The sequence below is a fragment of the Desulfomicrobium escambiense DSM 10707 genome (genome assembly GCF_000428825.1).
In the GTDB taxonomy this organism is placed as follows: Bacteria; Desulfobacterota; Desulfovibrionia; order Desulfovibrionales; family Desulfomicrobiaceae; genus Desulfomicrobium; species Desulfomicrobium escambiense.
This window is the reverse complement of the sequence record NZ_AUAR01000013.1, coordinates 56,985-112,835: the sequence shown is the minus strand read 5'-3', so window position 1 is coordinate 112,835 and position 55,851 is coordinate 56,985. Positions and strand designations below refer to the sequence as shown.

The window sequence follows — 55,851 nt, the reverse complement described above, 5'->3', positions numbered from 1 at the left end:
AAGGCGCAGGGGAGAAATCAGGTTTGTCAGGCCAGCCGATTGTCCGCTGACGACTAGCCTGGCACGCCCTCCATATGCCTGGGCGTCTCGCTTCGGCCGCGGGTACAGTCTTCCCTTCTTGTCCCGTGACAAGGACGGACAGAACGTGAGATAAAGCCAAGCAAGTCTCTCGCGAACCTGCAACATGTCGCATGTCGACAAAGGAGTGCGCGGTATGAAACGATTTGTGGCGATGCTCCTGTGCGCAGGGCTGGCCTGCGCGTCTATGTCCTTCCGTGTCTGTGCCGCCGGGCAGGAGGGTGCCGGCGGCGGTCCCTTTCTGGCCAGCGACAGCGAAGCGACCAGGAGAATCCTGGCCGTGTTCGAGGCCCTGAGCCGGATTCCGCGCTGCTCCAAGCACGAGGCCGCGGTCTCGGAGTGGCTGGCCGGACATGCCGCCGAACGCGGCTGGACGGCCAGGGTCGACGGCCACCGCAACGTGCTCGTCTCGGTGCCTGCGTCCAAGGGCTTCGAGGGCCGGGTGCCGGTGGTGCTCCAGGCGCATATGGACATGGTCTGCCAGAAGGACGACGCTTCAACCCATGACTTCGAAAAGGACCCCATCTCCCTCGTGCGCGAAGGAGAGTGGCTGCGGGCAGACGGGACGACCCTCGGCGCCGACGACGGCATGGGCATAGCCGTGGCTCTGGCCCTGGCCGAGGACCCCTCGAGCCCGCACCCGCCCCTGGAGCTCCTCTTCACCACCGACGAGGAGATCGACATGTCGGGCGCCTGCGGCCTGTCCGAGGGATTCTTCTCCGGACGCAAGCTCATCAACATCGATTCCGAGAACGAGGGCACGGTGACCATCGGCGCGGCCGGCGGGATCAAGACCGTGGTGGCGTTGCCCCTGGCCTACGCTGCGGCGGAGCAGGGGCGGCAGGCGTATTCCCTGCGCATCGACGGGCTGCTGGGCGGGCATTCGGGGGTGGAGATCGACAAGAACCGCGCGAACGCCAATGCCCTGGTGGCCGAGGCCCTGGCCGCGGACATCCCCCTGCGCCTGGCCACGTTCAACGGCGGCTCCGCGGACAACGTCATAACCAGGACGTCCGAGGCCGTCTTTACCTTGCCAGCGGATCGGCTGGATGCGCTGCAGAAGCGGCTGGCCGTTTTCGAGCGGGACGCGCGCAAACGTTTCCCGGACGAGACGCAGCTGGCCGTGACCCTGACCCCTGCGGCCGACTCCCCGCAGCAGACTCTGTCCGAGGCTGATTCCGCCAAAGCTCTGCGCATGGTGGCGGACTTCCCCCAGGGCGTCATCGAATGGTCCAAGCAGCTGCCCGGACTGCCCGAGACGTCCAACAACATCGGCGTCGTCAAGACCGGGGACGACACCCTGACCGTCGTCACCTTCCAGCGCAGTTTCAGCCTGGCGAAGCTGGAGGATGTCGCGCGCGGCATCGAGCAGACCGCCACCAAGTCCGGCGCGGTCGCCACGCGGCGCAGCACGTTCCCGGCGTGGCCGCCCAACCCCGAATCGGACCTGTACAAGAAATCCCTGGCCGCCTACGAAGGCGTGTTCAAGACACCCATGAAGACGGAGATCATTCACGCCGGTCTGGAGTGCGGCTACATGGCCGCGAGCACTCCGGGCCTCGAGATCATCTCCATCGGCCCGACCATGGAGAACGTCCACACGCCGCGCGAACGCGTGCACGTTCCGTCGCTGGAACGGATCACCGCCTTCCTGCAGGCCCTGGTGCGCGAACTCTAGGAACCTTCGAGCGGGATCGTGTCGGGCATCGGCACGACCCCGCAACGAGGACTCGCCCGGCGGGGCGACACTGGAATCGGCGCCGCGACATCGTTCATCTGGTAGGTGCGGAGGGCCGCGGCGTGCGGAAGATCATGGGGTCGCCGGGATTCCATGGCTGCAGAAGCTGGGTCTGCCCGGCGCCCGCATCGGGGAACTCCCGGGCGGCAACGACTTCCGCCGCAGTACTGTCGTCTCGCATGTCGGCGAATCTGAAATCGAGCGGTTCGACCGTCTTGAAACCGAGAAAGTTCCTCGTCACTGTTCTGCCCGCCAGCAGCAGGGAACCGATATAGAGCGGCGCGTCTCCTTCCGGGACCACGACCCTCCAGATGCTGACGCGCGGCAGCCCTTGCGGCTGCGGGTACTGGGGGCCGGATGCGGGGCCGAAAACGCGCAGGTAATGGCTGCCGGGGGCGAGGCGGAGGCAGACCCAGCCTTCCCGGGTTGACGCATTGGTCAGTCCGCTCAGCCCGATCGGCGAGAATTCCCCGAAGGTTTCGAAGGTGGCCAGGGAAAGCCGGACCAGCGGAATCGCCGCAAACGCCTCGCGCTGTTTGCCGTCCACAACGCACTGCACGTTGAGCAACACCGCTCGCGTGCCGCTCGTGTCGAAGGCGGCGGGCATCCGCGACCCCGGAAGGCCGACGGCCGTGCAGGCCGCCACAACCGCCGCGATGACAAGGATGGTGCAGACGAGCGGAACCCTGACGGCGGAAACCGGAAGAACTGCTGGCAGAGTGCTCCTCATGTCATTCCTCCGTGCGGCGCGCCGGCGTCCGGCCGTCCAGCCAGTCCATGAGAAACTCCGGGGCGGAGCGGGAGAGAGGTCGCGTGGTCCGTTCGAAACGCCTGACCACGTTGTCGCCGTCGAACTGGATCAGCAGAAGATAATGTCGGGGCACATCATGCGCGTCGCCTGCGATCTCCGTGCTGCCGAAAATGACCCAGACGAAAATTCCCTGACGCATGTCCCATCGATAGATGAAGACCCTGGCGTCCTCCAGGATGATGAACGGCTGACCCAGATGGCGGACGACCTCGTCCCGGGTGGTCACTCCCTGCCGCAGGAAGGATTGCTGGAATTCGGTGACGGGACGGCCCTCGAGAACCTTGTCCTCGGCGGTCGGGATAGGCATCACGACGCAGCCCTGAAGCAGGAACGCGAGGACGGCCCAGCGCAGGTAACGGACTGCCCGTCCGGGGGAACCGTCGACTGGCGCAGAGGTGACCGCCGCACTGGATCGGAGAATGCAGTCCTTCATGGCAACCCCGTTCGGGTGACAAGAGACGCCCTCATCGGAACAGCGCAACCATATCCCGTCCTCAAGACGTCCGCCAGCCCCGGCACCATCCTCGCTTCTGTCGGCTCACCCTGCGCCGCACCCTGGTCCGTCTTCGACGGAACCCCTCTTTTTTGGTGAGTGGCGGATCGCTCACGGACTGTTGAAAAACTCAAAGTCCGCAATCATCTAAAAATGGTGAGATGCAAGGACGCGAAAAAAGCCGGACCCTTTTGTATACGCAATACACTGCGTGTCCTGGCTTTTTTCGCTGACGCGGCAGATCGCCGTTCTTCCACGGACTGCTAGGCCACGGCCGTCTTCAGCGCCTCCCGGCTGAAGGGGAGCTCCCGCAGCCTGACGCCCGTGGCGGCGAAGACGGCGTTGGCCACGGCCGGGGCGATGGGCGGCAGACCCGGTTCGCCGATGCCGCCGACCGGGTGCCGGCTTTCGGCGATGAAGACCTCCACGGCCGGGACCTCCTTCATACCGAGCAGACGGTACTGCGAGAAACCCGACGTGGCCACGCCGCCCTTGGCGAACCTCACGCGTTCGTTCAGGGCGATGCTCAGGCCCATGACCACGGCGCCCTCCATCTGGGCAGTGATGGCGTCGGGGTATACGGCCGGGCCGCAGTCCACGGCGCAGACCACGCGGTGCACGGTAATGACCCCGGTCCCGCGGTCCACGGAAACCTCGGCCATCTGGGCCACGGCCGAGCCGAAGCACTCCGTCACGGCTACGCCCCGGCCGCGGCCCGCCGGAACCGGGCCGCCCCAATCGGCCTTGTCCGCCAGCAGGGTCAGGGTGCGGTGGGCACGGGAGTCCTTCTCCATGAGCCCCAGCCGGAACTCCACGGGGTCCTTCCCGGCCGCAAGCGCCAGTTCGTCCATGAAGGACTCGACGGTGAAGCAGTTGTACGAGTTGCCCACGGACCTCAGCCAGCCCACGGGGATGGGCAGGTCGGGGATGGCGTATTCGATGCGGCGGTGGGGGATGGCGTAGGGCATGCCCTCGACGCCCTCCACGGAGGTCGGGTCGAGGCCGTTCTGCACGGCCGAGGGCCACAGGCGGGACATGATCGACGACGAGACCAGCCTGTGGGACCAGACGACGAGCTTGCCGTCGCCGTTCAGCCCGCCGCTGATGCGGCAGACGCTGGCTGGTCGGAAGACGTCGTGGGCGAACTCGTCGCCGCGGGTCCAGACGACCTTGACCGGGCGCCCTAGTGCCTTGGACAGGCTGACGGCCTCGGTGACGACATCGGTCTCGCCGCGGCGGCCGAAACCGCCGCCGCAGGGCGTGGTCATGACCTCGACCTTTTCGGGTGGCAGGCCGCAGATTCTGGCCCCCTCATCCTGGGCCGCGGTCTGCCCCTGGGTGGGGGCCCAGATGCGGCAGCGGTCCTTTTCCACATGCGCGGTGCAGTTGGTCGGCTCAAGCTGGGCGTGGGCCACGTATGGTACGGAGTAGGCCGATTCGACGACCATCGCGGCCGCGGCAAGGGCCTCGGCGGCGTTGCCCGTGTCCTCGGCCACGGCGGCTGGGCCGTCGAGCTTCGCCAGGAGTTCCGCGGCGATGGCCGCATCGCTCAAATCCGGGCGGCTGCCCTCGCTCCAGGTGATCTTCAGGGCGTCCCGGCCCTGCAGGGCAGACCAGGTCGATTCCGCGCAGACCGCCACGGCGTCGCCCACGGGGATGACGTCCAGCACCCCCCGCACCTGCCTGGCCCCGTCGGCGTCCACGGCGACGGGCCTGGCCCCGAAGCGCGGGGGGCGAGCCAGCACGGCGACGCACATGCCGGGGAGGCGGAAGTCGATGCCGAAGGCCGTGCGTCCCTGGACCTTGTCCTCCATGTCCAACCGTCTTCTCAGGGTGCCGATGACGGCATAGTCCGCGGCATTCTTCAGAGGCGGATCGGCGGGCACCCGCAGCGCGGCCGCCTTGGCGGCCAAATCTCCGTACCCGATGCCGCGTCCGTCGGGATGGCGGACCTGGCCCGCTGCGGTCGTGCAGACGGCCGGGTCGACGCCCCATTGCCGGGCCGCCGCCTGCACGAGCATCAGCCGTGCCGCCGCTCCAGCCTTGCGGAGCATGTCCCAGCGATGCCTGATGCTGGTGCTGCCGCCGGTGGCCTGCATGCCCCATTCGGGGTCCTTGAAGGGCTCTGCGGCCAGTGCCATCCTGACGCGCACGCGGTTCCAGTCGGCGTCCATCTCGTCGGCGATGATCATGGCGATGCCGGTGTGGGTGCCCTGGCCCAGGTCCGTCTGCCCGACCCACACGGTCACGGAACCGTCGGCGTCAAGCTCCAGGAAGGCGTGGGGGCGGAACGGGGTCGCCGGGGCCGCCGCCCCCGGGGAGACGTTCATGAGCACCAGCGCCCCGGGAGTGATGGCCACGGCCAGGACCAGGAGGCCGCCTTTCAGGAAATACCGTCGCGACACGTCTTCGTTCATGGCGTTTCCTCCTTCATCTTTCCGGCGGCCCGGCGCATGGCAGGGATGACTCGCGGGTGCGAGCCGCATCGGCAGGCGATGCCGTCCATGGCCGCGGCCATCTCCCCGTCCGTGATGCCGGGCCCGGCCGTCAGGACGTCGACGGCCTGCAGCATCATGCCCGTCTGGCAGTAGCCGCACTGCGGCACCTGCAGCTCGGTCCAGGCGACCTTTACGGGGTGGTCCTCCGGCAGACCCTCGATGGTCAGGATTTCGCTTCCCTGTACGCTTTCGACCGGCGTGACGCACGACCGTTCGGCGCGTCCGTCCACCAGCACGGTGCAGATGCCGCACATGCCTTCGCCGCATCCGTACTTGACGCTGGTCAGCCCCAGGCCGTCGCGCAGCACCCACAGCAGGGGCGTGCCCGGGTCCGCGTCAACTTCATGAACCGTGCCGTTCACCTTCAACGAGATCATGTCGCCTCCCTTGGCTGTCGTGCACATAGGCCGGCGGTCGGAAGCCGCCGGGGACCTGCCACCGTATTGGGTCAAAAATCGGTTTTGGTCAAACACCGGCGTCAAGATTCGGAATCTGTACCATACGAGTTGTCCGGGCGGCGGGAATGGACTAATCTGGCGCGACGCGGAGGTGATCCATGACAACCGAAAAGGACGCCGGCATCGATGGACTGCTGGCCATGCTGCAGCACAGGGACGGCCTGGTCAGGCAGAAGGGGAGGCGGATGCTCGTCGAGGCAGGGGAGGCGGCCGTGCCCGGCCTGTGCCGGGTTATGCTGAACTCGCCGTCCAAGGACGCCCGCTGGGGAGCGGCCAAGGCCCTGGGCGAGATTCTCGACCCCGGCGCTATCCCGGCCCTGCTCGACGCCCTGGAGGACCGTAACTCCGACGTGGCCTGGCTGGCCGCCGTGGCCTTGAACAGGCTCGGCCGCGAGGCCTGGAAGCCGGTCCTGCAGCGCCTGGTCGAGCGGGGGGTGGACAGCGTGGCCGTGCGCGACGGCGTGCACCACATCTTGGCTGGCCAGAAGTTCGACCGGTACGAAGAGCTCTTCGCGACTGTCGTCCGTTCCTTGGAATTCGGCGAACTCGACGAGGCCGGGAGCATGGCTGCGGCCGAAATCCTGAAGCTGATGTTGGGCGATCTCTGGCAGGAATGCCGGGAAATGGGAGCCGGAGAGGGTGCGGAAGACTGAAATGCCTGCGCGAGGGAGGAAATGCCTTGACATCGCAGGGGAAAACTGGATGCTTCCTGCCGTTTACCCCTTGGGGACGGGACCATGGTGTTCCTCGCCGTCTGACCGTCCCGAACCACGGAGTTCCCCATGACCGACATCGTCATCCGCCCCATCGGCGTCATCCATTCCCCCTTCACCGACCGGGCCAATATGCCCATCCAGCCCTGCGGCGCCCGCGACACGGCCGGCACGGTCGTCATCGACGAAGCCCTGGCCCCGGGCCTGCGCGACCTGGAAGGGTTTTCCCACATCTACCTGCTGTACCATTTTCATATGAGCCACGGATTCGACCTGACCGTGGTCCCGTTCATGGAGCCGGCGAAGCGGGGGCTTTTTTCCACCCGCGCTCCCCGCCGGCCGAACCAGATCGGCCTGTCCGTGGTGCGCCTGCAGCGGGTGGACGGCAACGTCCTGCACATCCTGGACGTGGATGTCCTCAATGGCACGCCGCTGCTCGACATCAAGCCGTACTTCAGGGCCTTCGACGTCTTTCCCGAGGCCGTCAGCGGCTGGGCCGAGGCGCATCAGCACACGGCCGGGGACATGCGTTCGGACGGCCGCTTCGCAAATCCCAGGAGCTGATCGCCGCGGCGAACGCGCAGGAACCGGCATTGGCGCGTTGGGACATGCGGCATGCAAAAGATGCCGTTTGCGTGCGAGTTTTTTTTGCCTTTGCGGTCTGTTCTTTGCTATGTTGTGTCCAAACCCCGGAGGACACCATGGAACGCGCAGACCAATCCGTGAAGATCATGGTTGAAGACGTCGAACTGACCCTCCATCCCCTTGATTCCATAGACGTCGGCCTGACGCCGACAGGATTCGACCTTGTCCGCAGGGCCGCCTTTTCCATCCTCGGCGGGCGGATGCCCGTCGCCAACCTGGAAGAACTTTCCTTCCACCAGATCCTGGCCATGTTTTCGGACCTCGTCTGCTGGGAAGAGGCCTCAGGCAGGCTCTTCATGTGCGCAGACCTGCCCGGCCGGTGCTACTGCCTGCCCATCCCCGCGGAACACTGGCGCGTCCTGACCAAGGGCCAGACCTTTCATTGACGGAGCCGTGCGGACGGCGCGGAAACCCAAAGTTCTGCCGCACCCTCGACGTTCGGCGATTCCGGAAGGGCCCCTGCAGCGGGCCCTTTCTTTGTAGCCCGATCCGTGAGTCCTTTCTTTGGACGCTTATTGACGTCATCGAACGTTGAGCCTTGCGCATCGCCTCACGTGCCGTGCTTCGTCATTGCGAGGAGTCTTCGACGCGGCAATCCATTTTTCACGGTCTATTCCGGTTGCAATCCAGAGCACGTCGAGGATGGATCTCGCGCGTTGCCCGACCAGGCCGCGCTGCGCTCGCGATGACGGGTTACTTGGGTGATGCGCCCGGATCAACGTGCAACGACGTCAGCGGGCATCCGATGACAACCTGGACGCTCTGACCGGGAGAGCCTTTTTCCTTGGGTTTCGGGCCCGTTTGGCGTAGCGGCCCATTGACGACCTTCCACAGAATCTGGCTGGGATTCAGAACCCCGCCCCAAACCGGAGAGTGAGCATGAAATCAGTCTGCGTTTTCCTGGGATCGAGCGACGGCAACCATCCGGCATATGCGCGCGCCACGGCCGAACTGGGCCGCGAACTGGCTCAGCGTCGGATCACCTGCGTCTACGGCGGGTCCCGCACGGGGCTGATGAAAATCCTGGCCGACAGCGTTCTCGGTGAGGGCGGGGAGGTCGTCGGCGTGACCGTGCAGCTCCTCAAGGACAAGGAGGAGTTCCACCGGGGGCTGACGCGTCTGCACGTCGTGTCGACCATGCACGAGCGCAAGAACCTTATGATCGAACTGTCCGACGCCTTCCTGGCGCTGCCCGGCGGCATCGGCACCCTGGACGAACTCTTCGAGGTCTGCACCCTGAGTCAGCTCGGCTTTCACGCCAAGCCGTGCGGCCTGCTGAACGTGAACGGTTTTTTCGAACCCCTGCGGGCCATGCTCGTCACGGCCGAGCGTGAAGGGTTCATGAAAAGGCCCATGCACGACGCCCTGGACGTGGCCCTGGACCCGGCCGGACTCCTGGACATGCTGCAGCGCAGGATTCCGTCCCTGACGTAACGGGCGACGGTTACATTTTTTACCCGGAAAATCGCTGCATAGAGGTTGTTCTTTTCGCACCGGACGGGTTACAGGTTTTGTGAACAAAGGCCTGGATCGGAGCGGATACGGCGTTCTTGCCGGATTCTGCTGACGATCCTGACACTTCGGCTCAAAACGTAAGTCATGAGGAGAGCGTGGGACGGGTTCAGCGATTGATCGCCCTGTGCGTGGCGGGAGTTCTGGCGCTCATGGCGATATTTTTCTTTCAGCCCGGTGGTGATGACGCCCTCGGACGGCTGCGGAAGACGGGGGTGGTTCGCATCGGGTATGCGGTCGAAGCGCCGTTCGCAGTCCTTGGCGACATCGGCGAGATCACCGGGGAAGCTCCGGAGATCGCGCGTCACGTGGTCGAGCGCCTCGGCATCTCCCATATCGAGTGGCACCAGGTGGAACTGGGCGGCCTCATCCCCGAACTGCGGGCGGGACGCATCGACGTCATCGCCGCTGGCCTCTTCATCACCCCCGAACGCGCCGAAAAGGTCCTTTTTTCCCGGCCCACCATGGCCGTGCGCCAGGCTATGCTGGTGCCTGCGGGCAATCCCCGCGGCCTCCGCTCCTACATGGAGATGGCGGGCCGTTGGGACATCGCCGTCGCTGTCTTGGCCGGTTCCATCGAAGACACGCTCATGGCGCGCCTTGGCGTGGCCGGCGGACGCCTGCTGCGTGTCCCCGACGCCCTTACGGGCCGCAGGGCCGTGGAGACGGGCCTGGCGGATGCATTGCTGCTCTCGGAGCCGAGCCTGCGCTGGATGCTGTCGCGCGGCGAACCGGCACGACTTGAGGTGGCTGTCGACGACGAATTGGAATCAGGGTTGCCCGCGTTCGCCTTCAGGCTGGACGAGCCGAAATTCCGCGATGTCTGGGACGAGGCCCTGGCTGCATACCTGGGGTCCGAAGAACACCTCGCAATGCTGGCCTCCTTCGGCCTGTCCTGGACCCCACCCGCAACGCAGAAAACCGGAGGATGAACATGCCGCGCGTCGACCAGCCCGGAGAATGGAGGCCATCGCGGTGGGTTTTTGCCGCCGTGCTGCTGGCCCTGTGCAGCGTCGGCCTGCTCGCGTGGATGCACTGGGTGCAGACCACGGCCCTGCGGCAGACCACGGCCTATCTCGGAGAACTGCGCCAGGCCAGGATCGATCTGGCCAAAGGGTTCATGCAGGCCAGCCTCGGCGCAGACCCGCAGTCGCCGTTCAGCCAGGACGCCGGAATGAACCTGCTGCGTCAGGCCTTGCGGTCCTTCGAAGCGTCGGCGGCGCGGCTGGATCCGGCCGACGCGGCGGAAACCGAACAGTATGCCCGCAGCATCCGGAGCTTCAGCCTGCTCCTGCAGGACTGGGGGGGGGGCACGAGGCAGGATCAGCGACTGGCCGTGTCCCTGCGCGTCGCCCATACCGGCCTCGAAATGCGTGCGGCGGAGGTGGACGCCCTGCTCCAGGAACGGATCGAAAGCCTGACCGCCAAGGCCCGCCGCACGTATGTCGTCAGTCTGCTCGGCTCCCTGCTGGCCCTGAGTGTCATCCTGGGCATCGTCCTGACCGCGGTGCGCAAGGAGCGCGCGGCCCTGCTCGAACGAGTCCGGCAGGACAAGGCCCTCGAATACAGTCAGGCGCGCTTCAGGGACATGTTCCTCAAGGCGCCCGTGGCCATGGCCATGGCCGACGGGACAGGGCGCATCACCGCCGGCAACAGGAGTTTCGAGCAGCTTTTCGGCTACACCTTGGACGACGTGCCCGACATGGCGACATGGTGGTCCCTGGCCTTCCCCGATCCCGACGCCCGTTCCGAGGCCATGTCGCGCTGGCAGGAGGCCCTGGACGGGGCCCGTCGCGGCGGCAGGGAATTCGACGCCGGAGAATTCCGTGTGGCCTGCAAGGACGGCCTGGAGCGCTCCGTCCGGATTTCGGGAATTTTCCTGGAGGAGGGAGTTCTGTCTTCCTTCGTCGACCTCACCCCCCTGCGCCTGGCCGAAACCGAGCTGCGGCTGTGGGCCCAAGCCTTCGAGAACGCCGAATTGGGGTTGGCCATCGTCGACGCCCGAACCGATTCGATGCTGGCCGTCAACCCGGCCTTCGCCCGGCTGCGCGGCTATGAACCGGCGGAGATGGTCGGACTGCCCATCTCCGCGCTCTTCGCCGAAGACAGGCACGGCCAGCTTCAACAGATGGTCGAGACCCTCAACGCCTCGAACCACGCCGTCTTCGAAAGCGAACACATGGCCCGGGACGGCCGGCGCTTCCCGGTGCTCCTGGACATCACGGTCCTCAGGGACGAGACAGGCAGGCCCATGAGCCGGGTCGCCTACGCCTTGGACCTGACCGAGCGCAAGCAGGCCGAGGCGGCCCTGGCCGAGGTCCAGGCCGCGGCCCTGGAACAGCAGAAACGGGCCAGGATCGCCGCCCTGCAGCAGATGGAGGAGGCCAGAAGCGCCCGCGCCAGGGCCGAGGAAGCCCTGGCCGCCCTGAGCGAGAGCGAGGAGCGGCTGCAGATCTTCGTCATGTATGCCCCCGCCTCCCTGGCAATGTTCGATTGGGAGATGCGCTACATCGCGGCCAGTCAACGCTGGCTGGACGACTACCGCCTGGGCGAGCGGAACATTCTGGGCCTCTCCCATTACGAGGTCTTCCCCGAGATCGGACCGGAATGGAGGGACGTCCATCGCCGTGGCCTGGGCGGGGAGATCATCCGCAAGGAAGAGGACCACTTCGAGCGCGCAGACGGCTCAAGCCAGTGGGTGCGTTGGGAAGTGCGGCCATGGCACACGGTCCGGGGGGACGTGGGCGGTATCGTCATCTTTACCGAGGACATCACCGGACAGAAGGAGGCCGAGTCCGATCTGGTCCGGGCCAAGGAGGCGGCCGAGAGCGCCAACCACGCCAAATCCGAGTTCCTGGCCAACATGAGCCACGAGGTCAGGACCCCTTTAAACGGCATCATGGGCATGCTGCAGCTTCTCCAGACCACGGACCCCAGTACGGAGCAGGTCGAATGCATCACGCTGGCCGTCAAATCCGCCAACCGTCTGACGCGTCTTCTGGCCGACATCCTCGACATCTCAAGCATCGAAGCCGGGCGGCTGGCCGTGCGCTCGGCCGAATTCTCCACTGAGGAACTGCGCGACTCGGTCATGGAGCTCTTTTTCCAAACGGCCCGTGAAAAGGGCCTGGACCTGGCCTGCCGCATGGCCGAAGGGGTGCCGGAACGCGTTGTCGGCGATGAGACGCGGGTCATGCAGATCCTTGGCAACCTCCTGGGCAACGCCCTGAAATTCACGCCGCACGGGAGTGTGCGCCTGGACATGGAGCCGCTGCCGGCTCCGGCCGGGGATGCCAGGCTGCGCTTCACCGTCAGCGACACGGGCATCGGCATGCCTGAGATCAGTCTGGACCAGCTCTGCGCCCCGTTCTACCAGGTCGACGGCTCCTACACCCGGGCCTACCAGGGCGCCGGCCTCGGCCTGGCCATCACCCATCGCCTCGTGATGCTCATGGGCGGCAGCCTGGAGATTCAAAGCGTCCTGGGCCAGGGCACGTCCGTCATGGTCGACCTGCCCTTCGCCGTGCCGAAAGCGCGCGTCGAGTCTTCGCCTGCCCCGGCCGGACTGCCGACGTCTGGCCGGCCCGTGCGCGTGTTGCTGGCCGAGGACGACAAGATCAACCAGATCGCCACGTCCGCGCTCCTCAAAAAGATGGGGCACAGCGTCAGCGTGGCCGAAAACGGCCGGGAGGCCCTGGAACTGCTGGCCGCCCAGGAGTTCGACCTCATCCTCATGGACATCCAGATGCCGGTCATGACCGGCATCGAAGCCCTCAAGGCCATCCGCACGGACCCGGCCCACGCCGCCTCCAGAGACATTCCCGTCGTGGCCCTCACTGCCCACGCCATGGTCGGGGACCGGGAGAACTTCCTCGAACAGGGCATGGACGCCTATCTCAGCAAGCCCGTCGGCATCCGCGACCTGGACTCCGTCATCACCCGCCTGTTTTCAGACTCATGACTCTGGAACGGCTTGCCGCTCCGACCGAACCATGATCTGCCGCACGTGACGGGGAGGGACGCCATCCCGGCCCGACCCGGACCGTGCGCGATTCCCCATGTCGTTTGCCAGACATATTTGCCGGTTGCGTACGTATTTCTTCTTTGATAGGTCAACCAATCGTTTATCGATGGCCCTGAGATCGCCTCGGGCCAACCGCACCTTCACGGAGGCATACATGCGTTCATTCATCATTCTTTTGGCGGGCTTGTTCCTCGCCAATACGGCCCTGGCCGAGCCTGTCGGCAGCCCCATCCCCGTCGGCATCGCCGTGGGCCAGACCACCAATGTCGCCCTGTTCGGCGAGGAGCAGGTCAACGGCGCCAAGGTCGCCGAGAAGCTCCTGAACGAGAAGGGCGGCGTCGGCGGCACGCCCATCAGACTGGCCTTTCAGGACACCGGCGGGGACGAGGCCGGGGCCATCAACGCCTTCCAGAACCTCATCTCCCGCGACAAGGTCGTGGCCATCATCGGGCCGACCCTGTCCCAACAGGCCTTCGCCGCCAACCCCATCGCCAACCAGGCCAAGGTCCCCGTTGTCGGCCCGTCCAACACGGCCAAGGGCATCGCCCAGATCGGCGAGTACGTCTCCCGCATCTCCGCGCCCATGACCCTCGTCGCCCCCAACGCCCTGAAGCGCGCCCTGAAGCTCAACCCGAACGTGAAGAACGTGGCCGTGGTCTATGCCCAGGACGACGCCTTCAACGTCTCCGAGACCGGCATCTTCCAGGAGGCCATCAAGGGCATGGGCCTGAACATCACCACCATCCAGAAGACCAGCGTCAAGGACACGGACTTCACCACCCAGGTCACCGCCATCCTCGGCGCCGGCGTGGACATGGTCGTCATGAGCTGCCTGGCCGCCGACGGCGGCAACATGGTCAAGCAGCTGCGACAGCTCGGCTACGAGGGCCTCATCGTCGGCGGCAACGGCTTCAACTCCCCGAACATGTACCCCGTCTGCGGACAGGAGTGCACCGGCGTCATCGTCGCCCAGGCCTACAGCCCGAAAGCCGACAACGCCGAGAACAAGGCCTTTTCCGCCGCCTTCAAGGACATGTTCAAGAAGGACCCGGCCCAGTTCTCGGCCCAGGCCTACACCAGCGTGAAGGTCGTCGTGGACGCCCTGAACGAAGTCGAGAAGAGCTCCGGCAAAAAGATCGCCGAGATGGACACCGCCGAACTGCGCACTGCCCTCAACGCCGCCATCGTCTCCAGTTCCTACGACACGCCCCTAGGCGAGATCGTCCTCGATGCCGACGGCGAGATCACCCAGAAGACCTTCTACGTCTCGCAGATCAAGGTCGCCGACGACGGCAAGACCGGGACCATGGAACTGCTGCCCGAATAACGCTTCCCAGGCCGGGGAGGCCCAGCTTCCCCGGCTTCCGGCTCCATCATGAACATCGTCTTTCTGCTGCAAAGCTTCATCAACGGCCTGTCCATCGGCTCGGTCTACGCCATCTTCGCCCTCGGCTACACGCTGGTGTTCTCGATCCTGGGCATCATCAATTTCGCCCACGGCGCCGTCTTCACTCTCGGAGCCTACTGCACCTACGCCCTGGCCGTCGGCGATTTCGGCCTGAACGGACTCCTGGCCGGCATGAGCCTGCCGTTCCGCCTGCCGTTTCCCCTGGCCCTGCTCGGCGGCTCCCTCCTGGCCGGCGGCATCGGCGTCCTCGTCGAGCGTCTGGCTTTCCGGCCCCTGCGCGCCAAGGGCGCGGACCCGCTCCTAGCCCTGGTCAGCAGCCTCGGCGTGGCCCTCATTCTCGTCAACTGCCTGCAGTTCCTGGTCGGCGCCGAGATCTACGCCTTCCCCTCGGGCATCTTCGGCTCCCTGCCCATGGCCATGGTTTTCAAGATGGACGGCAAGGTCCTGGCCGTGCGCACCGTGCAGATCATCATCCTCGTCGTCAGCCTGGCCATGCTCCTGGCCCTGGCCTGGTTCATGAACCGCACGCGCATGGGCAAGGCCCTGCAGGCCACGGCCGAGAACCCCGAGACCGCGAGCCTCCTGGGCATCCACGTCGACCGCTACATCCTGTCCACATTTTTCATCTCCGGCGCCCTCGGCGGCCTGTCCGGCACACTCATCGGCGCCAGCTTCGGCCTGGCCGGGCCGTATTTCGGCGTCAGCTACGGTCTGAAGGGCTTGGCCGTCATCGTCCTCGGCGGACTCGGCAGCATCCCCGGCGCCGTCCTCGGCGGACTCGTCATCGGTCTGGGCGAGGCCTTCCTCCCGCCCGACTACTCGTCCATGAAGGAGGCCGTGGCCTTCGTCATGCTCTTCGTCATCCTCCTGGCCCGCCCCCAGGGGCTTCTGGGACGGCAAACCATCCAGAAGGTCTAGGCATGTTCCTCGAAAACTACGGATTCCTCATCGTGGCCATCGTCCAGCAGGCCCTGCTGGGCATGAGCCTGTGGTACCCGCTCATGGCCGGGCAGCTGTCCCTGGCCAGCATCGGCTTCTACTCCATGGGCGGCTACATCGCCGCCATCATGGGCACCAGCCCCGCCTTCGCCGCCTGGCGCGAAGCCCTGGGCCCCGCCCTCTATCCCGTCGAATGGCTCATCGCCCTGGCGGCCAGCGCGCTGCTGGGCCTCGCCGTCGGCATCCCGGCCCTGCGCCTGCGCGGCATCTACCTCGCCCTGGCCACCATCGCCTTCGTCCAGGTATTGAACGTCGTCGTCCTCGTCCTCGACGTGACCGGCGGCGCCGTGGGCCTCTTCGGCATCCCGCAGCCCTTCGAGAGCCGCCTCGGCTACCTGTGGTTCTTCGGGCCGCTCCTGGCCGTCATGCTCATCTTTTCCGCCCGCCTGACGCGCACCGTGGCCGGCCGCTCCTTCATGGCCATCCGCGAGGACGAACTGGCCGCCCAGGCCATGGGCATCCCGACGACCTTCGAGAAGGTCCGGGCCTTCGTCATCGGCTGCGGCCTGGCCGGCGTCGTCGGGGCCATGAGCGCGCCGTTCCTCAACACCTGGAACGCCCGCCAGAGCAGCTTCGACGCCTCCGTGGCCTGCCTGGCCTACGTGCTCATCGGCGGCGCCCGCTCCGTCTGGGGCCCGCTCCTGGGCGCTGCCCTCCTGGTCGCCTTGCCCGAAGTCCTGCGGCCCCTCAAGGACGCACGCCTGATCATGAACGGCATCGTCCTCGTCGTGGCCTGCATCTACCTGCCCCAGGGCATCGCCGGGCTGCTGGCCTCCCTGCGCAGAAGGGAGGTTGCATGAGCGAGACCATCCTCCAGCTCGACGGCGTGTCCCGCTCCTTCGGCGGCCTCATGGCCGTCGGCGACGTCAGCTTCTCCGTTCAGGCCGGCGAGATCTTCGGGCTCATCGGGCCCAACGGCGCGGGCAAGACCACGCTCTTCAACCTCGTCTCCGGCATCACCCCCGTGTCCTCCGGCCGCGTCAGCTTCCTTGGCCGCGACATCCTGGGACTCGCCCCGCACAAGGTCGCCGGCATGGGCATGGACCGCACCTTCCAGAACATCCGACTCTTCGCCGGCATGAGCGTCCTCGACAACGTCCGCGCGCCCATGCAGGCCTTCTCGCGCACCGGCTTTTTCTCGGACCTCCTCGGCCTGCCCGCCAGCCGCGACCAGGAGACGCAGATCATGGCCACGGCCATGGACCTCCTGAACCTCGTCGGACTGGGCGCCAAGGCCCGCGCCGCCGCATCGTCCCTGCCGTACGGCGAACGCCGCCGACTCGAGATCGCCCGCGCCCTGGCCCTGCGGCCAAAACTTCTGCTCCTCGACGAACCGGCCGCCGGACTCAACCTCGCCGAAAAGGCCGAACTGAGCGACTTCATCCGCGACCTGCGCAGCCGTTTCGACCTGACCGTGCTCATCATCGAGCACCACGTGCCCTTGGTCATGGGCCTGTGCGACCGCCTGGCCGTCCTCAACTTCGGCCGCCTCATCTGCCAGGGGCGGCCCGAAGAGGTCCGCTGCGACAAATCCGTCATCGACGCCTACCTCGGAGACAGCCATGCCGCTCCTCGAACTTGATCACGTCAGCGTCAGCTACGGCCCCGTCCAGGCCGTGCGCGACGTCAGCCTGCACGTCGACCGCGGCGAGATGGTCACCCTCATCGGCGCCAACGGCGCCGGCAAGAGCACCATCCTGCGCGCCGTCTCCGGCCTGGCCCGCATCGCCTCCGGCTCCCTGCGTTTCAACGACGCCGACATCTCCAAGGCCCGACCCGACGTCATCGTCCGCGCCGGCCTCGCCCATTGCCCCGAAGGGCGCCAGGTCCTGGCCGCGCAGACCATCGAGGACAACCTTCTGCTCGGCGCCTACATCCGCAAGGACAAGGCCGGCATCGCCCGCGACCTCGAAAAGTCCTACCTCATGTTCCCGCGACTTCTCGAACGCCGCACCCAGCTCGCCGGGACCCTCTCGGGCGGCGAACAGCAGATGCTCGCCATCGCCCGCGCCCTCATGAGCTCGCCGCGCCTGCTCCTCCTCGACGAGCCCTCCCTGGGCCTGGCCCCCCTCGTCGTCGAGGAGATCTTCGCCATCCTCGACCGCCTGAACAGCCAGGGCATGACCATCCTCCTCGTCGAACAGAACGCGCGCCTCGCCCTGGCCCATTCGCACCGCGGCTACGTCCTCGAATCCGGACAGATCGCCGCCTCCGGCGACGCCAAGGGGTTGCTCGAAGACGAACGCGTGCTGGCGGCGTACCTCGGGGCGTAGGGGAGTGGTGGGAGAAGAGAGGCGGGGCGCTGCCCCGCGCCCCGTATTTTAGGGGATGGGGGAGAGACGGTCGACGTTAGTCAGTTAAGATCCGGGGCGCTGCCCCGGGCCCCGCAAGGTGCTCGCCCCTTGACCCGGTTATGGGGGAGGGGATGCCTACTGACTAGGGCTTGGTGTTTTTGAGAATTATTTTAGATTGTTGGATTGTTTTTTATTGCGTGTCTGTTGTGTGGGGCGTAGTGGGTTTCCCGGTTTCGACCACAACGGACGTACCTGATCTGCAATGGCGCAGCAGCGCCGGAGAGGTGTTTGAATGAACAAACCGCAACGGGTGACCCTGTTCATGCAGTGCATCGTCGACTCGTGCTTCCCCCAGGTCGGGGAGGCCATGGTCGCGGTCCTCGAACGGCAGGGGCTCACCCTCGAATACCCGGCGGACCAGACCTGCTGCGGACAGCCGGCCTTCAACGCCGGGTACCGCAACGAGGCCGCCCGCCTGGCCCGCCGCTTTCTCGACGTGTTCGAGGACGCCGAATGCATCGTCTGCCCCTCGGGCTCCTGCGTGCACATGGTCCGTCATCACTACCGCGAGCTTTTTGCCAAGGAGCCCAGGCTTCTGGCGCGGGCTGAGCGGGTGGGAGCGCGGACCTTCGAGTTCACGGAATTTCTGGTCGACGTGCTCGGCGTGACCGACGTGGGTGCGTCGTGGCATGGGGACGTAACCTACCATGATTCCTGCCACCTCCTGCGCGGGCTCGGCGTCAAGGACCAGCCGCGGGCGCTCCTGGCAGCCGTGCGGGGGCTGAACCTCATCGAGATGACCCGCTCCGACGAGTGCTGCGGCTTCGGCGGCACCTTTTCGGCCAAATACCCCGAGATCTCCGAGGCCCTTCTCGAAACCAAGCTGGCCAACATCCAGGCCACCGGCGCGGGCGCCGTGGTCGGCTGCGACATGGGGTGCCTCATGCACATGCAGGGTATGATCCGCCGCCGCGAACTGCCCATCAGCGTCCACCACATCGCCGAAATCCTGGCCGGGAGGCAGTGACATGCACAGCCAGACCCCTCTGAAATACCGGGAACTCGCCGCCGGCGCCGTCAAGGACTCGCAGCTGCACCGGGCCCTGGGCATGATGCGCGACAAGGTCGGTCGCAATGCCGTGAATCTCTACAATCAGATCGCCCCTGGGCAGGACTCGCGCCGGGCCGCCAAGGCCGTGCGCAGCAGGATCGTCGACAACCTCGACGTGGTCCTCGAAACCCTGACAGAAAATATCCGGGCCAGGGGAGGACAGGTCTACCTGGCCGACACCGGCGCCGACGCCGTCGAGTACTGCCTGCAGGTCGCCCGCCGCCATCAGGTCCGCCGCGTGGTCAAGGGCAAGTCCATGCTCAGCGAAGAGATCTGCCTCAACCCCGCCCTGGAGGCCGCCGGCATCGAGACCGTGGAGACGGACCTGGGCGAGTACATCGTGCAGCTCAAGGGCGAGGCCCCCTCGCACATCATCGCCCCGGCCATCCACTACACCCGCGAGCAGGTCGGCGCGCTCTTCGCCGAAAAGCTCGGCGAGCCCTACACCGACGACCCGCCCAGCCTGACCGCCATGGCGCGCAAGGCTCTGCGCGAGAAGATGCTCACGGCCGACATGGGCATCTCCGGCGGCAACACGGCCTGCGCCGAGACCGGACACGTGACCATCGTCTCCAACGAGGGCAACATCCGCATGACCTCGACCATGCCCCGCGTGCACATCGTGCTCCTGGGCATCGAGAAGATCGCCGCCACCCTGGAGGACCACGACATCCTCCTGCGCATGCTGACCCGCGCCGCGGCCGGACAGAAGATATCCACCTACATCAGCTACGTCGGCGGGCCGCGCCTGCCCGACGAACCCGACGGGCCCGAGGAGTTCCACCTCGTCCTCGTGGACAACGGCCGCAGCCGCATCCTGGCCGATCCCGACTTCCGGGAGGTCCTGCACTGCGTGCGCTGCGGCGGCTGCCTCAACGTCTGCCCCGTGTACCTGAACATCGGCGGACACAGTTACGGCTCGCCCTACTGCGGCCCCATCGGCGCCGTCTTCACGCCCCTGACCCGGGGCATAGGCGAATGCAGCCACCTCTGCCAGGGCGAGACCCTGTGCGGCGCCTGCAAGCAGGTCTGCCCCGTGGACAACGACCTGCCGCGCATGCTCTCCCTGCTGCGCGCCAAGCTGGCCGATGGCGACCCCAAGTGGGACGTGCTGCCCCAGAGCAGGGCGGCCAAGCTCGCCTTCACGGCCTGGTCCCTCGTCATGAGTCGGCGCGGCCTCTACGACGCCCTGCGCGGCCTGGCCCGTATGGGTCAGCGCCTGCTGCCGCGCCGCGACGGGTGGATCGTCAGGCTGCCCGGACCGCTGGGAGGGTGGACCAGGGGACGCGATTTTCCGCCTCTGGCCGAGGAAAGTTTCGGCGAAAGATGGGCCCGGCGAAACCGGGACGGGAGGGACGCATGAACCCCATCATCGAACGGGTCCGCAAGGCCCTCGGCGTCCAGGCCGGCGACGGCCGGGAGCGCATCGTCTTCGCCAAGAGCGAGGACTTCGTGAACTGCGCCGGCACCCCTGTCCCGGCCGAGGAATGTGCCGGCTGGATGGACAGCATCCGGGCCGAGGCCAAGGCCCTGAACCTGCAGGTCCACGAGTGCCCCGACGCGGCCGCCTGCGGCCGGGCCATCGCGGCCCTGGCCGCCGAACGCAGCCCCGAGTGGGACACCGCGCGGCAGATCGTGCGCTGGAGCGACCCTCTGCTCGCAAGCCTGGAACTCGAAAAGCTGCTGCCGGCCGACATCGCCGTCAAGGTCGTGCCCGAGGCCGACAGCTTCGGTGAGAGCGAGCGCCAGGAGTTCCGCCGCGAGGTCGTGGCCTCATACATCGGCATCACCACGGCCGACTACCTCCTGGCCGACACCGCCTCCATCGTGCTGCTGGGCGGCAAAGGCCGGGCGCGGTCCGTGTCCCTGGTGCCGTCCATCCACATCGCCGTGGTTCCGGCAGAACGCATCGTCGGCTCCTACCGGCGGATGCTCTCCAGCCTGAACGCCCGGAGCCTGCCGTCCAACGTGACCGTCATCACCGGCCCGAGCAAGACGGCCGACATCGAGGCCACCCTCGTGCACGGGGCCCACGGGCCGCGCGAGATGCACCTCTTCGTGGTCGGCGCCGCGCATTAGGGCGCAGCACTTTCGGGAACATAGCCCGGACGCATGGCCTTGCGGCGATGCGTCCGGGCTTTTCTTTTTCCGGGTTTGCTGGGATACCTGACGCTCAAAAGGGAAGGTGACATGGAACGGGAGAGCGTATTCACGGCCGCGGACGGCGCGCGCATCGCCTACCGCATCACGCGGGCCGGGGCGCCGCGGCGGACTCTCGTCCTGCTGCACGGCGTGGCCAGCAACATGACCAGATGGTGGAATTTCGTGGGCGGCACGAGCCTGGCCCAAGGCTGGGACATCCTGCGCCTGGACCTGCGCGGCCACGGCGGGTCGCTGTGTCGCGGCCGGGTGGGTATGGACGTCTGGAGCGCCGACCTCGCCGCCCTGCTGCGGCACGAGGGCGTTGAACAGGCGGAGGTGGTGGGGCACTGCCTGGGCGCAAACCTCGCCCTGTGGTTCGCCTGGCTGCACCCGGACCTGGTTTCGGGCCTGGTGCTCATCGAGCCCATGTTCCGCGCCGCCATCACCGGGCAGATGACCCGAGTGCTGCACCTGCGCCCCGTGCTGGCGGCCATGGTGCGGCCCCTGCTGGCCCTTGCGGCCCGGGGCGTGCACCGGGGAAGCCTGCCGCCCCTGGACCTGGCCGAACTCGACCGGCTCGCCCACGAGGCCATGGCCCGGACGAACGGGGCGTTCCCGACCAAGCGCTTTTCCTCGCCGATGCACGAGCTGCGCATCCTGCCCACGGTCGTGTACCTGCAGGACCTGCTCGCCGTCACCGACCCGTTGCCGGACCTCTCGGCCGTCCGCGCGCCGGCCCTGGCCCTGCTGTCCAGCGGCGGCATTTTCGGCGACCCCGGCATGACCGTCCGCTGTCTGGAAGCGCTTCCCGACTGCCGCATCGAACATCTCGACGCCGTGCACTGGATCCCGACGGAACAGCCCCTGGCCATGCGCGAAGCCATCGAACGCTGGTGCGGCCGGCACGGCTGAAGGAACCAAACCCTATCCCGCCCCACGGGCGGACCGCATCTGACGGAAGGAGGCGCATAATGAAGACTGCGTTCATCGGACTCGGGATCATGGGCAGCCGCATGGCCGCCAATCTGCTCAAAAGCGGCGCCGAGCTGACGGTGTTCAACCGTTCAGCCGGACCCGCACAGGAACTGGAGCGTCTAGGGGCGCGGGCCGCTGCGTCGTGCGCGGAGGCCGTGCGGGACGCGGATGTCGTCTTCACCATGCTCAGCACGCCCGAGGTCGTGCGGGACGTCGCCCTGTCGGAGTCCGGCTTCGTGTCCGCCATGAAGGCGGGCGCCATCTGGGTCGACTGCTCCACGGTCGACCCGTCCTTCTCCCGCTGGTCCGGGCAGTCCGCCCGCGATCGCGGCGTGCGCTTCGTCGACGCCCCGGTGTCGGGAACCAAGCCCAACGCCGAGCGCGGCGATCTCGTGTTCCTGGTGGGCGGCGACGCGGGGGACGTGCGGGAGATCGAGCCGCTGCTCAATGTCATGGGCGGCAAGATCATCCACGCCGGGGAGACGGGACGCGGGGCGGGCCTGAAAATGCTCATCAACGCGCTCCTGGCCCAGGCCATGGTCGTCTTCTCCGAAACGGTCCTGCTGGGCGAGAAGCTCGGCTTCGACCGCAACTTTCTGCTCGACACGCTGCCGAACACGCACGTGGTTGCGCCCTTCACCAAGGCCAAGGCCGAGATGATCCGCAAGGACGAATACGAGGTGAACTTCCCGCTGGAATGGATGCTCAAGGATCTGCGCCTGGTCGAGCGGACCGCCGCCGAAGCGGACCAGCCGCTGTACCTGGCTCGTTTGGCGCGGGAACTCTACGCCGGGGCCGACGAGAACGGTCTGGGGCGCGAAGACTTCGCGGCCATCTATAGGTATCTGCACGACTAGGAACCGGCGCCCCAGGGACGCTTACAGACGGGCCGGGAAGGCTTTCCCCGGCCCGTTCAGGGCGCGCGCCTACTTCCCGGCGACGAAGCCGTTCAGGAAGTCCACGATTTCCGCTTCGGTCTCGTCCCGCAGCATGCTCTTGTAGATGTAGCCGTGAGTGATGACCGTGCGGCCCTTGTCCGAATACCCGTAGCTCAGGATCACGATGTGCTTGCGCCCGTACTTCCCGTCGATCTTGTTGAAGACGACGACCTCGCCGTTGACCTTGATGAATTCGGACTCCAGGAGCTGTGCCTCCTTGAGCCCGTAGCCCTCCACCAGTTTCCTGTAGATGTCCGTCATCGGGACGGCTTCGTCGTAGGAGAATATCTGCGCATTGGCGAACCTGCGGGCGTTGAACTCGATGCGCGAGCCCTCGTCGCTTTTCACGGTCCACAGGCGCTTGTCGTAGTAGAAGGTCGTCCCGGTCCCGCCGATGACCACCCGGTCGACGGCGCCCTTGGACTTGTAGCGCTCCTCCATGTACGCCTTGCCGGGAGGGACGGACTTCCCGGGTGGCACCTTGGGGGCGCATGAGGCCAGGAGCAAGACCAGGATTGCGTAGAGAGCGTATTTCATCTGTGAGCCTCCTTGGGATGGATTCGTCCGTGTGCGGGCACGGCGCCCGGAACGGTTGCCGGTGTGTACACCGCTCAGGCCGGCCGCCTGTACACCGCGAAGAAGTGCGGGACGGGCGGGTCCTGGTGGTCGTCGTAGGCCAGAAAGTGCGTTTCCGTCAGACCGGCGCGCACGAAGCCGTCGATCTCATGGCGGTCCAGGGCGATGGGGAAGGTCTGAGAATGGTCGTCGCTCTCGCGGCTGCGGCAGGAGACGACGGCCACGCCGCCGGGTGCGACCAGTTCGGCGATGGCGTTCAGAGCCCTGACCCGGTTGCCGCCCGTGAGGATCTGGATGGTGTTGCACTCGTAGACGAGATCGAAGCCGCGCCGCCAGGCCGCGGGGTGGTCGAAGAGATCGGCCACGACGTACGAAACGGGGCTGCCGGGATAGCGCCGGCGGCACATCTCCACGGCGGAAGGGGAGATGTCGAAGGCCGTGACCGCGTAACCGCGCTCCCGCAGGGACTCGGCGTCGTCGCCCAGCCCGCAGCCGACCACCACGGCCCGCCTGCCGGCCGGCGCGGGGTGCGCGTCGAGCCAGTCGAGAAGCAGGGGGTTGGGCTCCAGGTCGGCCCAGTAGACCTTGGCGATGTCGCCGCCCGCCCAGGAGTAGAATTCCTCGAACCACCCGTCGGGATCGCCCCTGTCGGCGTATGTCTTGGCCAACTGTATCGTCGCGGTTTTGGGATTGTCCATGGGCTCCTGCGCAGGGGCTGGGGGTGAAAAGTCCTGCTTCAACAATAGTACACAAGCGGCGAAGAGCAAAGCCCGTCGGGCATCAGAGAAGATTTTTCCATCCGGCAGAAAAGTCTTTGACAACGGGTGTCCGTACATATAGAGACATTTTCTCGTTGGACGGGGCAGGGCGGTTAGCTCAGCTGGGAGAGCGTCGGCCTTACAAGCCGAATGTCATAGGTTCGATCCCTGTACCGCCCACCAAGAAGACCATGCGGGGTCGTAGTTAAGACGGTTATAACGCCGGCCTGTCACGCCGGAGGCCGTGGGTTCGAGTCCCATCGGCCCCGCCATAGAAATCAAGAGCCTGAGGTTGCAAGACTTCAGGCTCTTTTTCTTTTGTGGGTTTTGGAGAGGGTAATGGACGAGATGGACCCTATGGACCACATGGACGCTGGCAGGGATGAGGCCTGCAAAGGCTTTCGTCCATAACGTCCATCTCGTCCATTCAGTCCATTTCCCCTTTTCTTCTTTTCTGCGCCGTACGCACGCGGTAGAGGCGCTCCGTAAAACCGCCTTCTTCCGCGAAGGCCTGGGCAAGGGCGGCCAGTTGGCGGTCCAACAGGGCGCAGGTCACGCCGATAAGGGTCAGGGCCGCGTTGGCAGCAATTTCGGGGTAGCCCGGTGCCGCTGCGTTGCTACAAGCGCCGTCTCGTTCTGCACGCAGCGCATCGTCCCGAACTCCCCGGACCCAGGCTGCCACCTCGTCGGCGTTCCGGCAGCGCCGGGCCACCAGAGAGGCGCGACGCGGGTCGGCGGCGGGCCACATGGGCAGGTTGCGTTGGCGCAGAAAGTCCTCGTAGTCCAGAAGCAGTTCTTCCAGGCTGGCTCTGGACACGCTGGTGAGCTTGAGTTCCGTTTTCTTGGATGTGCCGCTCGCCTCGCTGCCTTCGGCGATGTTCTGCACCCCGCTGCGCGCCGCCTGCACCATCTGGTCCCGCGTCCGGCTGCCGGCCGGGACATAGCGCTCGCAAAACCGCACCGTGACGTCGTAGCACAACCGCGCCAGCTGAAAGCTCTTCAGCTTCCTGTACCCGCCATGCCTGGCAATGATCGGCTCCAACGCACCCCCTCCCGTTTCAAGCAATTCGTCCGCCGTCCATACCGTCCATCCAGTCCATAACGTCCATGCCTAGCGCTCCCCATTTTCCAATGAACGCACCTAAGCACGGGACGTTGTGACCTGCCGGGAAACTTCGGACCACTCAATTCTTGATGGTTTCTCCATAGTTCAGATTGTTTCCACTCGTCATGCCAGGCAATGACCGCCTTCACCGCACTTTCCTCTGACAAAACGCCTCTCCCTCACGCCATTCCGCCCTCACACTCCTTTTCACCAATACCCATTCTCACACTCCGCTGCGAGGCACGAATGTGAAGACATTTTTCTGCGACTTTGCTATCAGGAATGCATATCCCTCCGGTATTTTCATCGTGGCGCCCGACGGGCGATACGTAACGTTTTGATATCCTTTTCTGACGACAGGGAAAAAAAGCAAAACCCAAACCATAGGAGAGAACGATGAGCGAAGGCAAATGTCCCGTGACGGGCAGGACCAATCCGGCAGCGTCCGGCAGCGGTCGGACGAACCGCGACTGGTGGCCGAACCAGCTGAACCTGCAGATCCTGCACCAGCATTCGTCCAAGTCCAACCCCATGGGCGAGGGGTTCAACTATGCCGAGGAGTTCAAGAAGCTCGACCTCGCGGCCGTGAAGAAGGACCTCATCGCCCTGATGACCGACTCGCAGGACTGGTGGCCGGCCGATTGGGGTCACTACGGTCCGCTTTTCATCCGCATGGCCTGGCACAGCGCAGGCACCTACCGCACCGGTGATGGCCGCGGCGGGGCAGGTTCGGCCTCCCAGCGTCTGGCGCCCCTGAATAGCTGGCCGGACAACGTCAATCTCGACAAGGCCCGGCGCCTCCTGTGGCCCATCAAGCAGAAATACGGGCGCAGGATCTCCTGGGCCGACCTCATGGTCCTGGCCGGCAACTGCGCCATCGAGTCCATGGGCCTCAAGCCCTTCGGCTTCGGCGGCGGCCGCGAGGACGTCTGGGAGCCCGAGCAGGACATCTACTGGGGTTCCGAGAGCGAATGGCTGGGCGACAAGCGCTATTCCGGCGAACGCGACCTGGAGAACCCCCTGGCCGCCGTGCAGATGGGACTCATCTACGTCAACCCCGAAGGCCCGAACGGCAACCCCGACCCCGTGGCCTCAGGCCGCGACGTCCGCGAGACCTTCGCGCGTATGGCCATGAACGACGAGGAGACCGTGGCCCTCGTGGCCGGCGGGCACACCTTCGGCAAATGCCACGGCGCCGGCCCGGCCACGCACGTCGGTCCCGAGCCCGAGGCCGCGCCCATCGAGGAGCAGGGCCTGGGCTGGAAGAGCTCCTTCCGGAGCGGCAAGGGCGGCGACACCATTGGCAGCGGCATCGAGGGGGCCTGGAAGCCCAACCCGACCACGTGGGACATGGGCTACCTCAAGGTCCTGTTCAAGTACGAGTGGGAACTGGTCAAGAGCCCGGCAGGTGCGCACCAGTGGCTGGCCAAGGACGTGGCGCCCGAGGACATGGTCGCCGACGCCCACGACCCCGCCAAGAAGGTCCGGCCCATGATGACCACGGCCGACCTGTCCCTGCGCTTCGACCCCATCTACGAACCCATTTCCAGACGCTACCTCGAAAATCCCGCCGAATTCGCCGACGCCTTCGCGCGGGCCTGGTTCAAGCTGACGCACAGGGACATGGGGCCGCGCTCGCGCTACCTCGGTCTGGACGTTCCGGCCGAAGAGCTGATCTGGCAGGACCCGGTGCCCGCCGTGGACCACAAGCTCGTCGACGCTGAGGATGTCGCCGATCTCAAGGCCAGAATCCTGGCTGCGGGGCTGACGGTCCAGCAGCTGGTCCTTACGGCCTGGGCCTCGGCCTCCACCTTCCGCGGCTCCGACAAGCGCGGCGGCGCCAACGGGGCGCGCGTCCGCCTGGCGCCCCAGAAGGATTGGGATGTCAACCAGCCGGCGGAGCTTAAGGCCGTGCTGCAGTCCCTCGAAAAGATTCAGCAGGAGTTCAACGCCACCCGAACCGATGGCAAGAAGGTCTCCCTGGCCGACCTCATTGTCCTGGGCGGGTGCACGGGCATCGAGCAGGCCGCCAGGAACGCCGGGCACGATGTGAGTGTCCCCTTCGCGCCCGGCCGGACCGACGCCTCCCAGGAGCAGACCGACGTGGAATCCTTTGCCGTTCTCGAGCCTGTGGCCGACGGCTTCCGCAACTACCTCAAGGGCCGGTATACGATTTCGGCCGAGGAACTGCTGGTCGACCGGGCGCAGCAGCTGAGACTGACAGCGCCCGAGATGACGGTGCTCGTCGGCGGCATGCGCGCCCTGAGCGCCAACTTCGGGCAGTCCGCGCACGGCGTCTTCACCGGCCGTCCCGGAACGTTGACCAACGACTTCTTCGTGAACCTGCTGGACATGGGTGTTGCATGGATGCCCGCACAGGGGGCCGAAGGCGTGTACGAAGGCCGCGACCGCGCCACGGGCGAGCTGAAGTGGACCGGCACCCGCGTCGATCTGGTTTTCGGCTCCAACTCGCAGCTGCGGGCCATCGCCGAAGTCTATGCCTGCCGGGACGCGCAGGAAAAGTTCGTAGTGGACTTCGTGGCGGCCTGGACCAAGGTCATGGACCTCGACCGCTTCGACCTCGTCTGATCCCCGCACATGAAACGGCCCGGCCCAAGGCGGAGTGCCTTGGGCCGGGCCGTTTTTGTCACCCGCTTCCTTGCCGGACACGCTCCGACACGGCGCCGTCAGGGACGCGCGCCGACCCCCGCCAGATCGATCCGCTGCCCGGCGACGACGCCGTGCCGCGCGAACCATCCCTGGTTCATCTCCAGCACGTACGCGGCCGGCCCCGGCGAGCAGTGGCTCTGCGTGGTCAGCGGCTCCATGTCCGCAAACCCCAGGATGCGCCCGTCCTCGTCGAGAAAAGCCGCCGTCAGGGGGATGAGGGTGTTCTGCATCCACATGCAGCGCACCCGCAGGGCGTCGTGGACGAAGAGCATGCCCTCGTCCGCGGGCAGGCTCGCGCGGAACATGAGGCCCGTCTGGCGGGCCTCGGGCGTCGCGGCCACCTGGACGTCCACGGACCGGCCGCCGATGACGAGGACCGCCCGTGGGAGATCCGTCAGCGGTATGCCTTCGGCGGCCTGCCCCCAGGCCTCGGCATGCGTGCAGAGCAGCGCAAGGGCGATGAGCGGGAATACCGCGCACAGCCTGCCGCCGACCGTCGCCAAATTCCAAATGATGTCGAAAAGTCTCATGCGATGCCTGAGGTTTTTGTGCATGGAAAGCGCTCCTGGAATGCCGGGGAAGTCTAGGGGGCCATTAGCGGTTTTCGGCAAGCGGCACAACGGCCGGGGAGCGCAAAGGAAAAGGGTGGTCGCAGCCTGCAGGCCGGGATCACCCTCTGAAATTCGTCGGAGGCGCCATCGTCGCGCCGTGCTTACCAGGTACGGATGGGACCCGTGTCGACGTGGACGAAGCCGTCGTGGGGGTAGTAGCCCACGCCGCCCTTGCGCAGGTCCTTGGCCGCGTCGCGCAAGTCGGCCAGGGACACCCCCGGAATGTTCAGGTCGATGGCCTTGCCTTCCATGTGCAGGCTCTTTCTGGCGACCCCGCCCTGTCCCTTGCGGCGCAGTTCCTGGTTCGTGGCAGCGGTGCGGTAGGCCGAGATGACCTCGATGGGCTGCCTGCTGCCCAGGGTCTGCCTGAGGCGGTAGAGCAGGTCGAAAAGTCTGGGGTCCATGCGGCCGATGCGGCCGGAGTAGTGGTCGCGGAGAAAGGCGTTCAGCTTGGTCAGGGATTCGGGCACGTAGCGGTCGCCTACGGCGTAGACGATGTCCAGGCTCTTGCCCGTGTGGGTGTGCTCGAAGCAGAGGCGGCGCGACTTCGGCTGGACGGCCATGGCGGCCGCGGCCAGCGCGGAGGGCGACAATGTGACGGCGGCGCCGGCCACCGCCAGCCTGGCGAGGCTGCCCAGGAAATCACGGCGGGAATGCGTCATGTGTTTCACGGAAGCCCTTGTGACCCAAAAAAACGCCGAGGTCAAATCCCCCGGTTCGCCGTGTCCTTGACCCCGCGCAAGGCCCGGTCCAGCAGCCTGTCCTGGCCATAGACGTCGGCGAAGAAGAGGATCTGCCCGTCGTCCCGGATCTTGACCGTCTTGTAGGCGATGACGACCCTGACCGGTTCGCGCAGGGACAGCGTGTAGGCCTCGCCGGAATCCATGGCCGCCATGATGCGCGCCTCATCCCATTCAGGATGGTTGCTGAGCACGAATTTCGCAAGCTCCACCGGCTGCTCGACGCGCACGCACCCGTGGCTCAGGTCCCGGCGATAGCGCTCGAAGAGGCGGGGCGAGGCCGTGTAGTGGAGATAAATGCTGTCCTTGTTGGGCATGACGAACTTGATGGGGCCCATGGCGTTCTTGGGGCCCGACCGCTGGCGGATACGCATTTCCCCGCGCATGACCGCATCAAGGGATGCGTAGGAGAACTGGCTGATGACGCCGTTGCCGGACACGAATTCAAACCCCTGCCGGTCGAACCGGTTCGGGTAGGCGCGCAGCTCAGGGACCAGCTCCTTGCTGGCGATGGAGTAGGGGACGTTCCAGTACGGGCTGAACTCGATGGCCGTCATCTCCAGATCGAAGATGGGCGTGCGGTTGTCCGGGGCGGTGCCGGTGATGACGCGCATTCGCGTCTTCAGTTCGATCTCGTCGCCCTTGACCTCGTAGGCTTCCAGATAGTTCTCGGGCACGTTGACGACGATGACCCGCGGCGCTTTCAGCAGCGGGGTCCAGCGCAGCCTCTCCATGGTCAGCTCTATCTGCCGCACGCGGGCCGCCGGTGAGACGTCCAGGGCGGCCAGGGTTTGGCGGCCGATGACGCCGTCGGGCTCCAGCCCGTGCCGCTCCTGGAAGGCCATGACGCCTTTGGCCACGTCGCCGGAGTACTGCGTGGAGATGAACGAATCTCGCGGCAGGTCGCCCAGGGCTTCGAGGCGCTGGATGAGCATGGGCAAGCCTTCGTACATCTGGCCGAGTTCGAGCTTCTTGTCGGGTAGCGGGGGCAGTTTGGTTTTCCAGAGCGGGGTCTGGGCCGTGTCCGTCGCGAGCCTGCGGTACTGGGCCAGGGCCTGCCGGAGCTCGGCGTAGAACGGAAAGGGCGGCGTTGCCTTGGCCACGGCCTCGATCAGCCTCTTCCCGCGGACGGCGTCCTCGAGAACCTTGGCTGCGTCGAAGGTTTTGGCGGTGGGGGAATAGTTCTCGCTTATCAGGCGCGGGTCCACCTGGCCGAAATGCAGGTCCGAAAGGTAGCGGCGCATGGCCGCTGCAAGGTCCTTGTCCAGCCGGCTTCGCGCCTCGTCCGTCCAACCCGGGTCCCTGTCGGCGGCGGCCACGTCCCTTCCGAGTCTCCCGGCATCGTAATTCGCCGGGTCGAGCCCATCGTCCGCGGCATGGGCCAGAATGCCCACGGCCTGCCGGGCCTGCTCCGTTGGCCGCCCCTGGTCGAACCAGAGCCGCCCGTCGGCCGCGAAAACCGTCGCGCATAAGGCGAGTGTCAACAGCAAAGAGCAGGGCAGCAGGAAACACGGGGGGACGCATGAGAGACGAAATGCAGCTTTCAAACTGGCGGCTCCAAACCGGGCTTCGCGAAACGCGTCGTCATCCGGGGATTGGGTGGTAACGTTTCTTGATATGTAGGTATTTTTTTAAGGAAGGGCAACGGGGATACGGGGCGCTACCGGCGGTTGCTGTTCCGGGCTTGTTGCCGCGTGTCACACTGTGACCAAGTCCGCTGTTTCTTCCTGAGTACGCTAAAATTGGACAGCGCATGCCTCACACGTACTTCAAAGTCCGCTCACGCACCTATGATGCGCAATGTATTTTCATATCATGCGGCATATGCAATTTCACGCAACGATAAGAAGAACGCTTACCATCATCATTCTTGTTGCGAACTTGTATTATAAATTCAAATGCATGTTTCTCGTTCATATTTCGAATCCATATTGGACGCGTCGCTCTGGTGAAGGCTAGTCGAAACATCGGATATTTCGATATCGGACCGTCATTCACAAAGTTTTTTACAGCGTCATCGACGCCCAAGGCCACATGACCATGAATACACCAGAATTAACGCCCCAGGGGCTGCAGTTTTTCGAAAAATTCAGCGAGCATGCTCTGGCGGCGCTGGAAACGGCCCGTGAAGCCGGAATGCCCGTGGCCGGCGTCTATTGCATCTATGCCCCGCTGGAGGTCATCCGCGCCGCCGGGGCCGTCCCCATCGGGTTGTGCGGCAAGCGTCAGACGCCCATCCAGGCTGCCGAGGAAGTCCTCCCGGCCAGCCTCTGCCCGCTGATCAAGTCCAGCTTCGGCTACGCTAAGACCGACACCTGTCCTTTCTTCTCGGCCTCGGATTTCGTCGTCGCCGAAACCACCTGCGACGGAAAGAAGAAGATGTACGAGTTTCTCGGGCGGATCAAACCCCTCCACCTGATGCATCTGCCTTACGATCCGTCCCTGCCGGGCGCGCTGCAGTTCTGGCTGGACGAGGTCGGGCGACTTTGCCGTTTCCTGGCTTCGCAAGGCGGCAACGAACTCACCGAAACGAGGCTGCTGGAGGAAATCACCGTCCAGAACGCCATCCGCGACCTGCTGTGGGACATCGTGCGGGTCAACGCCGACGGCGCGCCAATCCTGACGGGCATGCAGCTTCTGCCGGTTCTGGAGAGCAAGAGCTTCATGGTCGAGGCCGAACCCTACCTGGACGCCCTTCAGGGCCTGCGCGACGAACTCGTGGACAGGCGTGCACGCGGCAAGACCGGAGTCCCGGCGCACCGCCCCAGAATCCTGCTGACCGGCACGCCCGTGGGCAAGGGGTCCCACAAGGTCCTGCAGCTCATCGAAGAAAGCGGGGGCGTGGTGGTCTGCATGGACAACTGCAGCGGGATCAAGGGGTTGGACAAGCCCGTCGAGACCGGCGGGGACCTTTTGGTGAACGCGGCCCGCCGGTATCTGGACATCCCCTGCGCCTGCATGAGCCCCAACCCGGGACGAGTGGCGACCATCGAGGCCCTCTGCCTGGATTTCCGCATCCAGGGCATCGTCGACCTGACCTGGCAGGGTTGCCACGGATTCAACGTCGAATCCCGCATCGTGCGGGAGGCTGCCGAACGGCTGAGCACGCCCTTCCTGCAGGTCGAAACCGGGTACTCGGAATCCGACACCGAACAGATCCGGACGCGCGTCGAAGCGTTTCTGGAAGCGATATCCTAACCTCATCCATTGAAGGAGACCTGCATGTTTTTTCGGGCAACACGACTCATCGGTTTCATCGGCCTGTTCATGACCGCGGCTGTTTTCCTGGCCGCGACGCAGTCCCCGGCGGGGGACAAACTCCCGGAACTCAACGTGGGCTACATCTACACCACCCATCATTCGCCCTTCATCGTGGCCATGGCCAAGGGTGAGGAGTTCCGCGATTTCGGGGTGTACCTGCGCCCCGTCGTGGACAAGATGAAGTACGAGCTCATGGACGGCGACACGCCCCTGGCCCTGCTCAACATCATCGTCAACAAGAGCGGCGCCGAGACCACGACCATGTTCGCCCAAGGCAACATGGACATGGCCCTGGCCTCGGGCCCGGCCATCATGGCCGGCATCGACCAGGGCACGAAGATGAAGATCCTGTGCCCCACCCACGTCGACGGCATGAGCCTCGTCTTCCCGCCCCAGAGCACCCTGAGCGGCTGGGACCAGGTGGCCGCGCACATCAAGGCCGCCACGCAGCCCGTCAAGATCGGCTACCATTCCCCGACCAGCGCCCCGCGCATCGTCATCGAGGGAGCCCTGAAGCAGGCCGGCTTCACGGTCACCCAGGACGCCAACCAGCAGGACGCCGACGTGCTGCTCGTGGACCTGAAGGACACCGCCAACTTCATCCCGGCCCTGACCAGCGGGCAGGTGGACGCCTGGGTCGGGCCCGCGCCGCATCCCGAGGTCTCCGAGATGAAGAAGGTCGGGCACATCGCCCTGGACCTGCGCGACCTGCCGCCCGCCGGCGCCTGGCACAACTTCCCCTGCTGCGTGCTGGCCGCCCGGGACGAGGTCATCGCCGCCAACCCGGCCGCGGTCGGCAAGACCGTAGAACTGCTGGGCAAGAGCGCCGAGTGGTGCAACGGACACAAGGCCGAAGAGGGCAAGGCCATGGCGGCCTGGACCGGATCGCCGGCCGAAGCCGTCGAAAAGTCCAACATCGTCTTCACCACGGCGGCCACGGAAAACTGGATGAAGGGGCAGGGCACGTACCTGGACATGCTCAACTCCATGGGCAAGTTCCGGGGACAGCTCAAGGGCAAGACCCTGCATGAAGCCCAGGACGTCCTCTTCGACCTCAGCTACACGACCTCGAAATAACCACGACCGCCGGCTCCCCGCGCGGGGGCCGGCGGATACCCGGTATCCGCAGATGCACACATTCTCCCACCGCGTTCTGGCCCTGACCACCCTGGCCGCCTTTCTGGCCATCTGGGCCTGGGCCGCCTCCGTCATCGGCAACAGCGTCATCCTGCCCACAGTCGGACAAGTCGCCGAACTGCTGGCCAGCCCCGGCCAGGACCTGCTCAGCATGGGCTCGCTGCTGACCAACATCGGGGTCAGTCTGCTCCGGGTTCTGCTGGGCTACGGCGTGGCCGTGGCTGTCGGCATCCCCCTGGGGATCGGCATGGGCTACTACAGCGTGATACACACCATGCTCGGCGACTTCTTGAATCTTTTCCGCCCCATTCCGCCCCTGGCCTGGGTACCCCTGGTCATGGCCTGGTTCGGCATCGCCAGCCTGGCCGACCTGTTCGGCGTCGACCGCGGCCAATGGTTCGTCTATCTGAGCAATTTCAAGTACTCGATGATCTTCATCATCTTCATCGGCGCCTTCTACCCGGTGCTGACCAGCAGCATCCACGGCGTACGCAACGCCAACCGCGTCTTCATCGACACCGCCAGGGTCCTCGGCGCAAGCCAGTTCGACATTTTCCGCAAGATCCTCCTGCCGGCCGCCATGCCGTCCATGGTCAACGGCATGCGCATCGGCCTGGGCGTGGCCTGGATGTGCCTGGTCTCGGCCGAGATGCTGCCGGGCAGCATCTCGGGAGTGGGCTACCTCATCACCCACGCCTACACCATGGCCTCGACGGACATCGTCGTGGCCGGCATGGTCGGCATCGGCCTGACCGGGGCCCTCATGGACTGGCTCTTCCGCCGCGTGGAGCGCCGCTGCTTCTCGTGGCAGCGTCTGGCGAGGTGACAAGATGGATCACATCGTACGCATAAGCGAAGTCAGCAAATCCTTCATCACAGAGAGGGGACTGGCCGTCGAAGCCGTGGACAAGACGAGCCTCGACATCGGGAGGGGGGAATTCGTCTGCATCGTCGGACCGTCGGGGTGCGGCAAATCGACCCTGCTGCGCATCATCGCCGGGCTGGAGCGGGCCGATGGCGGGCACGCCGCCTACAACGGCCGGCCCTTGACCGGTCCGCACCGGGACGTGGGCATGGTCTTTCAGGAGTATTCGGTCCTGCCGTGGCGGACGGTGCTCGACAACGTTTGTCTGGGATTGGAATTTCTCGGGGAAAGGAAGGCTGCCAGGATCGAAACGGCCATGCATTACCTGGGGCTGGTGGGCATGGCCCGCTTCGCCGAAGCCTTCCCCTACGAATTGTCGGGCGGCATGCGGCAGCGCGTGGCCATCGCCCGCGCCCTGGCCACGAACCCGCAGGTGCTGCTCATGGACGAGCCCTTCGGCGCCCTCGACGCCCACACGCGCATCCTCATGCAGAAGGAACTGCTGCGCATCTGGCGCGAAACGGGGAAGACGGTGGTGCTGGTCACCCACAGCGTGGACGAGGCCCTGTACCTGGCGGGGCGCATCGTGGTCATGACGGCAAGGCCCGGCAAGGTGCGGGAGATCATCGACGTCCCGCTGGAGCACCCCCGCGACCGCAGCAATCCGCTCTACGCCCGCATGACGGCGCGGATGCTCGACATCCTGGAGGAGGAGGTCGTCACGGCCGGGGAATTCTAGCGGCGGCAAGAAAAATGGCGGACATGGCTCAACGACCATATCCGCCATTTCACTGGAACGATGCCGGAATCAGCTTCGGGCCAACGTCTCCCCCCACAGGGCCGCACCTAGAGCGCCCGTCATGTCCGGCTCTGCCGGGACGAGCAATGTTTCGCCTTCGACGGTGCCGGTCTGCTCGGCCAGCAGCCTGCGCATGCAGGGGTTGTGCGCCACGCCGCCGACGAAGATGAGCGGGAAGGCCAGCCCGACGCGCTGCAGCATGTTCGCCGTGCGCCGGGCGATGGACAGGTGCAGGCCAAGGGCGATGTTCTCGGGGCGCACCCCCTGGGCCATGAGGGACGTGGCCTCGGTCTCGGCGAAGACCGTGCACATGGAGTTGATGATGGGCGGCGCGTCCCCGCCGAGGGCGTAGAGGCCGAATTCCTGCACGGGGATCTGGAAGATCTGGGCCGTGTACTCCAGGAACTTGCCCGTTCCGGCGGCACAGCGGTCGTTCATCTCGAACTTGCCGACCCGGCCGCCGGGAAGCAGGGCGATGGCCTTGGTGTCCTGGCCGCCGATGTCGAGAACCGTGCGCCCCTCGGGGAAATGATGCGCCGCTCCCAGGCCGTGGGCCTTGATCTCGGTGATGGTTTCCACCGGAAAACCCAGGTCCAGGTCCTGGACCAGCTTGCGGCCGTAGCCCGTGGCCACGGCCCGGCGGGCCGAAAGGCCGTCCAGAAGCGCGCGCACCTGGGCCACGGGGTTGAAGGTGGTGGGGGCGCGGCGTTTTTCCACCACCTCGCCCCCGGCCATGCCGACCACCTCGATGGAACGTGAGCCGATGTCGATGCCCAGGATCATCTCACTGTTTCCAGGAAGGCCTCGACGCGGGTCTTGAGCTGCTCCACGTCCTCCATGGAATAGTCCGTCTCCAGGGACATGCTCGGGATGCCGCCGGCCGTGAGGCGCCTTTCGACCTTGATGCCCTCGTGGGCGTAGGGCTGACAGAACATGAGCGCGTACTGGATCACGCCGTCGACCTTCAGGTCGCGGGCCATGGACTCGACGTTGTCCAGGCGCTCGGCGTTGGGCGTGAAGCAGGCGCAGTCGATCTTCATGTAACGGTCGCACAGGGCGTCGATCATCTGCTCCAGGGTCAGGCCGGACTCGTCCGTCAGATCACGGGTGTTGCGCGTGCCGATGCACGACTCCTCGCCGACGATGACCGCGCCGGAGCTCTCGATGACGTAGGGCAGCTTCCAGTTGGGCACGGCCATGGGGCAGCCCGAGAGCATGACGCGCGGGGCGTCCGCCGGGGCCACGCCATCGCCGGCCTTGATGCGCTCTTCGAGCTGGTCGCACAGGGTGTTGATGGAGGCTGTGAAGCGGACCGGGTCGTCGTAGAAGCTGACCTGGTTGATGAGCAGCACGTCGCGTCCCGAGATGGGCGCGGGCACGGCTGCGCGCAGGGCGTTCAGACGCTGCAGGGCGCGGCGGCGTGCGTTGACGGTCTTGATGGCCGCTGCGAGGTTCTCGGCCGTGACCTTTTTCCCGGTCAGCTCTTCAAGCTTCTCCATGTAGCGCAGCACCTCGGCCTTCCACAGGGCGCGGGCCGCTTCGGTCTTGGTCTGGGGAACTTCCATGATATGCATGGGCGCGTGCTCGGCGAAGGCCTCGTAGGCCTTCTTCTTGCCGTCGCAGGTGGTCTCGCCGACGATGAGGTCGCAGGATTCGGTGTACGGGCAAAGCCGCGCCAGCTTGAAGCCGATGAAGGACTTGATCAGCGCGCAGGTATTGCGCGGCACCAGCGTCTCGGCCGCCTCGCGGCCCGCGTCGGCCCCGGCGCACAGGCCGACCTGCACGGCGTCCACGGCCAGGGCCAGCTCCTCGGGCACGAAGACGCAGAAGGTGCCGACGATCTTGCGCCCCTGGGCCTTGGCGTCCTGCAATTCCTTGATGCGCAGGCCGTGCACCTCGGACAGGACGAAATCGAGGTACTCCATTCCCTTGAGGCGGCCCTGCTGGCTCATGTAGATGTCGCCGTAGAACTTGCCCAGCACGGACAGAAGCCCGTCATGGGCGGCCAGATCCAGATTCAGGTTCTCCCACATTTCCCGGTACGCTTCGCTCATCACAGCTTCCTCCATGTCAAATTTTTCATTCTTTGCTGGAAAGCGGAACGGGAGGCAAATCACGATATTCAATGCGTCCATCGTGCCGGAATCGGCAATGCCGATAGCGTGTGCGCCTCTGCCCGGACCCGCGTCGTTCAATCCGACGCATACCGGAGCCTCAGTGGAGGATTCGGCAGACAGGACGCCGAAATTCAGCTTTACTCGACAATACGTTCGGAATACCTTTCACGGCGGGGATGGAGTCCCCCTTGAACCGCGATGGCCGCTGATGACTCCTACTTTTGCAGCAGCGATGGTAGGAATTTTGCGGTCCGACGATACCACGCTCAGTCGTGGTTTTTTTTGGCCGGTCCTGCCTTGACCGTAATTCAAGGAGAACGGCATGAGCCTCATACACAATACATTCAGTGCGCGCACGGCCCTGCCCGAGGAGGTCAAGCGCCTCGGCTGGGTCAGTTTCTTCATGGATGTCGCCTCGGAAATGGTCTACCCCGTGGTTCCGCTCTTCCTGACCGCAGTGCTCGGGGCGCCCGTGGCCGTGCTGGGTGCCATCGAAGGCATCGCCGAGGTCATCGTCAGCATCATGAAGGGCGTCTCCGGCTGGCACTGCGACAAGCTGGGCAGGCGCGTGCCGTACATCCGCTGGGGCTACGGGCTGGGGGCGATATCCAAACCGTTCATGGCCATGGCCTTTTCCTGGCCCATGATCCTGCTGGCCAGGGCCGTGGACCGCACCGGCAAGGGGCTGCGCACCACGGCCAGGGACGCCCTGATTGCCGACGCCGTGGACGCGTCCCGAGGTGGCCAGGCCTTCGGCTTCCACCGCATGATGGACACGGCCGGGGCCATGATCGGCGTGCTGCTGGCCACCATGCTCCTTTTCCTGCTCCCCGGCCACTACCGGACCATCTTCCTCATCGCCACAGTGCCGGGCCTTGCCGCCGTATGGCTGACCTTCCGCCTGCGCGAGGCGGCCAAGACCCCGACGGGCGCGCCTTCCCCGTCCCGAGTGCCGCTGGGCGGCAAGCCGTGGTCCGGGTTGCCGCAGGCCTTCTGGCTGACCCTGGCCCCGCTTCTGGTCTTCGCCTTTGCCAATTCCTCGGACACCTTCCTCATTCTGCGCGCCAAGGATCTGGGCCTCACCGACACGCAGTCCATCATGGCCTACCTGCTCTTCAATCTCGTCTACGCGCTCAGCGCCTACCCGCTCGGAATATTGAGCGATCGCATGGGACGCTGGAAGATGGTCCTGACTGGCTGGACGCTGTACGGCTTCGTCTATCTCGGCGTGGCCAATGCGGGCATGGGGGACGTGTGGTGGCTTTTCGCCCTGTACGGGCTGTTCATGGGGTTGACCGAAGGCGTGGGCCGCGCGCTCATCCGCGACCGCATACCGGAAGACCGCAAGGGCACGGCCATGGGCATCTTCCACATGGGCGTAGGGCTCATGATGCTGGCCGGCAGCGTCACGGCCGGACTGTGCTGGGACTTGATCGGGTCGCGCGCGCCGTTCGTGCTCGGCGGCTCGGCGGCCTTTCTGGCCGTCATCGTCGCCCTGGCGGTTCGTCCGAAAATCAGGGCCGCGGTCTAGCAGGGGAGGGGAGGACACGCCATGAGCGTCAATGAGTTGCGGGAAATTACGGTCGAACTGCATTTTTCCGTCAGCCGCAGACGGGACGAGGGCGCCCACATGCTCGGTATGGCCGCCCTGGAAACACGTCCTCAGTTGCCGACAGCGGCGTGGCGAATTGAGGAGAGTGACACTATGCTTTCAACGAGGAATCCATGATGAAAATCCTTCTGATCGCCCTGGCCGGGGCCTGCGGCACCTTGAGCCGCTACTGGCTGTCCGGCCTGGCCTACGACATCCTGGGGCGCGACTTCCCCTGGGGCACTTGGGCCGTGAACATCCTGGGCTGCTTTCTGTTCGGCCTGGTCGCGGTCCTGGCCGAGGAACGCGGCTTCCTGTCGGCGCAGGCGCGCATCCTGATCCTGACGGGCTTCATGGGCGCGTTCACGACGTTTTCGACCTTCATCTTCGAAAGCGGCGGCATCCTGAACGAAGGCCAGTGGCTCAAGCTCGCCCTCAATGTCGGCGGGCAGAACATCGTCGGGTTCGCGGCCCTCTATCTGGGCTCGGGTCTGGGCAGAATCATTTAATGGAGGGACCTGTATGCATTCCTTGATCAGCGTGAAGGTCATGCGGATATTCATGGGCGAGTCGGCCCGCTTCCAGGGCCAGGTACTGCACGAGGCCATCGTGGAGGCGGCACGGCAAAGGGGTATGGCCGGAGCGACCGTCTGTCGTGGATTCATGGGCTTCGGGGCCAACAGCCTCATCCATACGGCCAAGATACTGCGCCTGTCGGAAGACCTGCCCGTCGTGGTCGAGATCGTCGACAGGCCAGATCGGATAGACGCCTTTCTGCCCGTGGCCGACTCCATGGTCGACGAGGGGAGCATCGTTGTCAGCGAGGCCCAGGCGGTCTTCCACCTGCCGTTGCGCATCCGCGACGTCATGACCGAGGACGTGGCCACCGTCTCGCCTTCGACCCCGCTTGCCAAAGTGGTCGAACTGCTGCTGCAGAGAAAGGTCAAGGCGGTTCCAGTCCTCGAGGGCAAGACGATCAGGGGCATCATCACCGGCGGCGACCTCCTCTCGCGCGGCGGGATGCCACTGAGCCTCGACGCGCAGTGCAGCCTGCCGGCGAACATGCGGGACGAGCATGTGCGCTGCCTCGATTTCAGAAACCTTGTGGCCGGGGACATCATGACCTCGCCGGTTCAGACCCTGAACATCAAGACCAAGGTCAGCGATGCGGTGCAGCTCATGGCCAAGGGCGACATGAAACGCCTCCCGGTCGTGGCCGACGACGGCACGCTCATGGGCATCGTCAGCCGGGCCGACGTGCTCCGGGCCATCGGCCATGCGTCCGTTGTGGCCGGGCATCTGGACGTTCTGCCCGACACGACCCGCGGCACGGCAGCAGACGTGATGTTTCGCGACGTGCCCACAGCGGGACCAGACACCGCGCTCCCGGACATCCTGGATCAGATTCTGGCCTCGCCCCTGCGCAGGGTGGTCATCGTGGACGAAGACATGAAAGTCATGGGACTGGTCCACGACCGGGACATCCTGAACGACTTCGCCCGTAAAAACGCGCCCGGGGTCCTGAAAAACCTCATCGCCGCGCTCTCCCGCAAAGAAGGTGCAGAGCCGGATATACAGGGCGCAGCGCGGGATGTCATGACCATGGACAGCATCACCATCCACCCCGAAATGCCCCTGACCGAGGTCATCCGCACCCTGACCGAGCGCAAGGTCAAGCGGATTCTGGTCGTGGACGGCGGAGGGAGGCTTTTGGGCATGGTGGACAGGGACACCGTGCTGAAATGCCTGGCGGGCTGAAGTCCCGGTATTCGATGCGCGGCTTCTGTCATTCATGGCGACCGGCTTGTTCAAGCCGAACGAGACCCACATGCGACTGACAATTCGGCATCGATGTCCTCAAAATCCCTGATTTGCGAGGCAACCCGACAGTCCGAGTCAGGCGCAACCAGTTCCCAACGAAGGTATCGCCAGAGCTTCCTTCGAGTAGAAATACTGAAGAACGCCTACCTCGCGTTGCATAGGCAGGGATTCCTCCAACTTTGAGGCGTGGATGATGGCTAGGACATGGCGCAGGCTTTTCTTTTTTCGTGTCGTATAAGAAAAATATTGCGGAAGTAGATGATGAAACCCGTGGATTGTCCGATGATGAAGACAATATCCCGACGGAGAATCGCGTAAACGAGGAGGAACAAACTGCCAAACAGGCTGAAATACCAGAAATTGACGGGAATTACGCTGCGGCGCTCTTTTTCAGAGACAATCCACTGCCAGAAGAAGCGCATGAAAAAAAGGGACTGTCCGATAAAACCAATTGCCAGCAACCAGAACTGTGATGATATTTCCATGACATATCCACTGAATATAGACATTGTTTGAATTTATTCCTCCATTGCGACGAAGGACATTTAGAAAATTTTTTTACAAAATTTAATAGATTGATTTGAAATTTTTAAATAAAATAAATAGAAACAAAGCGTTCGCCAGTAATATGATTACAGGATGCCTAAACAAGAATGGTCCGATATGGACGATTGAATTCAATTCAGCCCAGTCGTCAAAATCAAAGTGTGCAGATGCCGGCAAAATTCTTTCTGATACCATATCTTTCCCGACAGTCAACGCAAGGGCGTGATGGAATTGTCGTCCTTGAGATTCATGTAGATGAGAACCTCCTCCACCTGTTATGATATATTCCACTCCGTTCAACCGTGTGCGGTTATAGCCATGAAAATCCGCGGCCACGGCGTAATCTATCTTCAACTTTTTAAAAATCTGCATGAATTCATTCTCATCCGCGGTATGGCGTTCCTTGATGTCCGGCGAAACCCATGGCGGTATATGCATAAAGACGAAGCGATTGCGATATGATGCCAATGTCCGTGTGTCCAGTGAGCGGAGATATTCCAAGGATTCATTATTGGAAAATCTGCTGTCGAGATGACTTATGAAAATGAATATATTGTCATTGTAAACAAATGAAAAATTTCGTGGTCCGTAGTCCTTTTCAAACGCGGCTAAAGGATACTTTTCCGGATCAACATCATGATTGCCAGGCGTGAAAAAGACCGGGCAGGCAAAATTGTATTCCGCAGATTCCCGCTTGTAATACGCGTGCTGATCCATGGAACCTCCGTCGACCCAGTCGCCGAGAATGACGACGAAATCCGGCCGGGCCTTGTTGATTTCCTCGGCCAAGCCTTCAAAGGTGCCCGTGCTGCGTGGATCGCCGACCACCACGAAGGTGAACGGATTTTCCGGATCGGATGCGGGCAAGGATGCACGCACCTTTTCAAAATTTCCGAAATTTTGAGGGAGCGCAGCCTGACGGGCGACGTATGTCACGACACAGGCATATATTTGTATACCGGCGAGGAGTACATATAACACAATCATGGTCAATACGAAATAGCGTCTATAAAATGTGTGCATCATCTTCTCGGAAAATGTGACGGAAAAAGATCGTACTATTCCGTTTTATGACGTTTGAGAGTGACAAAATACATGTTCTGCCCTGAAAAATCGGACACAGCCAATCGCTCCATAGGCCCATACCCCTGCAGCATATCCGGCAGAGCAGGATTGTCCCTGCGCGAAACAAAGTAAATTTTGTCAGGGAGTTCAATGCTGGAGTACTCGTCAGGTTCCAAAGGCTTCTTGCCGATGACCCACGCGTCCTGGAACTTGAGGGATCTGTCGGAAAAGACGGGTCCGTCCGCGGTGAAAGAGCGGATCTCCGCGAGAGGCATGGACATGTCCCCAGCGGCGGGCTGAACAATGGCCGGCAGCGCCAGGCAGCACATGCCAAGGATCGAGAACTCGGCCATGAAGAGAGCCGTCGGATGCTGCGAGCGGCAGAGCCGGTACAGAAGCGCCGCAGCCAGTGCGGCCGCCAGCGCGACTGCGGCCAGTTCAAGACCGTCCAGGGCGGGAAATCGTGGCCGCAACCAGATCAGTGCCATCGGTACAGCAAGGCACACAAACCCGAAAACCGCGGCGTTCGCCTGTACAAGCATGCGTCCCAAACGTCCGCCTTTGTGCGTGTCGCGCAGCAAGCCCGTCACGTACACGCCCATGAGCTGGCAAAGCGGGATGAGAACGGGCAGCAGATACCGGTCCTTCTTTTCCGGGACGAGCATGAGCAACAGGACGCAGCCGAAACTCCACAGCACCGGACGCCAGTAGGGCAGCAACGGTTCGATCAGCGGGCGCGCATGACCCGGCCAAAGCGCGGCGCAGGCAAGCAGGACCCAGATTCCCGTCATGAGCGGAAATTGCAGGTAGAACCAGAACGGCTTGGTATGCTCCACGATCCAGGCCGCCTGCTCCGTGGCCACCATGCGGGAGAAGTCATGCGGCATGGCCAGCCAGGCGGCCGCAAACCAGACGGATGACAGCGCGATTCCGATTCCAAGAGCCAGACCCAGTTCCTTCCCGTGCGCCCGGACCCCGTTCAAGCCGCCTGTCGAGACGAAGGACACGGCAAAGGGCAGCAGCAGGGCATAGTAACTGACCGGCCCTTTGCTCAGGCCGGACAGACCGAGCAGCAGCCCCGTCCCTGCGGCCAATTTTCTTCTGGGACCGGGCGAGTCGACAATCACCGCCACGCCCCACAGGGCAGCCAGCATGAAGGCGTGGCAGTAGATGTCCCAGCTGTTGCGCCGGGCCATGAGCACGAACATGTAACTGGTGGCCAAAAAGGCCGTGGCCCACGCGGCGGCGGCCGTACTCCTGGTCCAGTGGCGGGTCAGCCCGAAGAGCGATACAGCAAGAAGCAATCCGGCCAGGGCCGACGGTATGCGGTTCACGGACAGGTCCGTGTCCTGCCCTTCGTTGCCGGTGAGCATGGCCGCTGCCGTGAGCCAGGTCGGCAAGGGCGGCTTGGCCAGGCGCGGCTCCCCGTGCAACGTGGGCAGGAGCCAATGTCCCGTCTCGATCATTTCCCGGGCCGTGATCAGGTTGCGGGCCTCCATGATGTCCACGCCGAGCACGTCCCGGTGCGCGAAGAGCGTGGCGTACAGCAGGAGCGCCAGGCCGACCAGGGCTCCCAGCAGAGGAATCAGGCGAGATCGATCTGCAGTCATCAGCCCTCCTTGTGCGTCGGCGACGGGAGCGTGGCAGCGCCTGCTGGCGACGTTTCCCCATCGTCCGCCTTCAACATGGCGTCAGGGGACCAGCGCAGGAGGCCATGCTGGAACATGTGGCTTGCGCCCTGGAAGTAGGCGATGTCCCTACGCACGAGGGGGTCCTGCTCGCTGCCGGCCGATTCGTCGCTCAGGCCCAGGGCGTCGTCGTGGCGGCGAATTCCCTTTTTCGGACTCAGGATGGCGAGGTTGTGCCCGTCAAAGAGGCCCAGATGTTGGTAATTGCCGATGAGCGCTCGGCCTACCGAGGCATCCTCGCGCAGCACGTCCCGGCCGAAGAAGGTCGAAGTGTAGTCGAGGTTCAGCAGGCCGAGCAGGGTCGGGGCCAGGTCGATCTGGCTAGCCAACGTCGGTACTTCACGCGGTTCGAGGATTCCGGGCGCTAAAATGAAGAGGGGGATGCGGTACTTCTCCACTGGCAGGTCTTCCTTGCCGGCGCTGTTCGCTGTGTGGTCCGCGACGAAGACGAAAACCGTGGACCCGAACCAAGGGCGGTGACGCGCTTCTTTCAGGAATGCGCCGATGGCGTGGTCCGCGTATTTGACGGCCCCCTCACGGCCGTACCCCGACGGGATGTCGATGCGGCCTTCGGGGTAGGTGTAGGGCCGGTGGTTGGACGTGGTCATGAGCTGGAGGAAAAACGGCCTGCCCACGGCGTGGTCGATGTCCGCCTGCCGTAGGGCCTGGGCGTATAGGTCCTCGTCGCACATGCCCCAGGCGTTCTTGAAGGTGATTTCCTCCTCCGGAACGCTCGTCTGGTCGATGATGCGGTACCCGTTGCCGCCGAAGAAGGCGTTCATGTTGTCGAAATAGCCGCGCCCGCCGTACAGGAAGACGCTGTCGTAACCCCGCGCTTCCAGTTGGCGGCCGAGGCTCGCGTACCCGGATTCCCGTCCCAGGCGCTTGACGATGGAGCGCCCGGGGGTCGGGGGCATGGACAGGGTGATGGCCTCAAGGCCCCGGTCCGTGCGTGTGCCAGTCGCGTAGAAATTGCGGAAAAAGAGACTCTCGGATTTGAGGTGGTCCAGATTTGGGGTCAGGCCCCGCTCATCGCCAAAACAGCCGAGATATTTCGCGCTCAAACTCTCGATCGTGACGACGATGACGTTCATGCGCCGGAAGGCTCCCGGGTTGTCGATTTTGCGGCGAATGTCCTGCGGGTCGTCGCTGACGAAGCGGGCGCCGGGTTCGGCCACCTCCCGGCGCAGCAACGCCCCGACTTCCTCGTCCGGCAGGGTGGCATAGAGCTGGGCGTAGTCGAGTTCGTTGTTGCGGAACGCCGCGAAGAACTGGAACGGGCCGTTGGCCGCGAGTTCGCGCTGCATGGTGCTGCCGCCTGCGGCGAAATTCTGCCCCACGAATGCGGTCACAAGAAGGCTCGTCCCGGCGACGGTCGCGAGCAGCCGCCATCGACCGCGCCGCGACAGCTGGGGCGCCCTGAAGGCCCTGTCCATGACCTTGCCCGACAGGGCGACCCCGGCCGCCGAGAGCACGACGAGCATGGCCAGGAGGGGATAGACGGGGTACGATTCGAGGATGTTGTTGATGACTTCGTTCGAATAGACGAGGTAGTCGACGGCGATGAAGTTGAATCGTACGCCGAACTCGTCCCAGAACAGCCATTCCGAGACGGCCGTGAAGAGCATGACGAAAAGGCTGACCCCCATCAGGCCGCGCAGCAGGCCCTTGTGCCACCCTGATTCCCAGACCGATGCCGGGCACAGGGCGAAATGCAGTGCCACGGGCAGCGCCGCATAGCTGAGGAAACTCAGGTCATGGACCAGGCCGAGGCCGAAGATGCCCAGCATGCCGACCACGCCGGCATTGACATCGCCCAGATGACTTGCCAGCAAAACGAGGCGTGTCAGAGAAAAAACGGCCAACCAGGCGCCCAGGATGATGGCCAAACAGCGGACCTGGGCATATCGTACAAGGGACATGTGCATTCCTCCATGGTGTTGTCCCATACTACCCGCCCGGCCGTGAGCTTAATGTCGTGCCGTCGTGAAAAATTCGTGAAACCCCAATCCAAGGCCCGCATCCATGCGCATCCTGATCGTTGAAGACAACCCCGACATCCTCGCCAACGTGCTCGATTACCTCCAGCTCAAGGGGTACAGCGTCGACTGCGCCCAGGACGGGCTCGGAGGCCTGCACCTGGCCGCAACCCAGACCTACGACCTGATCGTGCTGGACGTCATGCTGCCCGGCATCGACGGTTTCCAGATTTGCAGACGGTTGCGCGAGGACGCCCGGCTCGACGTCCCGATCATCATGCTCACGGCCCGCGACACGCTGGACGACCGCATCCGCGGGTTCGGCACCGGCGCCGACGACTATCTCGTCAAGCCCTTCGCCCTGTCCGAACTGCACGCGCGCATCCAGGCCGTGCTGCGCAGGAGCAGGGGGGGGCGGGGCCGCGAGTTGCGGGTCGGCGACCTTTCCTTCGATGTGGAGACCCTGCAGGTCCGCCGCGCGGGGAAAACGCTCAAGCCGCATCCCTTCGGGCTGAAGCTGCTGGAGATCCTGATGCGCAAAAGCCCGGCCGTGGTTCGCCGCGAGGAACTGGAGCGTGAGCTCTGGGGCGACGACTGCCCCGACAGTGACAGCCTGCGCAGCCACATCCACCAGCTGCGCCAGGTTGTGGACAAGCCCTTCGGCTCGCCGCTGCTGCACACGGTGCACGGTATCGGGTTCCGACTGGCGGAGACGGCCGATGACCTCTAGGCTCCCCTTTTCCCGGCGCATCGCCATCGCCTTCGTGCTCATGACCGTGGTCGTCAGCGGCTCCTTTTCCCTTGGGATCGTGGCCGTGGTCCATTTCGTCGAGGATCAGCTCATCTCGAAAGAGCTGCGCGGCAAGCTGAACATGGTCCTCCACGAGGACATCAAGGCCGGCAGGGAGCCGCGCCTCGACGCCCGAACCCGCTTTTTCGCCTCGAACTCGGCAGATCATCCAATCCCGGAACGTTTCGCAGACTATCCCGAGGGGTTCACGGAAATCGAGGAGGAGAACGAGGCCACCTACGTCTACGTCCTGGAGGCCAACGGCGCGCGGTACATGCTTCTGCAGGACCAACGGGATTTCGAGGAAAGGGAGAAGATTCTCTTCTCGGTGGTTCTGGCGGGCTTTCTGCTGTGCATCGTCCTGTCCTGGGGCCTTGGCGTGGTCATGGCCCGGCAGGTCATGGCGCCGGTAGCCAGGCTCGCCGGACAGGTCCGGCACCCGGACCAGCTCGACACCAGCACGGCCCCGCTGGCCCCGGACTATGCGGACGACGAAATCGGGCATCTGGCGGCCGCCTTCGACACGACCCTTGGACGGCTCCGCCGGTCCATCGAACGCGAGCGCCTCTTCACCAGCGACGTCAGCCACGAGCTGCGCACGCCGCTGATGGTCATCTCGACATCGTGCGAACTGCTGCTCGAACAGCCGCTTCAGGACGGCCAGCGCGCGCAGCTCGAACGCATGGCCCGGTCCGCGCGGGACATGAACGACCTGGTCCGGACATTCCTGCTGCTCGCGCGGTCAGGCCCGGCCGAAGCCGCTGAGGCGGCCACGCTGGCCGACGTTGCGCGTGAACAGGCCGAATTGTGGGAGCCAGCGATCCGCGCCAAGGGACTGGCATTCGAGCTGATCGACGAAGGAGCGGACACGGCCGGCCACAACCCGACTTTCCTGCGCACGGTCATGGCCAACCTGCTGCGCAACGCGCTGCATTACACGGCCGGCGGCACGGTGCGCCTTGTCCTGGAACGGAACGGCTTCAGGGTCGAAGACACGGGCATGGGGATTCTCGAGCATGAGAGGGACCGCATCTTCGAACCCTTCGTGCGCGGCGCGGCCGCCAGGGGCGAAGGCCTGGGGCTCGGGCTGTCGTTGGTCAAGCGCATCTGCGAGCACAACGGCTGGGAGATCGCGGCCCCGAGCTGTCAGGAGACCGGGGCGTGTTTCAGGATTTCGTTTGGCGCGTGCCGGGCTATGGATGAGGCCCGAAACGGATGAGGTTGTGCACCCCCGGGAACGATCAAAATCAACCCGCACCCCGTCACGGGGACAGTGCAGGAAGCGTTGGACGCAGGCCATGAGAATTCTCCACGTCCTCAGCCAGAAGCCGGACTTCACGGGCAGCGGGAAATACGTCCAGGAAATGATCCTGCAGGGCCGCGCCAGGGGGCATGAGCCGTTCCTCGTGGCCGGAGTGTCCGCGGACTTCGCGGTGCCGGCCGAACTGATCGCGCCGCGGCACGTTAAACTGCTCCGTTTCGACGGGCACGACCTCGATTTCCCGGTCATGGGCATGAGCGACGTCATGCCGTACCCCAGCACGGTCTGCTCCTCCCTGACCAGGCTGCAGGTCATCGAGTACAGGGCGGCCTTCCGCAGGATCGTCGCTGCAGCCGTGGCCGACTTCAGGCCGGACGTCATCCACAGCAACCACCTCTGGATGGTCACGGCCGAGACCCGCGAAGCCGCGCCGCACATCCCCCTGGTGACCACCTGTCACGGTTCATGCCTGCGGCAGCATCGCCTCTGCCCTGACCTGGGGAACGCCCTGATCGGGCCGCTGCAACGCATCGATCGCATCATCGCGCTCTTCGGGCAGCAGAAAAGGGAGATCGTGGACCTGCTGGACATCGACCCGGACAGGGTGGACGTCATCAGCGGCGGGTACAACGAACTGTGTTTTTTCTCCGAGGGCCGGGACCGGATTCCCGGCCGGGTGCAGCTACTCTACGCGGGCAAGCTCGATTCCTCCAAGGGCGTGCCCTGGCTCCTGCGCAGCCTGCGCCAGGTCGAGGCGCCGTGGCACCTGCATCTGGTGGGCGGCGGCAGCGGGGCGGAACGGGACCTGTGCCTGCGGCTGGCCGCCGAGCACGGTGACCGGGTCACGGTTCACGGCGTTCTGTCCCACCGGGAACTCGGGGGCCTCATGCGGCTAAGCGACATCTTCGTGCTACCCTCGTTCTTCGAGGGCCTGCCGCTGGTCCTGCTGGAAGCCATGGCCTGCGGCTGCCGGATCGTGACCACGGACCTGCCCGGTTCCAGGGAGCTGTTCGGCGACTCGCCGCCGCCCATGGTGCGCATGGTGGAACTGCCACCCCTGGAGACCGTGGACAGACCGTTCAAGGCCGACGAACCGCTGCTGGAACTGCGGCTGTCGCGGGCGCTGCGGGACGCCGTCGCGGATGTGACGAGGGGAGTGGGAATTGACCAGGACTATGTCCGCATAACCACGGAGCCCTTCGGTTGGGAGGGCATCTACGCCCGCGTCGAAGTGGTGTACGGGAACGCCATGAACGCTCAAGCGGAGGTTTAGAAATGGATTGCGACAGCGGCGATGTCGTCGTGCATCTTGAAGCGCGGATAGTACTCGATATCGGGGTCGGCAGCCTCGCGGCCGCGCACGTGGTCGCGAAGTCCGCGCAGTCCGAGTTCGCACGCCATGCCCACCAGACATGAGTAGTCCTTTTTCCGCGCGGGGGACGAGCACGGCACGTCCAGCCCGTCGGTGAACAGGAGCACGCTCTTCACGTTGCCGACAGGCTCCGTGCCCGCACGGAAAAAGCCGATCGCCTCCCGCTCTCCATTGAGCACGCCATAGTCGCGGTTCATGCCTTCCCGCACCGTCTCAATCAGCGCCTGCACCTCCGGGTGAAAGCGACCTCGCTCCCTGATCATGCACAGGGTCGAATAATCGTGGTCTTCCCTGACAGCCGGCAGCCTGAAGCCTCCGTCCCCGTCGATGAAGACCACCTGGCAATCGCCGGTCTGGAACCACTCGACGGCCCCGTCCCGGAGCCGGACCACGGCGGCGCTGGCGCTCCACAGTCCGCGGCGACTCGACATGTCCACCCGGCGGGACTCCATGCCGGCCCTGATGGCGTCGTTGGCCTCCACTCCGAGCCGCAGCAGGGGATGATGGTTGCGCAGAAATGCCTGCCCGGCGATGGAAGAAGCCAGGGATCCGCCGCTCTCACCGTCCCCGAAACAGGCCCCGTCCAGACTGGTGGCGCCGTCGAACACACCGAAGATGTTGCCGTCCATGATCAGGCAGTCTTCGTTGCGGGCTCCGGAGCCCTGTTCGAGAATGTGTTCGATATGCATTGCGGCGTGCTCCTTCATTCAGCCTGTGAATGCAACCTGGGGCTATGTCAAAACGATTGATGCGATGGATGCGCCGGGCCGCAATCGAAAACTCCTATCGCTTGTGGCATGTCGAACACGCCAGTGGCACGCAAGAAAGGCCGGGAAGTTGCCTTCCCGGCCTGCCGATGGAGGAGGCCCTTAGGCCTTGCTTCTGGATCTCGAGCCGAACAGTCTGGCGAACATGGCCTTGCGGTTCATGAGGCCGGGCATCGACGCGTCGGCCACCGAGTACGGGTGGTACGATTTGGGATCAACCTGGTACAGATAGATGACCCTGGTGGACTCGGCGTCGCCCAACACCGCGTCCGGGTATTTCTTCTGCACCTCGGCCAGTCGTTTTTCGGCCAACGCCAGCATTTCGTCCCGATCTCCGAAGTTCATGGTTCCGGTGGGGCATGACTGCACGCAGGCTGGCTTCAGGCCGTTCTGCACGCGGTCAAGGCACATGGTGCACTTGGTCATGACCTTTGTTTCCGCGTTCTGACGCGGAATGTTGTAGGGACAGGCCTCTCGGATTTCATCGAAATCCGGGAGATCCTTGGTCCTTTCCGTGAAGATGACTGCACCCGTGGCCTCGTCCTGGATGATCGCCTTGTCGTCGTAAGCGTCGGCGGTCATCTTGCACGGGGGTTCGGTGCAGTGCCGGCACTGTTCGGGGAAGAACAGCCAGGCGGCCATGAAGCCCTTGTCGTCGGCCACTTCCTTCATGTGCACGGTCTTGTAGGTGATGGCCGAGACGTCCATGGGGTTCTGATGGGACCCGTGGTTTCTGGTCTCCTCGGCCGGGAGCTTGTTCCACTGCTTGCAGGCCACCTGGCAGCCGCGGCAGGCCGTACATTTGGTCAGATCGACGAAGAATGATTTTCCGGACATGTTCGCTCCTTACGCTTTCTTCACGTTGACCATGAAGGCCTTGGTTTCCGAGATGCTCGTGTTGGCGTCGCCGACGCTGGGCGTCAGCAGATTGGCCGCGTCGCCGCCTTCCTTGGGCCAGATCCAGCCATAATGCCAGGGGATGGCGACGAGATGCATCGGCGTGCCCATGATGTTCATGGGCTTCAGGCGCTTGGTGACGATGGCTATAGCCCAGGTTTGGCCACGCGGGTTCTCCAGAATGACCTTCTCGCCGTTTTTAATGCCTTTGACTTCTGCCAGTTCCTCGCTCATCTCGCAGAACATCTGGGGCTGGGCCTCGACCAGCCAGGGCTGCCAGCGGGTCATGAGGCCGGTCTGCCAGTGCTCGGTGACGCGGATGGAAGTGCAGATGAAGGGGTAGCGCGGGTCGCACACGGCGCGCTTCTTCTCCTCGCCGGCAAAGATGAGCGCTGCGGGGTTGTTGAGCGTCTTGGAGAACGGGTGCTCGGCCACGGGGCATTCCATGGGCTCGTAGTGCTCCGGGAACGGGCCTTCGTTCAGGCCGGGGCCGTAAAGGGCGCCCATGCCGTGCTGCTGCATGATGAACGGGTGCTTGGCGCCGGCGTCGCCGCCTCCGTCGACCACGTCGATGAGCCACTTCTTGTTCGCTCCGTCCCAGGCCAAAACAGGCTTGTTTGGCTGGTAGGGCTTGCCGTTCAGGTCCACCGAGGCCCGGTTGTAGAGCACGCGCCGGTTCATTGGCCAAGCCCAGGACCAGTTGGGGAACATGCCGACCGTGGCCTGCTCGGGCGTCTGCGTCTTGTCGCGGCGCTCGTAAAGGTTGCCCTTGTCGGTATAGCCGCCGCAATAGATCCAGTTGCCGGAGCAGGTCGAGCCGTCGTCTTTCAGGCTGGGAAAGCCGTTGACCTGGCTGCCGGCCTTCATGACGGTCTCGGTGCCGTCGGCGGCCTTCACCACCGTGTCTTTGAGGTAGTAGCCGTTGATGAGCTTGGCCACCTTTCGCGGCTCGAACTCATGCCCGTTGCCCCAATCCTGGGTGTTCAGCCCCAGGATTGGTCCGGGGAAGGCGCCCTTGTCCTTGGAGTACATCTCCTGGAGCTTCAGGGCCAGTTCATAGATCAGGTCACCGTCGGGACGGCACTTGCCCATGGGTTTCGGGCCGGCGTAGCGCCACTGCACCCATCGGCCGGTGTTGGTGATGGACCCTTCCTTCTCCACGGACACCGCGCATGGCAGGAAGAAGACTTCGGTCTTGATGTCCTTGGGGTTCATGTCCGGGCCCTTCCAGAAAGAGCCGGTCTCGTTCTCGTAGATGTTGACGTTGACCATCCAGTCCAGCTTGGTCAGGGCTTCACGGGTCTTGTGGCTGTTGGCGCCGCTGACAGCCGGATTCATGCCCCAGGCGAAGAAGCCCTTGAACTTGCCCTTGAGCATCTCGTCGAAGAGGACCAGCCAGGAGGCGTCCTGGCCGTCGTCGAGCTTGGGCAGCCACGAGTAGCCGGTGTCGAGGTCCGCGTCCTTGAACATGGCCTTGAGCAGACTGGCCATGTACTTGGGCTGGTGCTGCTTCCAGTTGACGCTCTTGTCGACCCGGACGGAAAGGTGCGGCTCATCATGTACTATCCGCAGGAGATCGGTCGGAACATGGACGAGATCGTCCGCACGGTGAAGGCGTTGCAGGTTTCGGACAAGCAGGGTGCGATACCTGCCGGGTGGCCCCATAACGAGCTTATCGGCGACCGGGTAATCATTCCCCCGGCGACCAGTGAAAAGGATGCGAAGAAGCGCATGGAAGAACACGAATGCTACGACTGGTGGTTCTGCCACAAGGAACTGAAGAAATAGCGCTGGAACGAGCCGGTGCCCGTCGTTTCACCGGTCAGGTGATTGGTGGGCGCCGTATCGCATGCGGCGCGAAGGCCGCTGCTTTCAAGGACGCGTTTCAAGTCCCTCCTGACCAGCCTCGAGGTCTGCGTCGATGTCCCCGGAATGCCCGTGCACCCGTCCGTCCCGCAGGATGACGATGTCGTCCGCCAGTCTCGCCGCAAACTCCCTCCCATGGGAGACGACCACCAGCGTGTAGCGGCCCTTCAGCCCCGCAAGCAGATCCTCGATGCCCCTGGCCGCCATGAAGTCGAGGGACGACGTGGGCTCGTCCAGGAGCAGGACATCTGGTTTCATGGCCAGGGTCCGGGCCAGGCAGAGGCGCTGCTGCTGGCCGCCCGACAGGGTGCGGGCGTCGGCATCCAGCCTGTCGCGGACCTCCTCCCAGAGCCGCGCCTCCTGCAGGGCCACGCGGGCCGCCTCCATGGCCTCGCCGCGGCCGCAGCCGCGGACCGTGGTCAGTGGCATGGCGATGTTGCCCGCGATGCTCATGGGCAGGACGTTGGGGTGCTGGAAGACCATGCCGACCAGGCGCCGCAGCTCCGGCAGGGCTATGTCGCCGGCGTAGGGCCGGACGATGCCGCAATCCAGGTGCAGCAGCACCTCTCCGGAGGTTTCGCTGCCGGGAAAGCATTCATTGAGGCGGTTCAGCACGCGCAGCAGGGTGGTCTTGCCGGCCCCGGAGCGTCCCATGATGAAGGTCGCGCGCCCCTTGGGGATATCGAGGTCGATGCCTTCGAGGATGCGGCGGCCGTTCAGGGTCACGCCCACGCCGCGCAGGGTGAAATGCGGGTTCAGTGTTTCCATTCCCTCTCCATGCGGCCCTGCAGGGCCCGCGCGATGCAGAACAGCAGGACGGTCAGGGCGAGCAGGGTCAGGGCCGCGCCGAAGCCTTTGGCCAGGTCGTGGGCGCTCTGGTACTGGGCGGCCAGGTAGTAGATGGTGAAGGGCAGGGCCTCGAACTTGTCGAAGAGCCCGCGCGGCAGGCCGCCGTGGGCCACGACCCCGGTCAGGAGGATGACGGCCGTATCCTCGGCCGCGCGGCCCATGGACAGGACCACGCCGCCGAGAATCCCCCGGCCCGCGGCGGGCAGCAGGATGCGCCGCAGGCTCTGCCAGGAGGTCATGCCCAGGCTCGGGCCCAGCAGGCGCAGCTCCTTGGGCAGGGTGTCCAGGGACTGGGCCGTGGCGTTGATGGTGTACGGCAGGACGAGCAGGGCGATGCACACGGCCGAGAGCAGCAGGCTTGTGTTGGCCTCTGGCGCGACGGTGTGCCGCAGGAGGATGATCAGCGAGAAGCCGAAAAGGCCCATGACGATGGACGGCACGCCGGCCAAGGCGTTGGCCGAGAAGCGCAGGGCCGCGGCCGACGGGCCCCGCAGGTACTGGGACAGGGCGACGCCCCCGGCGATGCCCACGGGGATGGCCATGAGCGAGGCCAGGATTACGAGGGCCAGGGTTCCGGCGCAGGCGGCGAAAAGCCCGTCCCAGACCGGCTGCCGCCCAAGGAGCGCAGACAATATGGGCGTGTCGCCGAAAAACAGGCGCAGGTCGAGGACGGGCAGGCTGCGCGACAGCAGAAAGACGAGCAGGGCGCCGACGGACGCCAGCACCGCCGCGGCGGACAGGAAGGCCCAGACCGAGACCAGGGCCCGGCATGCGGGGCGCGCCGCCATGAAGGACAGCAGGTCGAGGGTCCAATCACTCATGGGTCCGGACGTTCCGGACCGCGGACGCAACGCGGCCTGCGCGGCGAGGCTGACGCCGAAGAGCGTCAGTCCGCAGGCGAAGAGGGAGTGAAAGGCCGGTGAACTGTTGTCCATGGCCACGACCAGGGCGATGTGCGCCGTCAGGGTGCGGACGGAGTCGAACAGGGACTCCGGAAACTGCGGCGCGTTGCCGGCCAGCATGAGGGGGATGAGGGTGTCGCTCAGGGCCCGGCACCAGCCCATGACCGCCGCCGTGCGCAGCCCGGCAGCCGATCCGGGCAGGACCACCAGAAGCAGGGCCTGCATGGGTGTGAACCCCAGGGCCGCGCTGGTCAGGCGGGTGCGTTCCTCGGTCTCGCGCATGGACCCGTGCAGGAACAGGACGATGGTCGGCAGGACGAGCAGGGCCAGCGTCAGGACGGCGGCCAGCAGCGACGGGCCTCTGCCGCCGAAGGCCCTGCCCAGGAGCGGCACGAGGAGGAAGACGGACACGAAGCCGTAGACCACGGTGGGGATGGCCGTCATGAAGGTCACCACCCCCATGGTCGCGCGGCGCAGGAGCCCGCCCTTGGTCCCGAGAACGAAAAGGCAGACGCCGACGCCCAGCGGGTAGGCCAGGGCGAAGGCCGAGCAGCTCAGGATCAGGGATCCGGCGACCATGGGCCCGATGCCGTACCGGCCCTCGAAGGGACGCCAGACCGTCTGAAGGACGCTGTCCCATTGCCCCTGGGTGAAGAGGGGCAGGCTCAAGAGCGCCAGGAAGGCGAAAATGGCGGCCAGCGTCGCCAGGGAGACGAACCCCGCGCCGCAGGACAGGGCCCTGGCCGCCCGGTCGTAAAAAAGCTGCCGGCAAAACCGGGTGGAATTTTGCCGGCAGGTGTGAGTCTGTCGCACGCGCCTACTTGAGCGGGATGTACCCGGCCTTGGAGATGATGTCCGTGCACTCCGGACCGGTCACGTAGTCGATGAAGAGCTTGGTCAGGCCCTGGGGGGCGCCCTTGGTGTTCATGAACAGCTTGCGGGCGACCTTGTAGGCGCCGGAGGTGGCGTTGGCCTGGGAGG

51 protein-coding genes, 2 tRNA genes, 1 pseudogene and 1 riboswitch (1 of these 55 cut by a window edge) are annotated in these 55,851 nt (G+C 64.9%); of the genes and pseudogenes, 32 read left to right on the top strand and 22 right to left on the bottom strand.

The genetic code is table 11. The features are described 5' to 3' along the window. Positions 1-214: 214 nt before the first annotated feature. Entirely contained in the window at positions 215-1,756 is a 1,542-nt protein-coding gene (gene pepD / locus G394_RS0111615) for a beta-Ala-His dipeptidase (RefSeq protein ID WP_084435576.1), read from the top strand. A 94-nt stretch (positions 1,757-1,850) separates the two neighbouring features. Here the strand turns inward: pepD and G394_RS0111610 are convergent, their stop codons facing one another. The 4 genes from G394_RS0111610 to G394_RS0111595 form a co-directional block, all read right to left on the bottom strand. Then, positions 1,851-2,546 (bottom strand): hypothetical protein, encoded by a 696-nt coding sequence (locus G394_RS0111610; RefSeq protein ID WP_028577800.1) that lies wholly within the window; start codon positions 2,544-2,546, stop codon positions 1,851-1,853. Position 2,547: 1 nt separating this feature from the next. Continuing rightward, a complete protein-coding gene (locus G394_RS0111605; RefSeq protein ID WP_156902591.1) occupies positions 2,548-2,934 on the bottom strand; it encodes a hypothetical protein in 387 nt (128 codons plus the stop codon). Between the two features lie 449 nt (positions 2,935-3,383). Then, the gene (locus G394_RS0111600; protein ID WP_028577798.1) at positions 3,384-5,537 is read right to left on the bottom strand and encodes a xanthine dehydrogenase family protein molybdopterin-binding subunit; all 2,154 of its coding nucleotides are present in this window, start codon (positions 5,535-5,537) and stop codon (positions 3,384-3,386) included. After that, entirely contained in the window at positions 5,534-5,995 is a 462-nt protein-coding gene (locus G394_RS0111595; protein ID WP_028577797.1) for a (2Fe-2S)-binding protein, read from the bottom strand. The genes G394_RS0111600 and G394_RS0111595 overlap by 4 nt, the downstream gene beginning before the upstream one ends. 179 nt (positions 5,996-6,174) lie before the next feature. Between G394_RS0111595 and G394_RS20270 the strand changes: the two genes are divergently transcribed. The 16 genes from G394_RS20270 to G394_RS0111515 all read left to right on the top strand — a co-directional run bounded on the left by G394_RS20270 (position 6,175) and on the right by G394_RS0111515 (position 22,756). Further along, a complete protein-coding gene (locus tag G394_RS20270) occupies positions 6,175-6,729 on the top strand; it encodes a HEAT repeat domain-containing protein (RefSeq protein ID WP_028577796.1) in 555 nt (184 codons plus the stop codon). 129 nt (positions 6,730-6,858) lie between these two features. Further along, entirely contained in the window at positions 6,859-7,353 is a 495-nt protein-coding gene (tsaA, locus tag G394_RS0111585; protein ID WP_028577795.1) for a tRNA (N6-threonylcarbamoyladenosine(37)-N6)-methyltransferase TrmO, read from the top strand. A 137-nt stretch (positions 7,354-7,490) separates the two neighbouring features. Next, positions 7,491-7,820 carry a hypothetical protein gene (locus tag G394_RS0111580; RefSeq protein WP_051307139.1) on the top strand — a complete coding sequence of 110 codons (330 nt, stop codon included), beginning with the start codon at positions 7,491-7,493 and terminating at the stop codon, positions 7,818-7,820. 493 nt (positions 7,821-8,313) lie between these two features. Continuing rightward, entirely contained in the window at positions 8,314-8,868 is a 555-nt protein-coding gene (locus G394_RS0111575) for an LOG family protein (RefSeq protein ID WP_211226265.1), read from the top strand. A 176-nt stretch (positions 8,869-9,044) separates the two neighbouring features. Next, positions 9,045-9,878, top strand: coding sequence for an ectoine/hydroxyectoine ABC transporter substrate-binding protein EhuB (gene ehuB / locus G394_RS18965; RefSeq protein ID WP_051307138.1), 834 nt, complete (start codon positions 9,045-9,047; stop codon positions 9,876-9,878). Positions 9,879-9,880: 2 nt separating this feature from the next. After that, a complete protein-coding gene (locus G394_RS20265) occupies positions 9,881-12,907 on the top strand; it encodes a PAS domain-containing hybrid sensor histidine kinase/response regulator (RefSeq protein WP_051307137.1) in 3,027 nt (1,008 codons plus the stop codon). A gap of 217 nt (positions 12,908-13,124) precedes the next feature. Next, positions 13,125-14,297, top strand: coding sequence for an ABC transporter substrate-binding protein (locus G394_RS0111560; RefSeq protein WP_028577792.1), 1,173 nt, complete (start codon positions 13,125-13,127; stop codon positions 14,295-14,297). Between the two features lie 48 nt (positions 14,298-14,345). Further along, positions 14,346-15,296 carry a branched-chain amino acid ABC transporter permease gene (locus G394_RS0111555; protein ID WP_028577791.1) on the top strand — a complete coding sequence of 317 codons (951 nt, stop codon included), beginning with the start codon at positions 14,346-14,348 and terminating at the stop codon, positions 15,294-15,296. A gap of 2 nt (positions 15,297-15,298) precedes the next feature. Continuing rightward, complete coding sequence (locus G394_RS0111550; RefSeq protein ID WP_028577790.1) at positions 15,299-16,177, top strand: branched-chain amino acid ABC transporter permease; 879 nt, start codon at positions 15,299-15,301, stop codon at positions 16,175-16,177. Next, entirely contained in the window at positions 16,174-16,959 is a 786-nt protein-coding gene (locus G394_RS0111545; protein WP_028577789.1) for an ABC transporter ATP-binding protein, read from the top strand. The genes G394_RS0111550 and G394_RS0111545 overlap by 4 nt, the downstream gene beginning before the upstream one ends. Then, complete coding sequence (locus G394_RS0111540) at positions 16,940-17,650, top strand: ABC transporter ATP-binding protein (RefSeq protein WP_028577788.1); 711 nt, start codon at positions 16,940-16,942, stop codon at positions 17,648-17,650. The genes G394_RS0111545 and G394_RS0111540 overlap by 20 nt, the downstream gene beginning before the upstream one ends. A 313-nt stretch (positions 17,651-17,963) precedes the next feature. Continuing rightward, positions 17,964-18,698 (top strand): (Fe-S)-binding protein, encoded by a 735-nt coding sequence (locus tag G394_RS0111535; RefSeq protein ID WP_028577787.1) that lies wholly within the window; start codon positions 17,964-17,966, stop codon positions 18,696-18,698. Position 18,699: 1 nt separating this feature from the next. Next, the gene (locus G394_RS0111530; protein ID WP_028577786.1) at positions 18,700-20,145 is read left to right on the top strand and encodes a LutB/LldF family L-lactate oxidation iron-sulfur protein; all 1,446 of its coding nucleotides are present in this window, start codon (positions 18,700-18,702) and stop codon (positions 20,143-20,145) included. Beyond that, on the top strand, positions 20,142-20,861 hold the full coding sequence (locus G394_RS18955) for a LutC/YkgG family protein (RefSeq protein ID WP_051307136.1): 720 nt from the start codon (positions 20,142-20,144) through the stop codon (positions 20,859-20,861). The genes G394_RS0111530 and G394_RS18955 overlap by 4 nt, the downstream gene beginning before the upstream one ends. A 111-nt stretch (positions 20,862-20,972) precedes the next feature. After that, on the top strand, positions 20,973-21,836 hold the full coding sequence (locus G394_RS0111520) for an alpha/beta fold hydrolase (protein ID WP_028577785.1): 864 nt from the start codon (positions 20,973-20,975) through the stop codon (positions 21,834-21,836). Between the two features lie 59 nt (positions 21,837-21,895). Beyond that, positions 21,896-22,756 (top strand): NAD(P)-dependent oxidoreductase, encoded by an 861-nt coding sequence (locus G394_RS0111515; RefSeq protein ID WP_028577784.1) that lies wholly within the window; start codon positions 21,896-21,898, stop codon positions 22,754-22,756. Positions 22,757-22,825: 69 nt separating this feature from the next. Here G394_RS0111515 and G394_RS0111510 read toward each other — a convergent pair whose 3' ends face one another. Next, positions 22,826-23,374 carry a hypothetical protein gene (locus G394_RS0111510; protein ID WP_028577783.1) on the bottom strand — a complete coding sequence of 183 codons (549 nt, stop codon included), beginning with the start codon at positions 23,372-23,374 and terminating at the stop codon, positions 22,826-22,828. A 74-nt stretch (positions 23,375-23,448) separates the two neighbouring features. Then, positions 23,449-24,111, bottom strand: a complete 663-nt coding sequence (locus tag G394_RS0111505) for a class I SAM-dependent methyltransferase (RefSeq protein ID WP_028577782.1) — start codon at positions 24,109-24,111, stop codon at positions 23,449-23,451. 167 nt (positions 24,112-24,278) lie between these two features. On the opposite strand from G394_RS0111505, the gene G394_RS0111500 reads away from it, so the two are divergent. After that, positions 24,279-24,354, top strand: a tRNA-Val gene (locus G394_RS0111500). A 12-nt stretch (positions 24,355-24,366) separates the two neighbouring features. Further along, positions 24,367-24,443, top strand: a tRNA-Asp gene (locus G394_RS0111495). Between the two features lie 155 nt (positions 24,444-24,598). Here G394_RS0111495 and G394_RS0111490 read toward each other — a convergent pair. Then, entirely contained in the window at positions 24,599-25,213 is a 615-nt protein-coding gene (locus tag G394_RS0111490; protein ID WP_043775622.1) for a four helix bundle suffix domain-containing protein, read from the bottom strand. A 459-nt stretch (positions 25,214-25,672) separates the two neighbouring features. Between G394_RS0111490 and katG the strand changes: the two genes are divergently transcribed. Then, positions 25,673-27,865: a catalase/peroxidase HPI gene (gene katG / locus G394_RS0111485; protein WP_028577780.1), complete on the top strand. Its 2,193-nt coding sequence runs from the start codon at positions 25,673-25,675 to the stop codon at positions 27,863-27,865. Between the two features lie 98 nt (positions 27,866-27,963). Here the strand turns inward: katG and G394_RS0111480 are convergent, their stop codons facing one another. The 3 genes from G394_RS0111480 to G394_RS0111470 all read right to left on the bottom strand — a co-directional run bounded on the left by G394_RS0111480 (position 27,964) and on the right by G394_RS0111470 (position 30,781). After that, entirely contained in the window at positions 27,964-28,500 is a 537-nt protein-coding gene (locus G394_RS0111480) for a DUF192 domain-containing protein (protein ID WP_211226264.1), read from the bottom strand. A gap of 158 nt (positions 28,501-28,658) precedes the next feature. Then, positions 28,659-29,219 (bottom strand): peptidoglycan L,D-endopeptidase MepK, encoded by a 561-nt coding sequence (mepK, locus tag G394_RS0111475; RefSeq protein ID WP_028577778.1) that lies wholly within the window; start codon positions 29,217-29,219, stop codon positions 28,659-28,661. 41 nt (positions 29,220-29,260) lie between these two features. Beyond that, positions 29,261-30,781 (bottom strand): L,D-transpeptidase family protein, encoded by a 1,521-nt coding sequence (locus G394_RS0111470; RefSeq protein ID WP_211226262.1) that lies wholly within the window; start codon positions 30,779-30,781, stop codon positions 29,261-29,263. A 556-nt stretch (positions 30,782-31,337) separates the two neighbouring features. On the opposite strand from G394_RS0111470, the gene G394_RS0111465 reads away from it, so the two are divergent. From G394_RS0111465 to G394_RS0111450, 4 genes are read left to right on the top strand one after another with little or no spacing between them, the layout of a single operon-like run. Further along, positions 31,338-32,495, top strand: coding sequence for a double-cubane-cluster-containing anaerobic reductase (locus G394_RS0111465; protein ID WP_043775669.1), 1,158 nt, complete (start codon positions 31,338-31,340; stop codon positions 32,493-32,495). A 24-nt stretch (positions 32,496-32,519) separates the two neighbouring features. Continuing rightward, a complete protein-coding gene (locus G394_RS0111460) occupies positions 32,520-33,635 on the top strand; it encodes an ABC transporter substrate-binding protein (protein WP_028577775.1) in 1,116 nt (371 codons plus the stop codon). 52 nt (positions 33,636-33,687) lie between these two features. Continuing rightward, entirely contained in the window at positions 33,688-34,521 is an 834-nt protein-coding gene (locus G394_RS0111455; RefSeq protein WP_028577774.1) for an ABC transporter permease, read from the top strand. A gap of 4 nt (positions 34,522-34,525) precedes the next feature. After that, the gene (locus G394_RS0111450) at positions 34,526-35,299 is read left to right on the top strand and encodes an ABC transporter ATP-binding protein (RefSeq protein ID WP_028577773.1); all 774 of its coding nucleotides are present in this window, start codon (positions 34,526-34,528) and stop codon (positions 35,297-35,299) included. Positions 35,300-35,368: 69 nt separating this feature from the next. On the opposite strand, the gene G394_RS0111445 is transcribed toward G394_RS0111450, so the two are convergent. Both G394_RS0111445 and G394_RS0111440 read right to left on the bottom strand, forming a co-directional pair. Further along, the gene (locus tag G394_RS0111445) at positions 35,369-36,142 is read right to left on the bottom strand and encodes an acyl-CoA dehydratase activase (RefSeq protein ID WP_028577772.1); all 774 of its coding nucleotides are present in this window, start codon (positions 36,140-36,142) and stop codon (positions 35,369-35,371) included. Then, positions 36,139-37,413, bottom strand: coding sequence for a double-cubane-cluster-containing anaerobic reductase (locus G394_RS0111440; RefSeq protein WP_028577771.1), 1,275 nt, complete (start codon positions 37,411-37,413; stop codon positions 36,139-36,141). The genes G394_RS0111445 and G394_RS0111440 overlap by 4 nt, the downstream gene beginning before the upstream one ends. Before the next feature lie 226 nt (positions 37,414-37,639). Then, positions 37,640-37,701: riboswitch (Fluoride riboswitch) on the top strand. A 97-nt stretch (positions 37,702-37,798) separates the two neighbouring features. Here G394_RS0111440 and G394_RS0111435 point away from each other — a divergent pair. Genes G394_RS0111435 through G394_RS0111420 form a run of 4 tightly spaced genes read left to right on the top strand, consistent with a single transcriptional unit; the run spans position 37,799 to position 40,825 of the window. After that, on the top strand, positions 37,799-39,007 hold the full coding sequence (locus G394_RS0111435) for an MFS transporter (RefSeq protein WP_051307134.1): 1,209 nt from the start codon (positions 37,799-37,801) through the stop codon (positions 39,005-39,007). Positions 39,008-39,028: 21 nt separating this feature from the next. Further along, the gene (locus G394_RS21220; protein WP_156902589.1) at positions 39,029-39,205 is read left to right on the top strand and encodes a hypothetical protein; all 177 of its coding nucleotides are present in this window, start codon (positions 39,029-39,031) and stop codon (positions 39,203-39,205) included. Next, positions 39,202-39,576: a fluoride efflux transporter CrcB gene (crcB, locus tag G394_RS0111425; protein WP_028577769.1), complete on the top strand. Its 375-nt coding sequence runs from the start codon at positions 39,202-39,204 to the stop codon at positions 39,574-39,576. The genes G394_RS21220 and crcB overlap by 4 nt, the downstream gene beginning before the upstream one ends. A gap of 13 nt (positions 39,577-39,589) precedes the next feature. Then, the gene (locus G394_RS0111420; RefSeq protein ID WP_028577768.1) at positions 39,590-40,825 is read left to right on the top strand and encodes a DUF190 domain-containing protein; all 1,236 of its coding nucleotides are present in this window, start codon (positions 39,590-39,592) and stop codon (positions 40,823-40,825) included. Positions 40,826-41,085: 260 nt separating this feature from the next. Here the strand turns inward: G394_RS0111420 and G394_RS0111415 are convergent, their stop codons facing one another. The 4 genes from G394_RS0111415 to G394_RS18945 all read right to left on the bottom strand — a co-directional run bounded on the left by G394_RS0111415 (position 41,086) and on the right by G394_RS18945 (position 46,109). Further along, complete coding sequence (locus G394_RS0111415) at positions 41,086-41,310, bottom strand: lipid-A-disaccharide synthase N-terminal domain-containing protein (RefSeq protein ID WP_245578326.1); 225 nt, start codon at positions 41,308-41,310, stop codon at positions 41,086-41,088. Positions 41,311-41,455: 145 nt separating this feature from the next. Further along, positions 41,456-42,457, bottom strand: coding sequence for a metallophosphoesterase family protein (locus tag G394_RS20800; RefSeq protein ID WP_169725557.1), 1,002 nt, complete (start codon positions 42,455-42,457; stop codon positions 41,456-41,458). Between the two features lie 35 nt (positions 42,458-42,492). Then, positions 42,493-44,109 carry an ArnT family glycosyltransferase gene (locus tag G394_RS18950; protein ID WP_051307133.1) on the bottom strand — a complete coding sequence of 539 codons (1,617 nt, stop codon included), beginning with the start codon at positions 44,107-44,109 and terminating at the stop codon, positions 42,493-42,495. Continuing rightward, on the bottom strand, positions 44,109-46,109 hold the full coding sequence (locus G394_RS18945) for an LTA synthase family protein (RefSeq protein ID WP_051307132.1): 2,001 nt from the start codon (positions 46,107-46,109) through the stop codon (positions 44,109-44,111). The genes G394_RS18950 and G394_RS18945 overlap by 1 nt, the downstream gene beginning before the upstream one ends. A 103-nt stretch (positions 46,110-46,212) precedes the next feature. Between G394_RS18945 and G394_RS0111395 the strand changes: the two genes are divergently transcribed. From G394_RS0111395 to G394_RS0111385, 3 genes are all read left to right on the top strand, one after another. Beyond that, positions 46,213-46,896, top strand: a complete 684-nt coding sequence (locus tag G394_RS0111395; RefSeq protein ID WP_028577765.1) for a response regulator transcription factor — start codon at positions 46,213-46,215, stop codon at positions 46,894-46,896. Further along, positions 46,886-48,175 carry a sensor histidine kinase gene (locus tag G394_RS0111390; protein ID WP_028577764.1) on the top strand — a complete coding sequence of 430 codons (1,290 nt, stop codon included), beginning with the start codon at positions 46,886-46,888 and terminating at the stop codon, positions 48,173-48,175. The genes G394_RS0111395 and G394_RS0111390 overlap by 11 nt, the downstream gene beginning before the upstream one ends. 79 nt (positions 48,176-48,254) lie before the next feature. Then, positions 48,255-49,490 carry a glycosyltransferase family 4 protein gene (locus tag G394_RS0111385; protein ID WP_028577763.1) on the top strand — a complete coding sequence of 412 codons (1,236 nt, stop codon included), beginning with the start codon at positions 48,255-48,257 and terminating at the stop codon, positions 49,488-49,490. Here G394_RS0111385 and G394_RS0111380 read toward each other — a convergent pair. The 3 genes and pseudogenes from G394_RS0111380 to G394_RS18940 form a co-directional block, all read right to left on the bottom strand. Next, positions 49,487-50,278: a protein phosphatase 2C domain-containing protein gene (locus tag G394_RS0111380; RefSeq protein WP_028577762.1), complete on the bottom strand. Its 792-nt coding sequence runs from the start codon at positions 50,276-50,278 to the stop codon at positions 49,487-49,489. The genes G394_RS0111385 and G394_RS0111380 overlap by 4 nt on opposite strands. Before the next feature lie 180 nt (positions 50,279-50,458). Beyond that, positions 50,459-51,193, bottom strand: a complete 735-nt coding sequence (locus G394_RS0111375) for a 4Fe-4S dicluster domain-containing protein (protein WP_028577761.1) — start codon at positions 51,191-51,193, stop codon at positions 50,459-50,461. 9 nt (positions 51,194-51,202) lie between these two features. After that, positions 51,203-52,780, bottom strand: a pseudogene (locus G394_RS18940) (molybdopterin dinucleotide binding domain-containing protein); the annotation flags it as partial. Between the two features lie 60 nt (positions 52,781-52,840). On the opposite strand from G394_RS18940, the gene G394_RS18935 reads away from it, so the two are divergent. After that, complete coding sequence (locus G394_RS18935) at positions 52,841-53,041, top strand: peroxiredoxin (protein ID WP_211226258.1); 201 nt, start codon at positions 52,841-52,843, stop codon at positions 53,039-53,041. An 84-nt stretch (positions 53,042-53,125) separates the two neighbouring features. Here G394_RS18935 and G394_RS0111360 read toward each other — a convergent pair whose 3' ends face one another. The 3 genes in view from G394_RS0111360 to G394_RS0111350 are tightly spaced (at most 4 nt apart) and all read right to left on the bottom strand, a layout consistent with a single transcriptional unit that may run on beyond the window. Then, the gene (locus G394_RS0111360; RefSeq protein WP_043775618.1) at positions 53,126-53,887 is read right to left on the bottom strand and encodes a phosphate ABC transporter ATP-binding protein; all 762 of its coding nucleotides are present in this window, start codon (positions 53,885-53,887) and stop codon (positions 53,126-53,128) included. Then, positions 53,875-55,683: a phosphate ABC transporter permease gene (locus G394_RS21640; protein ID WP_245578325.1), complete on the bottom strand. Its 1,809-nt coding sequence runs from the start codon at positions 55,681-55,683 to the stop codon at positions 53,875-53,877. The genes G394_RS0111360 and G394_RS21640 overlap by 13 nt, the downstream gene beginning before the upstream one ends. Positions 55,684-55,687: 4 nt before the next feature. Then, on the bottom strand, positions 55,688-55,851 hold the end of the coding sequence (locus G394_RS0111350; RefSeq protein WP_028577758.1) for a phosphate ABC transporter substrate-binding protein. The gene runs 664 nt beyond the window's last position; only the last 164 of its 828 coding nucleotides appear in the window; its start codon lies off the right edge, out of view; the stop codon is at positions 55,688-55,690.

Excerpts from the sequence above, each read along its gene's own strand:
- pepD (WP_084435576.1), top strand. The coding sequence starts at position 215 with ATGAAACGATTTGTGGCGATGCTCCTGTGCGCAGGGCTGGCCTGCGCG.
- G394_RS0111610 (WP_028577800.1), bottom strand. The coding sequence starts at position 2,546 with ATGAGGAGCACTCTGCCAGCAGTTCTTCCGGTTTCCGCCGTCAGGGTT.
- G394_RS0111605 (WP_156902591.1), bottom strand. The coding sequence starts at position 2,934 with ATGCCTATCCCGACCGCCGAGGACAAGGTTCTCGAGGGCCGTCCCGTC.
- G394_RS0111600 (WP_028577798.1), bottom strand. The coding sequence starts at position 5,537 with ATGAACGAAGACGTGTCGCGACGGTATTTCCTGAAAGGCGGCCTCCTG.
- G394_RS0111595 (WP_028577797.1), bottom strand. The coding sequence starts at position 5,995 with ATGATCTCGTTGAAGGTGAACGGCACGGTTCATGAAGTTGACGCGGAC.
- G394_RS20270 (WP_028577796.1), top strand. The coding sequence starts at position 6,175 with ATGACAACCGAAAAGGACGCCGGCATCGATGGACTGCTGGCCATGCTG.
- tsaA (WP_028577795.1), top strand. The coding sequence starts at position 6,859 with ATGACCGACATCGTCATCCGCCCCATCGGCGTCATCCATTCCCCCTTC.
- G394_RS0111580 (WP_051307139.1), top strand. The coding sequence starts at position 7,491 with ATGGAACGCGCAGACCAATCCGTGAAGATCATGGTTGAAGACGTCGAA.
- G394_RS0111575 (WP_211226265.1), top strand. The coding sequence starts at position 8,314 with ATGAAATCAGTCTGCGTTTTCCTGGGATCGAGCGACGGCAACCATCCG.
- G394_RS20265 (WP_051307137.1), top strand. The coding sequence starts at position 9,881 with ATGCCGCGCGTCGACCAGCCCGGAGAATGGAGGCCATCGCGGTGGGTT.
- G394_RS0111560 (WP_028577792.1), top strand. The coding sequence starts at position 13,125 with ATGCGTTCATTCATCATTCTTTTGGCGGGCTTGTTCCTCGCCAATACG.
- G394_RS0111555 (WP_028577791.1), top strand. The coding sequence starts at position 14,346 with ATGAACATCGTCTTTCTGCTGCAAAGCTTCATCAACGGCCTGTCCATC.
- G394_RS0111550 (WP_028577790.1), top strand. The coding sequence starts at position 15,299 with ATGTTCCTCGAAAACTACGGATTCCTCATCGTGGCCATCGTCCAGCAG.
- G394_RS0111545 (WP_028577789.1), top strand. The coding sequence starts at position 16,174 with ATGAGCGAGACCATCCTCCAGCTCGACGGCGTGTCCCGCTCCTTCGGC.
- G394_RS0111540 (WP_028577788.1), top strand. The coding sequence starts at position 16,940 with ATGCCGCTCCTCGAACTTGATCACGTCAGCGTCAGCTACGGCCCCGTC.
- G394_RS0111535 (WP_028577787.1), top strand. The coding sequence starts at position 17,964 with ATGAACAAACCGCAACGGGTGACCCTGTTCATGCAGTGCATCGTCGAC.
- G394_RS0111530 (WP_028577786.1), top strand. The coding sequence starts at position 18,700 with ATGCACAGCCAGACCCCTCTGAAATACCGGGAACTCGCCGCCGGCGCC.
- G394_RS18955 (WP_051307136.1), top strand. The coding sequence starts at position 20,142 with ATGAACCCCATCATCGAACGGGTCCGCAAGGCCCTCGGCGTCCAGGCC.
- G394_RS0111520 (WP_028577785.1), top strand. The coding sequence starts at position 20,973 with ATGGAACGGGAGAGCGTATTCACGGCCGCGGACGGCGCGCGCATCGCC.
- G394_RS0111515 (WP_028577784.1), top strand. The coding sequence starts at position 21,896 with ATGAAGACTGCGTTCATCGGACTCGGGATCATGGGCAGCCGCATGGCC.
- G394_RS0111510 (WP_028577783.1), bottom strand. The coding sequence starts at position 23,374 with ATGAAATACGCTCTCTACGCAATCCTGGTCTTGCTCCTGGCCTCATGC.
- G394_RS0111505 (WP_028577782.1), bottom strand. The coding sequence starts at position 24,111 with ATGGACAATCCCAAAACCGCGACGATACAGTTGGCCAAGACATACGCC.
- katG (WP_028577780.1), top strand. The coding sequence starts at position 25,673 with ATGAGCGAAGGCAAATGTCCCGTGACGGGCAGGACCAATCCGGCAGCG.
- G394_RS0111480 (WP_211226264.1), bottom strand. The coding sequence starts at position 28,500 with ATGCACAAAAACCTCAGGCATCGCATGAGACTTTTCGACATCATTTGG.
- mepK (WP_028577778.1), bottom strand. The coding sequence starts at position 29,219 with ATGACGCATTCCCGCCGTGATTTCCTGGGCAGCCTCGCCAGGCTGGCG.
- G394_RS0111465 (WP_043775669.1), top strand. The coding sequence starts at position 31,338 with ATGAATACACCAGAATTAACGCCCCAGGGGCTGCAGTTTTTCGAAAAA.
- G394_RS0111460 (WP_028577775.1), top strand. The coding sequence starts at position 32,520 with ATGTTTTTTCGGGCAACACGACTCATCGGTTTCATCGGCCTGTTCATG.
- G394_RS0111455 (WP_028577774.1), top strand. The coding sequence starts at position 33,688 with ATGCACACATTCTCCCACCGCGTTCTGGCCCTGACCACCCTGGCCGCC.
- G394_RS0111450 (WP_028577773.1), top strand. The coding sequence starts at position 34,526 with ATGGATCACATCGTACGCATAAGCGAAGTCAGCAAATCCTTCATCACA.
- G394_RS0111445 (WP_028577772.1), bottom strand. The coding sequence starts at position 36,142 with ATGATCCTGGGCATCGACATCGGCTCACGTTCCATCGAGGTGGTCGGC.
- G394_RS0111440 (WP_028577771.1), bottom strand. The coding sequence starts at position 37,413 with ATGAGCGAAGCGTACCGGGAAATGTGGGAGAACCTGAATCTGGATCTG.
- G394_RS0111435 (WP_051307134.1), top strand. The coding sequence starts at position 37,799 with ATGAGCCTCATACACAATACATTCAGTGCGCGCACGGCCCTGCCCGAG.
- G394_RS21220 (WP_156902589.1), top strand. The coding sequence starts at position 39,029 with ATGAGCGTCAATGAGTTGCGGGAAATTACGGTCGAACTGCATTTTTCC.
- crcB (WP_028577769.1), top strand. The coding sequence starts at position 39,202 with ATGATGAAAATCCTTCTGATCGCCCTGGCCGGGGCCTGCGGCACCTTG.
- G394_RS0111420 (WP_028577768.1), top strand. The coding sequence starts at position 39,590 with ATGCATTCCTTGATCAGCGTGAAGGTCATGCGGATATTCATGGGCGAG.
- G394_RS0111415 (WP_245578326.1), bottom strand. The coding sequence starts at position 41,310 with ATGCGCTTCTTCTGGCAGTGGATTGTCTCTGAAAAAGAGCGCCGCAGC.
- G394_RS20800 (WP_169725557.1), bottom strand. The coding sequence starts at position 42,457 with ATGCACACATTTTATAGACGCTATTTCGTATTGACCATGATTGTGTTA.
- G394_RS18950 (WP_051307133.1), bottom strand. The coding sequence starts at position 44,109 with ATGACTGCAGATCGATCTCGCCTGATTCCTCTGCTGGGAGCCCTGGTC.
- G394_RS18945 (WP_051307132.1), bottom strand. The coding sequence starts at position 46,109 with ATGTCCCTTGTACGATATGCCCAGGTCCGCTGTTTGGCCATCATCCTG.
- G394_RS0111395 (WP_028577765.1), top strand. The coding sequence starts at position 46,213 with ATGCGCATCCTGATCGTTGAAGACAACCCCGACATCCTCGCCAACGTG.
- G394_RS0111390 (WP_028577764.1), top strand. The coding sequence starts at position 46,886 with ATGACCTCTAGGCTCCCCTTTTCCCGGCGCATCGCCATCGCCTTCGTG.
- G394_RS0111385 (WP_028577763.1), top strand. The coding sequence starts at position 48,255 with ATGAGAATTCTCCACGTCCTCAGCCAGAAGCCGGACTTCACGGGCAGC.
- G394_RS0111380 (WP_028577762.1), bottom strand. The coding sequence starts at position 50,278 with ATGCATATCGAACACATTCTCGAACAGGGCTCCGGAGCCCGCAACGAA.
- G394_RS0111375 (WP_028577761.1), bottom strand. The coding sequence starts at position 51,193 with ATGTCCGGAAAATCATTCTTCGTCGATCTGACCAAATGTACGGCCTGC.
- G394_RS18935 (WP_211226258.1), top strand. The coding sequence starts at position 52,841 with ATGGACGAGATCGTCCGCACGGTGAAGGCGTTGCAGGTTTCGGACAAG.
- G394_RS0111360 (WP_043775618.1), bottom strand. The coding sequence starts at position 53,887 with ATGGAAACACTGAACCCGCATTTCACCCTGCGCGGCGTGGGCGTGACC.